This window comes from Arthrobacter sp. ISL-85 (assembly GCF_018613675.1).
Classification (GTDB): domain Bacteria; phylum Actinomycetota; class Actinomycetes; order Actinomycetales; family Micrococcaceae; genus Arthrobacter.
Genome location: NZ_JAGGPQ010000012.1, coordinates 1 through 54,982, shown reverse-complemented (window position 1 = coordinate 54,982; position 54,982 = coordinate 1). Strand labels below are relative to the sequence as shown.

Annotated in this window: 52 protein-coding genes, 3 tRNA genes and 1 pseudogene (1 of these 56 cut by a window edge); 18 read left to right on the top strand and 38 right to left on the bottom strand. The window is 67.1% G+C overall.

Annotated features, from left to right (window positions below; all coding sequences use genetic code 11):
* The 3 genes in view from J7I84_RS09855 to J7I84_RS09845 are tightly spaced (at most 7 nt apart) and all read right to left on the bottom strand, a layout consistent with a single transcriptional unit that may run on beyond the window.
* Positions 1-417: the start of a carbohydrate ABC transporter permease gene (locus tag J7I84_RS09855; protein WP_214943991.1), read on the bottom strand. It extends 483 nt beyond the left edge of the window; the window shows 417 of its 900 coding nt (coding positions 1-417); the start codon lies at positions 415-417; its stop codon lies beyond the left edge, outside the window.
* Positions 414-1,451, bottom strand: a complete 1,038-nt coding sequence (locus J7I84_RS09850; protein WP_214943989.1) for a carbohydrate ABC transporter permease — start codon at positions 1,449-1,451, stop codon at positions 414-416. Before J7I84_RS09850 ends, J7I84_RS09855 begins: the two co-directional genes overlap by 4 nt.
* A 7-nt stretch (positions 1,452-1,458) precedes the next feature.
* Positions 1,459-2,748: an ABC transporter substrate-binding protein gene (locus J7I84_RS09845; protein ID WP_214943987.1), complete on the bottom strand. Its 1,290-nt coding sequence runs from the start codon at positions 2,746-2,748 to the stop codon at positions 1,459-1,461.
* A gap of 140 nt (positions 2,749-2,888) precedes the next feature.
* Between J7I84_RS09845 and J7I84_RS09840 the strand changes: the two genes are divergently transcribed.
* The gene (locus tag J7I84_RS09840; protein ID WP_214943985.1) at positions 2,889-4,709 is read left to right on the top strand and encodes a glycoside hydrolase family 13 protein; all 1,821 of its coding nucleotides are present in this window, start codon (positions 2,889-2,891) and stop codon (positions 4,707-4,709) included.
* A gap of 35 nt (positions 4,710-4,744) precedes the next feature.
* On the opposite strand, the gene J7I84_RS09835 is transcribed toward J7I84_RS09840, so the two are convergent.
* The 8 genes from J7I84_RS09835 to J7I84_RS09800 form a co-directional block, all read right to left on the bottom strand.
* Positions 4,745-5,356, bottom strand: coding sequence for a hypothetical protein (locus J7I84_RS09835; RefSeq protein WP_214943983.1), 612 nt, complete (start codon positions 5,354-5,356; stop codon positions 4,745-4,747).
* On the bottom strand, positions 5,353-5,991 hold the full coding sequence (locus tag J7I84_RS09830; protein ID WP_214943980.1) for a hypothetical protein: 639 nt from the start codon (positions 5,989-5,991) through the stop codon (positions 5,353-5,355). The genes J7I84_RS09835 and J7I84_RS09830 overlap by 4 nt, the downstream gene beginning before the upstream one ends.
* Entirely contained in the window at positions 5,988-6,368 is a 381-nt protein-coding gene (locus tag J7I84_RS09825) for a hypothetical protein (protein ID WP_214943978.1), read from the bottom strand. The genes J7I84_RS09830 and J7I84_RS09825 overlap by 4 nt, the downstream gene beginning before the upstream one ends.
* Complete coding sequence (locus J7I84_RS09820; protein ID WP_214943976.1) at positions 6,365-6,556, bottom strand: hypothetical protein; 192 nt, start codon at positions 6,554-6,556, stop codon at positions 6,365-6,367. The genes J7I84_RS09825 and J7I84_RS09820 overlap by 4 nt, the downstream gene beginning before the upstream one ends.
* Positions 6,553-7,002: an Asp23/Gls24 family envelope stress response protein gene (locus tag J7I84_RS09815; protein WP_214943974.1), complete on the bottom strand. Its 450-nt coding sequence runs from the start codon at positions 7,000-7,002 to the stop codon at positions 6,553-6,555. The genes J7I84_RS09820 and J7I84_RS09815 overlap by 4 nt, the downstream gene beginning before the upstream one ends.
* 117 nt (positions 7,003-7,119) lie before the next feature.
* Positions 7,120-7,195: transfer RNA gene (locus J7I84_RS09810), tRNA-Phe, on the bottom strand.
* Between the two features lie 48 nt (positions 7,196-7,243).
* A tRNA-Asp gene (locus J7I84_RS09805) sits at positions 7,244-7,317 on the bottom strand.
* 90 nt (positions 7,318-7,407) lie between these two features.
* Positions 7,408-7,480: transfer RNA gene (locus tag J7I84_RS09800), tRNA-Glu, on the bottom strand.
* A gap of 164 nt (positions 7,481-7,644) precedes the next feature.
* On the opposite strand from J7I84_RS09800, the gene J7I84_RS09795 reads away from it, so the two are divergent.
* The 5 genes from J7I84_RS09795 (at position 7,645) to J7I84_RS09775 (ending at position 12,867) form a co-directional block, all read left to right on the top strand.
* On the top strand, positions 7,645-8,661 hold the full coding sequence (locus tag J7I84_RS09795) for a PHP domain-containing protein (RefSeq protein ID WP_214943972.1): 1,017 nt from the start codon (positions 7,645-7,647) through the stop codon (positions 8,659-8,661).
* Between the two features lie 130 nt (positions 8,662-8,791).
* Positions 8,792-9,772, top strand: coding sequence for a DMT family transporter (locus J7I84_RS09790; RefSeq protein WP_285291212.1), 981 nt, complete (start codon positions 8,792-8,794; stop codon positions 9,770-9,772).
* 9 nt (positions 9,773-9,781) lie between these two features.
* Positions 9,782-10,210 (top strand): metallopeptidase family protein, encoded by a 429-nt coding sequence (locus tag J7I84_RS09785; protein WP_214943971.1) that lies wholly within the window; start codon positions 9,782-9,784, stop codon positions 10,208-10,210.
* A gap of 9 nt (positions 10,211-10,219) precedes the next feature.
* The gene (locus tag J7I84_RS09780) at positions 10,220-11,134 is read left to right on the top strand and encodes a cation diffusion facilitator family transporter (protein ID WP_214943969.1); all 915 of its coding nucleotides are present in this window, start codon (positions 10,220-10,222) and stop codon (positions 11,132-11,134) included.
* Between the two features lie 185 nt (positions 11,135-11,319).
* Positions 11,320-12,867 carry a C40 family peptidase gene (locus tag J7I84_RS09775; RefSeq protein WP_214943967.1) on the top strand — a complete coding sequence of 516 codons (1,548 nt, stop codon included), beginning with the start codon at positions 11,320-11,322 and terminating at the stop codon, positions 12,865-12,867.
* Positions 12,868-12,912: 45 nt separating this feature from the next.
* Here the strand turns inward: J7I84_RS09775 and J7I84_RS09770 are convergent, their stop codons facing one another.
* From J7I84_RS09770 to J7I84_RS09750, 5 genes are read right to left on the bottom strand one after another with little or no spacing between them, the layout of a single operon-like run.
* Positions 12,913-13,773 (bottom strand): ABC transporter permease, encoded by an 861-nt coding sequence (locus J7I84_RS09770; protein WP_214944211.1) that lies wholly within the window; start codon positions 13,771-13,773, stop codon positions 12,913-12,915.
* Positions 13,774-13,786: 13 nt separating this feature from the next.
* Positions 13,787-14,764, bottom strand: coding sequence for an ATP-binding cassette domain-containing protein (locus J7I84_RS09765; protein WP_311381112.1), 978 nt, complete (start codon positions 14,762-14,764; stop codon positions 13,787-13,789).
* Between the two features lie 47 nt (positions 14,765-14,811).
* Positions 14,812-16,005, bottom strand: coding sequence for a hypothetical protein (locus tag J7I84_RS09760; RefSeq protein ID WP_251046421.1), 1,194 nt, complete (start codon positions 16,003-16,005; stop codon positions 14,812-14,814).
* 9 nt (positions 16,006-16,014) lie between these two features.
* Positions 16,015-18,849, bottom strand: coding sequence for a PEP/pyruvate-binding domain-containing protein (locus tag J7I84_RS09755; RefSeq protein WP_214943965.1), 2,835 nt, complete (start codon positions 18,847-18,849; stop codon positions 16,015-16,017).
* Between the two features lie 37 nt (positions 18,850-18,886).
* The gene (locus J7I84_RS09750) at positions 18,887-19,927 is read right to left on the bottom strand and encodes a universal stress protein (protein ID WP_214943963.1); all 1,041 of its coding nucleotides are present in this window, start codon (positions 19,925-19,927) and stop codon (positions 18,887-18,889) included.
* A 422-nt stretch (positions 19,928-20,349) separates the two neighbouring features.
* On the opposite strand from J7I84_RS09750, the gene J7I84_RS09745 reads away from it, so the two are divergent.
* Positions 20,350-20,985, top strand: a complete 636-nt coding sequence (locus tag J7I84_RS09745; RefSeq protein ID WP_214944207.1) for an NAD(P)-binding protein — start codon at positions 20,350-20,352, stop codon at positions 20,983-20,985.
* A 54-nt stretch (positions 20,986-21,039) separates the two neighbouring features.
* On the opposite strand, the gene J7I84_RS09740 is transcribed toward J7I84_RS09745, so the two are convergent.
* Positions 21,040-21,693: a copper resistance CopC family protein gene (locus J7I84_RS09740; RefSeq protein WP_214943961.1), complete on the bottom strand. Its 654-nt coding sequence runs from the start codon at positions 21,691-21,693 to the stop codon at positions 21,040-21,042.
* 110 nt (positions 21,694-21,803) lie between these two features.
* Between J7I84_RS09740 and J7I84_RS09735 the strand changes: the two genes are divergently transcribed.
* The gene (locus J7I84_RS09735; protein ID WP_214943959.1) at positions 21,804-23,246 is read left to right on the top strand and encodes an NCS2 family permease; all 1,443 of its coding nucleotides are present in this window, start codon (positions 21,804-21,806) and stop codon (positions 23,244-23,246) included.
* A 54-nt stretch (positions 23,247-23,300) separates the two neighbouring features.
* Here J7I84_RS09735 and J7I84_RS09730 read toward each other — a convergent pair whose 3' ends face one another.
* Positions 23,301-24,605, bottom strand: coding sequence for a sodium:proton antiporter (locus J7I84_RS09730; protein ID WP_214943958.1), 1,305 nt, complete (start codon positions 24,603-24,605; stop codon positions 23,301-23,303).
* A gap of 199 nt (positions 24,606-24,804) precedes the next feature.
* On the opposite strand from J7I84_RS09730, the gene hutG reads away from it, so the two are divergent.
* The 3 genes and pseudogenes from hutG to J7I84_RS09715 all read left to right on the top strand — a co-directional run bounded on the left by hutG (position 24,805) and on the right by J7I84_RS09715 (position 26,722).
* Positions 24,805-25,758 carry a formimidoylglutamase gene (hutG, locus tag J7I84_RS09725; protein ID WP_214943956.1) on the top strand — a complete coding sequence of 318 codons (954 nt, stop codon included), beginning with the start codon at positions 24,805-24,807 and terminating at the stop codon, positions 25,756-25,758.
* A gap of 104 nt (positions 25,759-25,862) precedes the next feature.
* Positions 25,863-26,279, top strand: a pseudogene (locus tag J7I84_RS09720) (tripartite tricarboxylate transporter permease); the annotation flags it as partial.
* Positions 26,280-26,329: 50 nt separating this feature from the next.
* Positions 26,330-26,722: a universal stress protein gene (locus tag J7I84_RS09715; RefSeq protein ID WP_214943954.1), complete on the top strand. Its 393-nt coding sequence runs from the start codon at positions 26,330-26,332 to the stop codon at positions 26,720-26,722.
* On the opposite strand, the gene J7I84_RS09710 is transcribed toward J7I84_RS09715, so the two are convergent.
* Positions 26,719-27,600 (bottom strand): fumarylacetoacetate hydrolase family protein, encoded by an 882-nt coding sequence (locus tag J7I84_RS09710; RefSeq protein WP_214943953.1) that lies wholly within the window; start codon positions 27,598-27,600, stop codon positions 26,719-26,721. The two genes, J7I84_RS09715 and J7I84_RS09710, sit on opposite strands and share 4 nt — an antisense overlap.
* Positions 27,601-27,804: 204 nt before the next feature.
* Between J7I84_RS09710 and J7I84_RS09705 the strand changes: the two genes are divergently transcribed.
* Entirely contained in the window at positions 27,805-28,065 is a 261-nt protein-coding gene (locus J7I84_RS09705) for a hypothetical protein (protein WP_214943951.1), read from the top strand.
* A gap of 77 nt (positions 28,066-28,142) precedes the next feature.
* Here the strand turns inward: J7I84_RS09705 and J7I84_RS09700 are convergent, their stop codons facing one another.
* The 4 genes from J7I84_RS09700 to J7I84_RS09685 form a co-directional block, all read right to left on the bottom strand.
* Complete coding sequence (locus J7I84_RS09700; protein ID WP_214943949.1) at positions 28,143-28,388, bottom strand: hypothetical protein; 246 nt, start codon at positions 28,386-28,388, stop codon at positions 28,143-28,145.
* Between the two features lie 162 nt (positions 28,389-28,550).
* Positions 28,551-30,197, bottom strand: a complete 1,647-nt coding sequence (gene hutH, locus J7I84_RS09695; RefSeq protein WP_251046419.1) for a histidine ammonia-lyase — start codon at positions 30,195-30,197, stop codon at positions 28,551-28,553.
* Positions 30,198-30,293: 96 nt separating this feature from the next.
* The gene (hutU, locus tag J7I84_RS09690) at positions 30,294-31,991 is read right to left on the bottom strand and encodes a urocanate hydratase (protein WP_214943947.1); all 1,698 of its coding nucleotides are present in this window, start codon (positions 31,989-31,991) and stop codon (positions 30,294-30,296) included.
* 139 nt (positions 31,992-32,130) lie between these two features.
* A complete protein-coding gene (locus J7I84_RS09685; protein WP_214943945.1) occupies positions 32,131-32,988 on the bottom strand; it encodes an IclR family transcriptional regulator in 858 nt (285 codons plus the stop codon).
* 351 nt (positions 32,989-33,339) lie between these two features.
* On the opposite strand from J7I84_RS09685, the gene J7I84_RS09680 reads away from it, so the two are divergent.
* A complete protein-coding gene (locus tag J7I84_RS09680) occupies positions 33,340-34,830 on the top strand; it encodes an amino acid permease (protein WP_214943943.1) in 1,491 nt (496 codons plus the stop codon).
* Positions 34,831-34,907: 77 nt separating this feature from the next.
* Here the strand turns inward: J7I84_RS09680 and J7I84_RS09675 are convergent, their stop codons facing one another.
* Entirely contained in the window at positions 34,908-35,771 is an 864-nt protein-coding gene (locus tag J7I84_RS09675; RefSeq protein WP_214943941.1) for an SDR family oxidoreductase, read from the bottom strand.
* A 121-nt stretch (positions 35,772-35,892) separates the two neighbouring features.
* Between J7I84_RS09675 and J7I84_RS09670 the strand changes: the two genes are divergently transcribed.
* Positions 35,893-36,267, top strand: a complete 375-nt coding sequence (locus J7I84_RS09670; RefSeq protein WP_214943939.1) for a helix-turn-helix domain-containing protein — start codon at positions 35,893-35,895, stop codon at positions 36,265-36,267.
* Between the two features lie 167 nt (positions 36,268-36,434).
* Positions 36,435-36,698, top strand: a complete 264-nt coding sequence (locus J7I84_RS09665; RefSeq protein WP_214943937.1) for a hypothetical protein — start codon at positions 36,435-36,437, stop codon at positions 36,696-36,698.
* A gap of 4 nt (positions 36,699-36,702) precedes the next feature.
* Here the strand turns inward: J7I84_RS09665 and J7I84_RS09660 are convergent, their stop codons facing one another.
* Both J7I84_RS09660 and J7I84_RS09655 read right to left on the bottom strand, forming a co-directional pair.
* A complete protein-coding gene (locus tag J7I84_RS09660) occupies positions 36,703-37,452 on the bottom strand; it encodes a 3-hydroxybutyrate dehydrogenase (protein WP_214943935.1) in 750 nt (249 codons plus the stop codon).
* Between the two features lie 58 nt (positions 37,453-37,510).
* Positions 37,511-38,890 carry an MFS transporter gene (locus J7I84_RS09655; protein WP_214943933.1) on the bottom strand — a complete coding sequence of 460 codons (1,380 nt, stop codon included), beginning with the start codon at positions 38,888-38,890 and terminating at the stop codon, positions 37,511-37,513.
* 127 nt (positions 38,891-39,017) lie between these two features.
* Between J7I84_RS09655 and J7I84_RS09650 the strand changes: the two genes are divergently transcribed.
* Positions 39,018-39,914: a LysR family transcriptional regulator gene (locus J7I84_RS09650; RefSeq protein ID WP_214943931.1), complete on the top strand. Its 897-nt coding sequence runs from the start codon at positions 39,018-39,020 to the stop codon at positions 39,912-39,914.
* Positions 39,915-39,963: 49 nt separating this feature from the next.
* Here J7I84_RS09650 and J7I84_RS09645 read toward each other — a convergent pair whose 3' ends face one another.
* The 11 genes from J7I84_RS09645 to J7I84_RS09595 all read right to left on the bottom strand — a co-directional run bounded on the left by J7I84_RS09645 (position 39,964) and on the right by J7I84_RS09595 (position 51,890).
* The gene (locus tag J7I84_RS09645) at positions 39,964-40,902 is read right to left on the bottom strand and encodes a spermidine synthase (RefSeq protein ID WP_214943929.1); all 939 of its coding nucleotides are present in this window, start codon (positions 40,900-40,902) and stop codon (positions 39,964-39,966) included.
* A 46-nt stretch (positions 40,903-40,948) separates the two neighbouring features.
* On the bottom strand, positions 40,949-42,484 hold the full coding sequence (gene rfaE2 / locus J7I84_RS09640; protein ID WP_214943927.1) for a D-glycero-beta-D-manno-heptose 1-phosphate adenylyltransferase: 1,536 nt from the start codon (positions 42,482-42,484) through the stop codon (positions 40,949-40,951).
* A complete protein-coding gene (locus J7I84_RS09635; RefSeq protein WP_214943925.1) occupies positions 42,481-43,938 on the bottom strand; it encodes an aldehyde dehydrogenase in 1,458 nt (485 codons plus the stop codon). Before J7I84_RS09635 ends, rfaE2 (J7I84_RS09640) begins: the two co-directional genes overlap by 4 nt.
* A gap of 83 nt (positions 43,939-44,021) precedes the next feature.
* Positions 44,022-44,738 (bottom strand): SDR family oxidoreductase, encoded by a 717-nt coding sequence (locus J7I84_RS09630; RefSeq protein WP_214943923.1) that lies wholly within the window; start codon positions 44,736-44,738, stop codon positions 44,022-44,024.
* A gap of 45 nt (positions 44,739-44,783) precedes the next feature.
* Entirely contained in the window at positions 44,784-46,181 is a 1,398-nt protein-coding gene (gene rfaE2, locus J7I84_RS09625; RefSeq protein ID WP_214943922.1) for a D-glycero-beta-D-manno-heptose 1-phosphate adenylyltransferase, read from the bottom strand.
* Positions 46,178-46,888 (bottom strand): SIS domain-containing protein, encoded by a 711-nt coding sequence (locus tag J7I84_RS09620; RefSeq protein ID WP_214943920.1) that lies wholly within the window; start codon positions 46,886-46,888, stop codon positions 46,178-46,180. Before J7I84_RS09620 ends, rfaE2 (J7I84_RS09625) begins: the two co-directional genes overlap by 4 nt.
* The gene (locus tag J7I84_RS09615; RefSeq protein ID WP_214943918.1) at positions 46,885-48,150 is read right to left on the bottom strand and encodes a glycosyltransferase; all 1,266 of its coding nucleotides are present in this window, start codon (positions 48,148-48,150) and stop codon (positions 46,885-46,887) included. Before J7I84_RS09615 ends, J7I84_RS09620 begins: the two co-directional genes overlap by 4 nt.
* Positions 48,147-49,181, bottom strand: coding sequence for a glycosyltransferase (locus tag J7I84_RS09610; RefSeq protein ID WP_214943916.1), 1,035 nt, complete (start codon positions 49,179-49,181; stop codon positions 48,147-48,149). The genes J7I84_RS09615 and J7I84_RS09610 overlap by 4 nt, the downstream gene beginning before the upstream one ends.
* Entirely contained in the window at positions 49,178-50,266 is a 1,089-nt protein-coding gene (locus J7I84_RS09605) for a glycosyltransferase family 9 protein (RefSeq protein WP_214943914.1), read from the bottom strand. Before J7I84_RS09605 ends, J7I84_RS09610 begins: the two co-directional genes overlap by 4 nt.
* Complete coding sequence (locus tag J7I84_RS09600) at positions 50,266-50,802, bottom strand: HAD-IIIA family hydrolase (RefSeq protein ID WP_214943912.1); 537 nt, start codon at positions 50,800-50,802, stop codon at positions 50,266-50,268. The genes J7I84_RS09605 and J7I84_RS09600 overlap by 1 nt, the downstream gene beginning before the upstream one ends.
* Positions 50,803-50,930: 128 nt before the next feature.
* Positions 50,931-51,890, bottom strand: coding sequence for a sigma-70 family RNA polymerase sigma factor (locus tag J7I84_RS09595; protein WP_214943910.1), 960 nt, complete (start codon positions 51,888-51,890; stop codon positions 50,931-50,933).
* Between the two features lie 148 nt (positions 51,891-52,038).
* Here J7I84_RS09595 and J7I84_RS09590 point away from each other — a divergent pair, with 148 nt between their 5' ends.
* Positions 52,039-53,082: an NAD-dependent epimerase/dehydratase family protein gene (locus J7I84_RS09590; RefSeq protein ID WP_214943908.1), complete on the top strand. Its 1,044-nt coding sequence runs from the start codon at positions 52,039-52,041 to the stop codon at positions 53,080-53,082.
* 90 nt (positions 53,083-53,172) lie between these two features.
* Here the strand turns inward: J7I84_RS09590 and ccmD are convergent, their stop codons facing one another.
* Complete coding sequence (gene ccmD, locus J7I84_RS09585) at positions 53,173-53,805, bottom strand: heme exporter protein CcmD (RefSeq protein WP_214943906.1); 633 nt, start codon at positions 53,803-53,805, stop codon at positions 53,173-53,175.
* Between the two features lie 187 nt (positions 53,806-53,992).
* Between ccmD and J7I84_RS09580 the strand changes: the two genes are divergently transcribed.
* Positions 53,993-54,982, top strand: a complete 990-nt coding sequence (locus J7I84_RS09580; RefSeq protein WP_214943904.1) for a hypothetical protein — start codon at positions 53,993-53,995, stop codon at positions 54,980-54,982.

Sequence of the window (54,982 nt, the reverse complement as noted above, 5' to 3'; positions counted from 1 at the left end):
GAACATGGAGGCCCCCAGGATGAAGCCGAGTACCAGGAACTTGCCCTTGAAGTTCAAGCGGGCAAGGGCGTAAGCGGCGAACACACCGATCAGCAGCGAAACGGCCGTGACCACCCCGCCGATGAACACGCTGTTCAGCAGCGCCTGGCCGAACCTGTTGCCGAAGGACGTATCAAAGGCGGTGGCGAAGTTGTCCAGCGTTATGTGCGTGGGCAGGATCGACGTGTCGTAGGTGAAGCCCACCTCGCGGAACGCGGTGACCACCATCCAGTAGGCCGGTGCCAGGCACCAGACGAGGACGACGGCGGCACTGATGTAAGTCCTCGCCTGCGCCCACTTTTCACGGTTCTGCGCGGCTTGGCGTCCCTTGTCCTGGCGCGCCCGCAGCGCAGTGGCGTCTGCTGTTGCCGTGGTCATTTCTTCCCCTTTCCTGTGGCGCCGCTCTGCTCAACCACGTTTGCCCCGAGGAAGCGGACAAAGATGAAGGCGACGAGGAAGATGATGATGAACGTGATGGTGGACAACGCGGCCGCAGCGTTGAAGCCCTGCCTGATCTGGTTAATCACCAGAATGGACAAGGTGGTGGTGTTGTTGGCACCGCCGGTGAGGATGTACGGCAGGTCGAACATGCGCAGTGCATCCAGGGTGCGGAACAGGATTGCCACCATGAGTGCCGGCTTTACCAGCGGCAGGGTGATGAGCCGGAACCGCTGCCAGGCGGACGCGCCGTCCACCTTGGCTGCTTCGTAGACTTCTGCCGGGATCATCTGCAGGCCCGCCAGGATCAGCAGCGCCATGAACGGCGTGGTCTTCCAGACGTCGGCGATGATCACGGCCCACTTGGCCGGCCACTCGCTGCCGGTCCACAGGATGCTGGTGTTGAACAGCTTGTTGGCGATTCCTTCGAAGGCGAAGATGAAGAACCAGAGCTTGGCCGTCACAGCGGTGGGGATGGCCCAGGGCACCAGCACGGCCGCGCGGACCAGGCTGCGGCCGCGGAACGTGCGTGCCATGATCATGGCCATCCAGAAGCCGAGGACTGTCTCCAGCGTCACCGTGACTACCGTGAAGAAGAACGTGGTAGCCGTGGCTGACCAGAACTGTCCTCCGAGGGTCCCCGGAGGACAGGCTACCGTGCCGCCACCGGGAGCGGAGCACTGCTGGGCGAGCCAGTTGACGTAGTTTGAGATGCCGGCGGGACCGCCGGCGGTGAACAATCCGGTTGCTGCGTCGAGGCCGGCATCCTTCTGGAAGGACATCACGATCGCGCTGATGATGGGGTACACAATCACCACTGCCAGGGCGATGATCGTCGGAGCGAGCAGCCAGGAGGCCCAGCGCCCCTGGCTTGCGATCCTGTTGTCCTCCCCTACGCCCTTGGGCCCGCGATGGACGGGGGTACCGCCCGACGCCGGTGCTTTGACCGGCGTCGGGCCTAGTTCGGTTGCCATGGCAGAACTACGATCCCGCACCGGCGGATTCGATGGATTTCTGCATGTCAGAAAGTGCGGTGTCCACTGACTTTTCTCCCTTGATAGCGGAGTAGGCGTTCTCCTGGATCGCCTTGGTGACAGCCGGGTAGAAAGGCGTTACCGGACGCGGCACGGCGTTCTGGATGGACGTCTTCAGGACCGGCAGGTAGGGCAGCTTGGCAACGAGTTCCTGGTCGTCATACAGCGAGCCAAGAACCGGAGCCAGGGAACCCTGGGTAGCGTAGAACTTCTCGGTTTCTGCCGACGTCATGAACTTCATGAAGTCGAGCGCGGTGGCCTTGTTCTTGGAGTACACGCTGGTGGCGAGGTTGTGGCCACCAAGCGAGGACGCACCCGGGCCGCTCTTGCCCGGCAGGGCAGCGAGGCCGGTCTTGTCCTTGACAGCAGAGGAACCTTCAGTGGTGATCAGGTTGAAGGCGTACGGCCAGTTGCGGAGGAAGAGGAGCTTGCCGCTTTGGAATGCCTGCCGGCTGTCCTCTTCCTTGTAGGTGATGGCTTCCTTGGGGATGTTGCCATCAGCGTAGGCCTTGGCCAGGTTACCCAGGCCGGCCTTGGCCTCGGGGGTGTTCAGGTCGGGCTTTCCATCCTTGTTAAGGACAGAGCCGCCCGCGGAGTTGATGGCCTCGGAGGCGTTCACGGTGAGGCCCTCATACTTGCTGAACTGCCCCGCGTAGCAACCAATGTTGTTGGCTGTGGCGATGGAGCACATGCTCATCATCTCGTCCCAGGTCTTGGGCGGATTGGGCACCAGGTCCTTACGGTAGTAGAGGATGCCGCCGTCGGAGGTCTGCGGTGCCGCGTAAAGCGTGCCCTTGTACGTGGCGCTGTCCACGGTGGGCTTCAGCATGGCGCTGGTGTCGATCGCCATCTTGTCCTTCAACGGCTGCAGCCAGCCCTTGGCCGCAAATTCGGCGGTCCAGACGACGTCCACATCCACGACGTCGTAATCGGGCTGCTTGGCCTGGAAGTGCTGGACGAGGTCATCGTGCTGCTGGTCCGCCTGGTCGGTCTGTTCCTTGAAGGTGACCTTTTCGTTCGGGTGGGCGGCATTCCACTTGTCAACCAACGGGCGGACAACGTTGCTGTTGTCCTTGCCCTGTACGTACGTGATGGGGCCGCGGCCGTCGAGGTTGGCGTCAGCGTCGCTGCCTCCGCCGCCCGTGGTGCCTCCTCCACCTCCGCCGCCGCAGGCGGACAACGTAAGGGCCAGAATGCCGGCAGTAGCTGCCGGAAGCAGGAATCTCGGGGTTTTCATTAGCTTGAAGCTCCTCGCTGAGTGACAAGTAAGTCGACAGTGCGCTTGCTAGGTGAGGTTGATGTGGTGACCATCACACTAGTAAGGTTGCTGCTTGCAATGCAAGCGTTTACATCAAAAAGTTATCAGAGGGGAACCAAATGTCCGAGCCGTCCGTTCCCGCGCCGCGTCCAGCCTCCTCTGCATGGTGGGCCGATGCTGTGGTTTACCAGATCTACCCCCGGTCCTTTGCAGACGGCAACGGTGACGGAATGGGAGACCTCCGCGGAGTGACCGCCAAGCTTCCGTACCTTGAGGCCCTTGGAGTGGACGCCATCTGGCTGTCACCCTTCTACAAGTCGCCGCAGGCAGACGGTGGGTACGACGTGGCGGACTACCGCCAGGTGGACCCCCTCTTCGGTTCCCTGGCGGATTTCGACGCCTTGTTGCTGGAAGCCCATCGCCGCGGCTTGAAGGTCATCGTGGACCTGGTTCCCAACCACACCTCGGACGAACATGTGTGGTTCCGGGAGGCCCTCGCGGCAGCACCGGGAAGCCCCCAGCGGGACCGGTACATCTTCAGGGACGGCAAGGACGAGGTGCCGGGATCCGGTGACGGCAGGCGGGCTCCCAACAACTGGAAGTCAGTGTTCGGCGGGCCGGCCTGGAGCCGGGTAACTGAAGCCGACGGATCACCGGGCCAGTGGTACCTGCACCTCTTCGACACCAGGCAGCCCGACCTTAACTGGGACAATGCGGAAGTGCAGGAGGAGATGCGTTCCGTGCTGCGGTTCTGGCTGGACCGCGGCGCAGACGGCTTCCGGGTGGACGTTGCGCACGGCCTGGTGAAAGAGGCAGGACTTCCGGACTGGGACGGCGTTGCGGCCATGGTTCAAGGGACCCCCGCTCCCCATGGGGAGAGCCACCTGCCCGGCGATGCTCCCCATGCCCACAGCGATGCAGAAGAACCCCACAGGGCCGTGTCTCCCATGTATCCGCCATCGCCCTTCTTCGACCAGGACGGGGTCCACGCCATCTACCGCGACTGGAACCGCGTTCTGGGGGAATACGGCGGGGACCGCATGATGGTGGCCGAGGCCTGGGTGGAACCTGCTGAGCGCCTGGCCCGCTATGTCCGGCCCGATGAAATGCAGCAGGCCTTCAATTTCGATTTCCTGCTGGCGGGGTGGGATGCCGAGCGCATGGCGGACGCCATCGACGCTTCACTGGCGGCGGCGGCATCAGTGGGAGCGCCCTGTACTTGGGTGCTCAGCAACCACGACACGGTGCGGCATGCCACCCGGTTTGGGCTCAAGGATCCCACCACGTTCCCGAAGGGCATTGGCGCCGCCGACGAACAGCCCGATCCAGCCCTGGGGCTGGCCCGCGCGCGTGCCGCAACGCTGGTTGCACTGGCACTCCCTGGCTCCGCTTACCTGTACCAGGGCGAGGAACTGGGACTTCCTGAGCACACCACACTCCCCGACCCAGCACGGCAGGACCCTACGTTCTTCCGGACCCGTGGTGCAGAAATTGGCCGCGACGGCTGCCGGGTCCCGCTGCCATGGGCGGCGGACCAGCCCGGCTTCGGGTTCTCCCAGGCCCCCTCCGGCCAGGCGTCCGGCCAGGCGTCGGGGCCGTGGCTTCCCCAGCCGGAAAGCTTCGGCCCCTTGGCCGCGGACCAGCAGGACGGTGAGGAGGGCTCAACCCTTGAGCTGTACCGGGCGGCCCTCGCCTTCAGGTCTGCCCAGGACATGGGCAGCGGCGGCGTGGAATGGACCGAGGAACACTCGCCGGACACCGGGCTGCTGGCGTTCCGGAACGGAAACGTTGTGGTCTTGTCCAACATGGGCTTCGCTTCCGCCCCGGTGCCCGACGGCTACGCAGTAGTGCTGTCCAGTGGCCCCGAACCAGCCGAAGAGTGGACCACCATGCGGGAAGTTCCCGTGGACACCACCGTGTACCTAATGGGCGGCCGGTAGCCGCAGCGGCCTGGGCTGCCTGCGCACAACGCAGTTCAGCGGACGCGCTCAGCCCGGCTGAAGCGCGTCCGTGCCCCGGCCCCGACGTGGATGAGGACGGGAATCTCCTTGCCCACAACGGATTCCAGGGCATCAACCAGCCCGGAGACCTCGGCTGCGAGCAGGTGCGGAGCCACCCCTTGGCGCGGCAGGAGCCGGACCTTCAACGCCGGTGATCCTTTGACGTCATAGGTGGTGACGGTGGCACCGGCAAGGTCCGGCCGGCCCTCAAGGGCATGCCGCAGGGCCTGCTCTGCTACTCCGCCGCCGATCCGGACGTCACCGGGGATTTCGCCGGGATCGTATTCCGCGGCCAGCAGGTTTGACCGGCCCTTGCCCTGCTGGGCGATCCAGGCAACCATGAGCCCCATCAGGGCCAGCAGCGTCAGCGCCACCACGATCCACAACCAGCTTTCCGGCCGGCCCGGGAACCGGGTGGAGTCAAACACCTGGTTGATGCCACCCCAGGCCCCGGAGGACCATGAATGCCACCAGGAGCCCACCGGAGGAACGGTTGCCAGCAGCACCAGGAGGAGCCCGACCCCCAGCAGGATCAGCCCCAGCACGGCGAGCAGGATCCGATTGAGCAGTGCCGGGGTACTGTTCATGCTCCGATCACCCCCGACGGAGTCACGTTGACCCGCGGAACCGGTGCAGGCTCCAGCAGCATGTGATCCAACTCGTCGCGCACGGCGTCCAGGACCCTGCCCTGGTCCACGGGAATACCGGATGTGGGCCGCACATTTACCAGCACCTGCTGCTGGGAAACCACCACCATGACCTGTTCAGGCGTGACGTTGGCGGCCAGCCGCGCGCGGCGTGCCAGGGAGGATGCGATGACCTCGTCATCCACCACTACGGCCGGGAGTCCCTCTCCAGGTGCGCCCGCAAGCAGATGGCGCGCACGCTTCCCAGGGAGTATCCCATTGAGCAGGAAGATCAGCCCCAGCATGGCCAGCACGGCGCCGACTGCGCCGAGCAGCAGCGGGGAGATACCGGCTGGAAGGTCCACCATGCGCTGGGCCGCCACCTGCGGCTCGATCAGCCATGCCGGCTGCCCCACGGCGTGCACCCCGGATTCAAGGACGCCGTAGCCGGCCAGCACCAGGACCAGGGCGGCGGCGGCAACCGACACGACGGCCCTGGAGGAATGGGTTTCGCGGTATACCACCCTGCGCATGTCCGGGCCGTCGCTTCTCCGGGATCCTTTGTTGGCCCGGCGGCTCTCCACGCTGCTGCTCACCGTACCCGCCCTCCTGTACTGATCCTTGCCCCGCTGACGCGGATGTCCACCCGGCTTAACTGTGAACCGCTCAGTTCCGAGACCTGTGCCAGGATGCTTTCTTTGGCCCGTACGGTGCGGTCCCAGATGGATCCGCCGGCTGCGCCGACCTTGGCCGGGTCCAGCGCCACGGACTGCAAAGGCGGGATGCTGATGGGGCTGACGAGGGACAAAGCCAGCAGGCCGTCGTCGTCCGTCCAGTCCGCCCGCACGTCCTGTGCCTCGACGCCCAGCGCCTGCGCCGCAGCTGCCTTGGCAAGACTGGTTAAGGCTTGGGTGCTGATCCGGTTGTGGCCGCTGAGCGCCTGCCCACGCACAACGGGCGCGGGCGAGCTCATGACGAAGAGCGTCGGCCGGTAATGGCGTCGAAAATGCCGCGCAGATCCAGCTTTCCTTCGGCTGCACGGCCCAGGAGCGCGCCGATGGCCATGAAGAGAAGGGAGACAAGGAAGCCCCAGAGGCCGAACTGCAGGGACATGAATGCCACGAACGCGCCCAGGGCCGTGCCTGCCACCGTGAGGTTCACAGCAGCGCCTCCCGTTCGGGAGCGCCCGGCGCGGTTGTCTTGACCGGCGGCGGCACGTAGACATCCGTGATCTCGACGTTTACCTCGATCACCTGCAACCCCACCAGTTCTTCAACTGCGCGGTAAACGGCAGCGCGGACGTGGTTGGCCAGCGCATGCAGGGGCGTTCCGTAGCTGGCCACCAGGGTGATATCCACAGCTACCTGTGTTTCGCCCACTTCGGCGTGGACGCCTGCGGCGTGATCGGAACTCCCGACGGCGTCGCGGATGGCGCCCAGGGCACGGGACGGGCCCGAACCCAGGGAGTAGACGCCGGGAACGGCCCGGGCGGCGATTCCGGCCACCTTTGCCACGGCAACCTCGGAAATTACGGTCCGGCCCGGACCAGGAGCCGGGCTGGCCGCAGGACGGCTTGGCACCACGGGCTGTTGGTTCTGGTATTCCATCAGGCACTCCCCCTTCTGTTGCTTCCACCCTATCCCCAGCCTGTGACACTGGGTTGGAAGAATGGTCCAAGGGTTAAAGCAGAAAAGCACCAGTTCCGAAGAACTGATGCTTCCCAGTGGTGGCTCCGACCGGCGTCGATCCGGTGACCTTTCGATTTTCAGTCGAACGCTCTACCAACTGAGCTACAGAGCCTAGGTGACTAGTCACCATGACAGCCGGAATTTCTTCCAACAATCAGAGCGACCCTGACGGGACTTGAACCCGCGACCTCCGCCGTGACAGGGCGGCGCGCTAACCAACTGCGCTACAGGGCCTTGCGTTTCTTGCTTTGCAGTATCGCTACCGCTTTTTTCAAGGCTTCAAGCCTACCAGACTTTTTCAGCCTGCTTGACCAGTTCCCTGCGTACCCCCAACGGGATTCGAACCCGTGCCGCCGCCGTGAAAGGGCGGTGTCCTAGGCCGCTAGACGATGGGGGCCAGAACCCGTTCGGAACAAAATAAAAGGCGTCAAGCGGGGCTTTCCGTCTTTGTCCTTTGCGTTTCTCCGAACTGGACTCTAAAACTATAGGGGCTATCCGGGAATATTCCAAAATCGTCGAAAAACCCCGCCGTTTGGCCGCCGGACGGGTAAAGATGGACGGATGGATGCCGTCGCAGCGCTCAATGAGATCGCTTTTTGGCTGGAGCGGGGACGCGCGGCCACGTTCAAGGTCCAGGCCTTCCGTAAGGCAGCCGCCGCCATCAGTCCGCTGGGGCCCGAGGAAGTGGCCGCGCGCGCCCGGACCGGGCGCCTCAAATCCATGAAGGGAATTGGCGACCGGACCTTTGCGGTCATCCGGCAGGCTGTGGAGGGCCAGGTCCCTGACTACCTGGCAGACCTCCGGGAGAAGGGCGCCCATCCGCTCGCCTCCGGCGGCCCGGACCTCCGGGAGGCGCTCAGGGGCGACCTGCACAGCCACAGCGAATGGTCCGACGGCGGTTCCCCCATTGAGCTCATGCTGGCGGCAGCGGAAGTGCTGGGCAGGGAGTACCTGGCCCTGACCGACCACTCCCCCAACCTCACCATCGCCAACGGACTGTCAGCCGGACGCCTGCGGGATCAGCTGGACGTGGTGGCAGGCATCAACAGCAACGGTGGCGGCACCAGGCTCTTGACCGGAATCGAAGTGGACATCCTGGAATCCGGCGAGCTGGACCAGGAACCAGGGCTGCTGGAGCGCCTTGACATCGTGGTGGCCAGCGTCCATTCGAAACTCCGCGCGGACCGGAAAACCATGACAACCAGGATGCTTGGGGGCGTCCGGGCTCCCCAGACCAACATCCTTGGCCACTGCACCGGGCGGCTGGTGGAGGGCTCGCGCGGCACCAGGCCGCCGTCGGAATTCGACGCCAAGGAGGTTTTCGCTGCCTGCGCGGAGCACAACGTTGCCGTGGAGATCAACTCCCGCCCCGAGCGGCAGGACCCGCCCGACGACCTGATCCAGCTGGCACTGGAGGCAGGATGCCTGTTCTCGATCGACAGCGACGCCCACGCGCCCGGGCAACTGGATTTCCTCCAGTACGGTGCCGAGCGGGCAGCCCGCAACAACGTGCCTCCCGAGCGGATCATCACCACCTGGCCCATGGACAAGCTGCTGGCCTGGGCCGGCAAAAAATAGGGTAGCCTCCCGCCAGGACAACGTCAGCCGGGTGCAGCGCCTCCGGCATGGCCCGCCGCGTCCTGGGCGAGGGCACCGCCGCGGCCGATTTCCGCCAGTCCGGCCCCTGCACCCGCCGTACATTTGTTTTATGCCTTCGACCAGTTCCGCCCGCCAGCCATTGACTCCCACCGCTACAGCAACTGCACCCGTGAAGGCGCTGGGCGTGGCGGCCATGGTGGTAACCGTGGTCCTGTGGGCCTCCGCGTTCGTCGGCATCCGGGCCATCGGCCCGCACTTCTCCCCCGGACCCCTGACGCTGGGCAGGCTGGCGGTTGCCGCCGTCGTCCTGGCCTTCCTGGTGGTACCGCAATTGTTCAGGAGCCGGGTGCTGCCCCAGGGGCGGGAATGGCTGCCCATCATTGCCTACGGCGTGATGTGGTTCGGCGGCTACAACGTTGCCCTCAACGCCGCCGAACACATCCTGGACGCCGGCACCAGTGCCCTGCTGATCAACGTAAACCCCATCCTGGTGGCTATCATGGCCGGCATCTTCCTCAAGGAGGGCTTCCCGCGCTGGCTGCTTATCGGCAGCACCGTGGCGTTCTCGGGCGTCGCCTTGATCGCCCTGGGTTCGGGGCAGCCCGATGCCTCCGGGGAACGTTCTACGGCGGACCTGGCAGGCGTGGCGCTGTGCCTCCTTGCGGCGGTGCTCGCCGCAGTCAGCGTCATCGTCCAGAAGCCAGTGGTGCGGAAATTCCCTGCGGCACAGGCAACGTGGTTCGGCATCGTGGTGGGTGCGCTGTGCTGCCTGCCTTTCGCCGGGCAACTGGCATCCGAAGTGCAGGCCGCCCCTCCGCAGGCCACGCTGGGGCTGGTGTACCTGGGCGTCTTCCCGACGGCCATCGCCTTCACCACCTGGGCCTATGCGTTGTCCCTGGTGGATGCCGGCAAGCTGGCTGCCACCACGTACCTGGTCCCCGGCACCACAGTCCTGATCTCCTGGCTGCTGCTGGGCGAGATCCCCGCCGCTTTGGGACTTGTGGGCGGGCTGGTGTGCCTGGTGGGAGTGGGGCTGACCCGGCGCAGGACCCGGGCGGACCGCATCCGGCAACAACGCTTTCCGCGCTAGAGTCTGGGCATGCCAGCCAATCTGCCGCCGGGCCTGCCGATCATTCCCGACGGCCCGCAGGGGCGTCCCGGTTTCACCATGTCCCCGGACGAGTTCGAGGCCGCTGTCCAGGACGCCCTGCACAGCATCCCGGACCGGCTGGCCCGCGCCATGGACAACGTGGCGGTGTTCGTCGAAGACGATTACGAGCCGGGGCCCGGGGAAGATCCGGAGACCGTGCTGCTGGGACTGTACGAAGGGGTCCCGCTGACGGAACGCGATTCATGGTGGGACGCCGGCTCCCTGCCGGACCGGATCACCATCTTCCGTGAACCCATCCTGGAGATCTGCGCCTCCCGGGAGGACGTGATCCATGAAGTGGCAGTCACCGTGGTGCACGAAATCGCCCACCACTTCGGCATTTCCGATGACCGGCTGCACGAGCTGGGCTGGGGCTAGCCTGTAAGCATGGGACACGACCACAGCCACGGGATCACCGCCACGCGGCGGCACCGGAAACGGCTCGTGGCCGTCCTGGGGGTGACCCTCTGCGTGGTGGTCATCCAGATCGTGGGAGCGGTGTTGTCCGGATCGCTGTCCCTGCTGGCGGATGCGGGGCACATGCTCTCCGATGCTGCCGGCGTCACCATCGCCCTGCTGGCCGCCTGGATCGCGGGGCGCCCGGCAAGCGACCAGCGGACGTACGGCTACCAGCGCGCAGAGGTGCTCGCTGCCCTCGCCAATGCGCTGATCCTGATCGTGATCTCGGTGGTGATCTTCACCGAAGCAATCCGCAGGTTCGGCGCACCGCCGGAAGTGCAGACGGGCATCATGCTGTTCGCCGCCAGCCTCGGCGCCGTGGCCAACCTTGTGTCGCTGCTGATCCTTCGCTCCGCACAGGAGGAGAGCCTGAACATCCGCGGCGCCTACCTGGAGGTCCTGGGTGACCTCCTGGGCTCGGTGGCCGTCATCATTGCCGCCGTGGTCATCATGCTCACCGGCTTCCAGGCAGCAGACACCATCGCATCCGTCCTCATCGTGCTGATGATCCTGCCGCGGGCCTGGAGCCTGCTGCACGATGTGGTGGATGTCCTGCTTGAGGCCAGCCCGAAAGGAGTGGAGGTGCAGATGATCCGCGAGCACATCCTCTCGGTGGCCGGTGTGACCGACGTCCATGACATCCACATCTGGACCATCACGTCCGGCGTACCAGTCTTCTCGGCCCATGTTGTGGTGGAGGACGGCGTGCTCAATGCGCGGGGCGCCGACCAGTTGCTGGACAAGCTCATCACCTGCCTGGGCTCGCACTTTGATACCACCCACTGCACCTTCCAACTGGAGCCCGCCAGCCACTCGGAGCACGAGGAACACCAACACGCCTGACACCGACACACCTCACCGGATCCCACAGCAAATGACACTGTTGTGGTCTATGTTATTGATGTGACTGCTGTTGCTTATGTGCAAATCGTCACGTAGCCTCGGAATGCTGGCGAGCAGCTGAGGGGCACCGTCGTGCCGCATCGAGAACCTCACTCCCAGCCTTACCCGTTGCGAGGTCTCTGCAGATGGCATTACCCGGATCCGGCCGCAGGACGGCCGTGCTGTGCGCCGCCGTCGTACTTTTTGCATCAGTGGCAACACCCGCACACGCAGTGCCGGCCCAACCCGCGCCCATGGCCCTTCCGGCATCGCCCGAAATTCCCTCGCCCGAAGATATCGCTGCGGCGAAAGCGAGTGAGGCCGCGACGGCGGACCAGGTCAGTGCGATCGAGCGTATCCTGGCGGACGCATCCACAGCGCAGCAGGCAGCGTTCGCCGTGGCCATGCAGGCCAACAACTCCTACAGCGAGGCGCTGGTGGAGCTGCAGCAGCGGACGGAAGCGGCATCAGTGGCCGGCGCCAAAGCCTCGTCCGCCCGGGAGCAGCAGGATAAGACCCGGAAGCAGGTAGGGCAGCTCGCCGGTGACCTGTACCGCAACGGCGGCCTGAACCCGACCCTCGGAACCCTGGCCAGCGGCAGCGAAAGCCTGCAGCAGGCCGCCACGCTCGAGGCCCTCTCCGCCAGCCGCAGCCGGGCCTTTGAAGCTGCGGACACCGCGGCCACCGCCTACCGTTCCCTGACCGCAGCCGCGGAAGATGCCACCAAGGCCGCTGATGACGCAGCGAAGACGGCCGAACAGCGGAAATCCCAGGCGGAACAGGCCAACGCGGCGCAGACCAAGGCCGTAGCCGACGCCAAGGCACAGCGGACTATCCTCGTGGACCAACTGGCGCAGCTCCGCAACACGACTGTGGCGCTCGAATCGGCCAGGGTGGATGCCCTTGACCGGCAGCGCGAAGAGGCACGTCTTGCAGCCCTGTCCGCCGCCGCCGACAAGGCGGCCCAGGACAAGGCGGCTCAGGATAAGGCAGCGCAGGACAACGCCGCCCAAAACCAGGCTCCCCAGAACCGACCTGCCCAAAATCAAGCTGCCGGACAAAACAACGCTGGACAAAACAGCGGCCAGGGGGCGGCCCCTGCGGCTCCCGCTCCTGCAGCGCCGGCCCCCGCGGCACCTGGAGCACCAGCGCCCGCACCAGCTCCAGCTCCCGCTGCTCCTGCTCCTCCGGCGCCGGCACCCGCACCGGCACCTGCACCCGCACCGGCACCCGCACCGGCACCTGCACCCGCACCGGCGCCTGCACCTGAACCCGCTCCTGCCCCTGCCCCCGCTCCGGCACCCGCGCCTCCCACCGGTTCAGGCACCTACGAGGCAGCCATCTCCGTCGCACTGGGAAAGGTTGGCGCACCGTACTACTACCAATGGGGCGGTACCGGGGTCTACGGTTTCGACTGCTCGGGGCTGGTGCAGAATGCCTTCGCCGCAGCCGGCATGTACCTGCCGCGCACCGCTTCCCAGCAGTATGCAGCCGCCCCGGTCCACGTTCCCATTTCGCAGGCCCGCCGTGGCGACCTGCTGGTATGGGGTTCCGCGCCGAACTTCTATCACGTGGCCATTTACCTGGGGAACGGCCAGGTGGTACAGGCCCTGAACCCGCAGGAAGGCATCACCGTTTCAACCATCAGCTCGATGGTGGGCATGGACCTGTACCCGTACGCGGCCCGCTACTGATCCTCAAGCGGAGCCTGCAGGAACTGAAGGCTCCCGCCGACGTCGTCAGCTCAGGATGTCCTTGGTAACGAAGCGGCCGTAGGCGAGCGCCCCGAACACCGCCATATAACCGGCCTGAAGCAGTGCGTTGCTTGCGAAGGAATCCCACGCCACGGGCTGGCGCAGCAGGTCGCCGAATCCAAGCCAGTAGTGGCTGAAGAGCCAAGGGTGCAGCCAGTCCAGCTGCGGAAGCTGGTCCGCGACCTCCGTAACCACGGAGACCACCACCGTTGCCGCCATCGCTCCGACGGGAACCACGGTCAGGGTGGACAGGAACAGTCCGATTGCCGAAAGCCCGGCCAGCGACACGGCCAGGTAGGCGGCGATCAGCACTATCCGCAGGGCAGCCTCAGCGGGCTGGACCACCCCGCCGGAAAGCAGCGTCACCGGGCCGACCGGGAACAGCGCCGCTCCAATGGCGGCCCCCGCGAGGCCAACGGTCAATGGAGCCACGATGCAGAAGGCCAGCGCGCCGGCGTACTTGACCAGGAGGAGCCGCACCCGCCCGGCCGGCGCCACCAGAAGGTACCGGAGCGTTCCCAGACTCGCCTCCCCTGCGATTGTGTCCCCCGCAACCACACCCACCGCGAGCGGCATGAACAACGGGACGGACACCAGCATGGCGGTGAAGGCCACGAACAGCCCGTTCTGGGTGATCCGGTCAAGGAATGCGGGACCCCGCCCGGGCGGGACCGCAGAGGAAACCTTCACGGCCACGGCAATGAGTACCGGGATGGCAGCCAGCGCCAGGAGCAGCGCCCAGGTCCGCCGGCGCCCGAACAGCACCTTGAGCTCCGAGCCCAAAAGGGACAGGCCGGAACTACGCGGCGCGCCCGCCGCCCGGGCAGTCTGGGCGGCCTGCGGCATGTCGGCGGGAACACTACTGGGCAACGTCGAATCCTTCCCCGGTAAGGGCAACGAAGCGGTCTTCAAGGCTTTCACGCTCGACGGCGAAGCCCCGGACGCGGACGCCGGCCTGGACCAGGTGCGCCACGACGTCCTCCGGCAGTACCGACGGTCGTCGGGTGCCGGTATGTAGAACTGCCACAACAGTCTCCCCATCAGGTTGAGCGCGCGGTTCACTTTGTCCCGGGCCGGGCACCAGCCCCAGGCCGGCCAGGACCTGCCGGGCCGCGCCGGCGTCGGGCGTGACCAGCCGGAGGCGCATGCTTCCGGCCTGCCTCAGCTCGGCCAGGGGTCCCTGTGCCACGAGCTTGCCCACGCTCATGACGGCGGCATGGGTGCACATCTGGTCCACCTCGGCCAGCAGGTGGCTGGACACGAAGACGGTGGTGCCCTGATGCGCCAGGGACCGCACCAGGTTGCGGACTTCGCGGGTGCCCTGCGGATCCAGCCCGTTGGTGGGTTCGTCCAGTACCAGCAGGTCCCGCGGCGAAAGCAGCGCGTTGGCTATGCCCAACCGCTGTTTCATTCCCAGGGAGTAGGCGTGCACCCGCTTCCCTGCCGCGTGTTCCAGGCCCACCCGCTCCAGTGCCTGCTGCACACGGGCTTTGCGCGTGGCGGGCACGGTATGCGGGCTGGCGGAGTCGAGCCGGTGGAGGTTGGCGGCGCCGGATAGAAAGGGGTAGAAGGCCGGGCCTTCCACCAGGGCGCCAACGCGCGGCAACACGTCGTGGAGTTTGTCCGGCATCTCCTGGCCCAGCAGGTTCACCGTCCCTGCGGACGGGGCTGCCAGTCCCAGCAGCATGCGGATGGTGGTGGTCTTGCCGGAGCCGTTGGGTCCAAGGAAGCCGAAGACTGTTCCGTGCGGGACGGCCAGGTCTACGCGGTCGACGGCGGCCTGCTGGCCAAAGTGCTTGCTGAGGCCCCGGGTCTCAATGGCCAGGCCGCCAGCCACCCGGCCGGCTCCGGCCCCGCCATCACTCCCCCGTCCGTCCAATATGCCTACCGGGCCACTGCCGCTGCAGCCTGCAGCCTCTCCGGCGGCACCATTCCCGCAAAGATCCGGCCGTCGTCGGTGATCAGGATGTTGAGGAGTGCCGTGGAAAGCAACCGGCCACCTGGTACGGCGACGGCGGCCTGGGACAGCAGCGGGTCCTGCAGCAGTGATCCGGCCGCCGCAGCAGATCCAGGCGCCGTGCCCACCACGGTCTCCCAGCCGGCACCGGCAACAGTCACATTTTCCTTGGCATCGGCGTGCATGGCACTTGGGTCATGGGCGTCGGCGTGCTTCCCTGACCGGTCGGGAACCGGGAGTTCCTTGACGGAGCTGCCCGGCGGCGGGCTGAAGGTGAAGACTGACTGATCCGGTGCGTCCAGGGAAAGGCTGGTAAACCCGGCAGCGAAGGCAGGCTTATCAGCGCCGCGCGCGGTCACTTGGACAGACAACGGCATGCCGCTCGCGCCGTCGACGGCGATGGCCACCTTGCCCACCAGCGTTGCGTCCGTCCGGGGCTCGAGCAGCAGGTTGTAGGCGGCGCGCCCTGCCACGGAAACGTCCGGGCCTACGGAAACGGCGGTGCTGGGATCGACCTTGGACAGGAACTGCTGGGCCAGCTCACCGGGAGTGTGCATGCCCGCTGCGCCTTGTCCTTCTTTCGAAAGCGCGGGGTCCTTCGTTTGTCCAGGGTCCTGGCTGCGGGCGGGCAGGGCCAGGTGCTCTGCTGTGTTGTCTTTTGAGGAGTAGAACCAGACATCGCTGCCGTGGCGGACCGCGTCGCGTTCGGCCAGCTGGTCCATCACCTGTACGCGGGCATTATCCTTGCCGTCCACGTAAACGCGCGCCGTGTGTGTGCCCGTGAGCAGCTCCACCACCGAAGCCACGCTGCCAACGCTGCCAGGGGAAGCAGGCCCCGACGGCTTCCCGGCCGCCGGAAGCTCGGGCAGCCCCAGTTCAGCGGACTGTTCCACGGTCCCCGAAAACGACTGCACCTGGTGGCTGGCTGCCAGCTCCAGGACCTGGGCGGGCGTCCTGGCTGGCAACGGGTTGCTGGCCCCTGCCGGCAGGGACCCAATCAGTGCACCGGAGGCAATGGCCACCGGAGCCGCGACGGCGGGCAGCCACCGCAGCCACGCCCTGCGGCCCGCTGTGTTGTTTCGTTGGAACCGTCCGCTGGAATCCAGCCTGTTGGAGCCCATAGGTAAAGACTACGCCCGCGCAGCTGGGTCCGTGCCCCCGGGAACTTGTCGGCTCTGCGGCGCGCCGGGATGTTCCGGCACTACGGTTCCCGCACCGCCGTCGACCGTTATTTTTTGGCCCGTGCTGATCAGGCCGGTGGCGTCCGCCACGCCAACAACTGCGGGTATACCGTATTCCCTGGCCACGACGGCGCCATGGGAGTTTGCTCCACCCATCTCCATCACCAGCCCTCCTGCGGTCAGGAACAGCGGAGTCCAGCCGGGGTCCGTGGACGGGGCAACCAGGATCTCACCTGGCTCCAGGCGGGCTCCGACCGGATCAAGGATGACACGTGCCGGAGCTGTCACCGTTCCGGCCGAGGCCGGACTACCGGCCAGGGTTCCGTTTCCGGAAATTCCGACGGCGGCGGGAACCGCTTCGGGTTCCGTGCCGTCCGAGAGCAGCACCCTGGGGATATGCCGGCGCTTGAGCTCCAAGGCGTAGTCCTGGCGTCGGGCCGCAACGAGTGCCCGCAGGCCCCGGGAAGAGGATTCGTTGTCCACGGCTGTTCCAGTCAGTGCCTGGCGGACCTCCGCGAAGTCCAGGAAGAACACGTCGTCCCGCCGTTCCACCGCGCCCGCCCGCGCCAGTTCTGCGCCCACCAGGAGCAGTTGCCGGCGGACTTCGCCGAGGCCCACCACCAGTTGGTACTTTGGCAGCTCCCGCAGTCCGGCGAACAGCCGTGCCCGCTGGAGTGCCGCCCGCACCAGCCTCCCCCGGATCCTGCTGCGGGCAGCGGCGCGGGCAACGAGCCGGTCAACCTGTGTTTCCGCATCCTCGGCTGCCTTGCTGAACTGGGCATCAGGCGCCAGGGCGGGGTCTTCCAGCCGGAGGTAGTTGGCAAGGATGCCCAGGATGTGTGTCGGCTCCTCCGACCATCGCGGCAGTCCGACATCGATTTCGCCCACTGCCCGGTGACCGTACCTGTCCAGGAACCTTGACAGGCCCGCGTCCAGGCGCGCCGGCAGCTGCCCGGCCTGGAAAGCGGCAGCGAGGGCGGCGGGAGGGTCAGTCATCAGGGCGGTGCGTGATTGAGCGTCTTCCCGGACTGCCTGCGCCAGGTGCCACAACTCCAGGTCCATTTCGGTGGTGACGTTGTTGGGCAGGCCGCGGATTACCGGCTGCAGCTCATCCCACGCGCTTCCGCCCAGCAGCTTCCCGGCAACGCCCAGCATCGCGAAGCCCAGGGCGGGAAGGGGAAGGATGGCCGGAACAATCGGAAACAGCCGTGATCCCACCAACGATTCGGCGTGGTCAAGGCGTGCCATGGCGCTGGCGCCCTCGCTGGGAGCAAGCGCCGCGTCGAATTCCCGGGTAAAGCGGTCCAGCCGGCGGAGGGCGGCAGCGGGCCTGGCCAGTGCACGGAGGAAGGTAGCGGGAACCTCTGCACGGACTGCGGCAGGCACAACGTGTCGCAGCAGCGCGAAGGGCGTCCTTGTGGTCACGGAGAAGGCTGGGTCCGCGAACAGCAGCCGCATGACTGTTGCGGTCCGCGCCTCCATGATGTCGAAGACGCGGGGAACCAGCCGGCGGCCCACGGCGCTGCGGATGGGAGTGGTGAAGTCGATATAGATCCGCTGCCCCGCTTCGGCATACGGGGACGGCCCTCCCCAGGGATCAGGGACAGGGAAGCCGGCGGCCGTAGCGACCGAGGAGGCGATGAGGCGAACCGCCGCGAGTCCCATGGGTGTGAGCGGCCGCGTCAGCCCCTGCGCGAGGCTGAAGCAGAGGTACGCCCGCGTGCCGCCAATGACCGGCGTGGCCTGGGGAACCCTGCCGGCGGCACCGTTGCTTTTGGGAACCGGATAGAGCGTGGTGATGGGCCTGGACTGCGTGAGCCACAGCACACCGGCGCCGTCCAGAGCCCACTCGGTGTCCTGTGGGGCGCCGAAATGCTCTTGAGCCCGCAGCCCCAGCCGCATCAGGCCAACTACCTGGCTGTCCGTGAGGCAGGCAGTGCCCTGGGCGGCCCGCAACTCGCGGATTTCGGTCCCGCCACCCGCAAGCGGGCGTATTTCCACGCCTTTGTCGCCGGGTTTCCGTTCCAGCACGCGGCCGCTCAGGGCGTCCACCACAAAGTGGTCCGGATTGACCGCGCCGGAAACGACTGCCTCACCGAGGCCGGGGCTGGCATCGATCACTACCTGCCGCCGGCTGCCGGTGAGGGAATTAGCCGTGAACATCACGCCCGCGGTCTCGGCGTCCACCATCCGCTGGACCACCACAGCCAGCGCTACTGTTGCGGGGTCAATCCCAAGGCTGGCCCGGTAAGCGGTGGCCCGGTCGGTCCACAGCGACGCCCAGCAGCGCCGGACGGCGTGAAGCACCGCGGGTACTCCGATGACGTTCAGGTAGGTATCCTGCTGCCCGGCGAAGCTGGCGAAGGGGAGGTCCTCGGCGGTGGCCGAAGACCTGACGGCCACCGCAATGTTGGGGCCAAGCGCCCTGTAGGCCTGTTCCACCGCCCCGGCAACGGCCGCCGGAAGCGGAGCCGCCAGGATTGCCGCCCGGGCCGTTCCGGCCAGCCCGGCCACGTCGAGTGAAGCCCCATCGGCAGCCCCTGCTGTAGCCGCCAGGGCTTTGTGGACTCCCGCCAACGCGGGAAGCAGGGCATTGGGGGCACCTATTGCCTGCCAATAGGCGGCCGTGGTGAGGCAAAAGCCCTCCGGGACCGGCAACCCGGCGGACAGCAGCTCCCCAAGGTTGGCCGCCTTGCCGCCAACCACCGCCAGCATCCCGGCGTGGATGCTGGTCAGGCCGAGCACCAGCCCGTCAGGTCCATCACCGGCTGCGTTCTGCGTCATGTCCGCGGTCCCCGCTGGCTGCCCGGAACAGTGGGGGTCAGGCGGCGTCGCCCAGGATTGGGCCGAACCGTCCACGGTCGGCCAGCCGGGAGTCCTCCCGGTCCGGGACCACCATGACCGGGCCCTTGGCATGGTGCAGCACGCCGTCTGATGTTGAGCCCAGGAGCATCCCGGTGAAGCCGCCGCGGCCGCGGGTCCCCACCACCACCAGTTCAACGTGCCGGCTTTCCTCGACAAGCACGTCCACCGGGGAGCCGTCCTTCAGCTCGTAGTCGGCCTGCAGCCTGGGGTAATGGCTCCGGAGCCAGTCCATGCCCGCGTCCAGGGTGACCCGGATGTCATCGAACAGGGCCTTCCGGTCCATGGGCGCCGGAACCCAGGCCAGGGAGCCGCTGTATTGGGGCACGGCGCAGACCACGCGGAGTGAGGCGCCAAGGCGTTCAGCCTGGTCGGCTGCTTCGAGGACGGCAACACGGGCCTGCTCGGAGCCATCCACGCCAACCACCACCACGTTTTCTACCGGCTGATGCCCGGATTTGGCCTGCTCGGCCTTGACGCGGCGGTCCTCCGTGGACTCGCCGAGCCGGTCCGAGCAGAACAATGGGACCGTGACCGTAGGGCACTCTGCGTGGGCGGGCAGGGCACTGCTGACGGATCCCAGGAGCCGCCCCACGAAGCCGCCGCGGCCGCGGGTGCCCACCACCAGGAGTTCCGCGGTTCGGGAGATGTCCAGCAGGACACCTGCGGCGTCGCCGTTCTCCACGGCGGAACTGACGTCCACGTCGTAAGCGGAAACCTTCTCCAGGGCCTGCCTGGCAATAGCCTCGGCCCCTTCGCGGATGACGGAATCGTCCACGGTGGCGTAACCCCCGTCCAGCCCGGACGCAGCGAAAATCGGGACGGAATAGGCGGTGACGATATGAAGGGGACGACGGCGCCGCTGCGCTTCCCGCGCGGCCCACACCAAGGCGCACTGGCCGTGGTCCGAACCGTCCACGCCCACCACGATGCCATGGGGAGCGGAAGACGCACCGCCACCGCCCCGGGCCGGGTCCGGATGCAACTCTCGTGAGCCCATGGGGGCCGCCTCCTCGCGATACGCCTGATGTTGCGGCTATTCTGCCAGAAAACGGGACCATCCCTGCGCACCCGGCCCATCCGCGGCACGGGCAGGAAAAGAACCGCTCCCGCTTCCCACTATTCTCCGTCGCCTACGGCTTAGCAAGCCTGTTCAGCGGCGGATAGGCGTAGTTATCCACAGGCTTTCAAGCCGGCGTGGGAAACCGCCTTCAGGGGAAGAATCCGTTTTCTTCCATGGGCTATCCACGGCCGCATTTGTTCTGTAGTCTTCAGGACATTGTTGGTCCGGGACGCCAACTGCATCTTCCTGCCAGGACGGTCCCGGGCGCTGCGGCCGTACTTGGGGGTAACGGGACGCTTGGCCGGCGAGGATGCCGGCACCTGCCGGAGCTCCAAAGGAGGGAAACTGTAGTGTCAACCATGCCTGGGGATGCCAGGACCGAACAGACCACCGCTGTCGTCATCGGCACTGGCCTGTCCGGACTGGCCGTCGCTGCCGAACTGCGCCGGCATGGAGTGGACTCCATCGTGGTGGACGGCCTCGACATCCTGGGCCAGTCCCAGCCCGCCAATACCACTTCGCTGCAACGCTGCGATGCAGCGGACAGCGCCACCCTCCGCGAACGGAACGAGATCCTTCGCCACCTGCGCAACTACGCCGCAAGCCACAGCGTGGACGTGCGGAACACCACGCGGGCAGTCCAGTTGACCATGCTCGAAGCACCGGACCAGGCCGCGCCGCAGTGGCAGGTTCACACCCCCACGGGCATCCTGGTGGCAGACCACATCGTGCTCACCCGCTGTGCCCACAGCCAGCTGCGGCGCATGCTCAATGACTTCGGCATTGCCGTGGGCCGGAACGTGGCGGCTGCCATGCGGGCCATCGGCATCTACCTGGTGGGAGTGGGCGAGCTCATCACGCCATCGCCCAAAGAAGTGCTGCGCCAGGCCAAGACCGTAGGGCAGGCCATCTCCGCCAAGGTCAATCCGGACGGCCCCCATCCGTCCACCGCCGTCTTCCCGGTAACGGGAAGCTTTGCTGTGCTGGGCTGCTGACGGCGTCCACGGCAGGCGCTGCCAGGCTGAAAGAACTGTCCCTGCCGGCGGGTGCTACTCCCCGGCCCGGTCCTCCGCCTCCCCATCATCGTCGGTATCCCCGTCACCCGTAAGGCGGCGCCTGGCAATAACGCCGAGAGCCACCAGCAGTCCCACGGCGACCACCGCAAAAATCACAATGCTCCACTGGAACGGCTGGCCTGCGCTGGCCGGCTCCGATGGCTCCTCCGTCACCCCGGGCCGGGCGGTGCCCATGCCCGGGACCGCACCCGCCGCCGTCGAACTTTCCGCCGCGGGAGTCCCTGACGAAGCGGCACCGGGCGCACCGGACGCCGCGGTGAAGGTGAACGTTCCCTCGATGGGGTGCGAGTCCGAGCTGACCACGCGCCAGGCCACTGTGTACATGCCCGCCGGACCGCCCGGCCGGAGCTTTTGGGTAGCCACGTTGTCCACGATCTGCACGGAGCCGTCAGCCCACTCCTTGCCGCCTGCATCCTTGACGGAGAAGGACGAGCCGATACCCAGCGGCGTGTTGCTGAAGGTCACCGACACTTCGGCGGGCGGGGCTGGCAGCGCAGCACCCTGGCCGGGGCTGGTGGATTTGGCGGCATCATGCGCGGAGGCCGGGCCAGCGATGCCCAGCGCAGTGGCCGCGAGGATGAAGGAACCGAGCGCAAGGCTCATCAACTGGCGGCGGACGTGGCGCATGGTTGGGCTGCTCCTTGTGTTGTCTTCCTTACAGACTAGGCGAATTTGGCGGCCCATTCCCTGCCGCTCCCTTAGGATGCAGGTATCCCACACACTTCCCCGGAGGACTAATGCTTAAGCAAGGCTCTGCCCTGGACCGGTATTTCATGGTCACCGAGCGCGGCTCCAACCTTTCCCGCGAGATCCGCGGCGGGTTCGCCACGTTCTTCGCCATGAGCTACATCGTGGTGCTGAACCCACTGATCCTGTCCGGTGCGGATTCCAGCGGTGCCACACTGGGCTTTACCGCGGTGGCGGCCGTGACCGCGCTGGTGGCAGGCATCCTCACCATCCTCATGGGCGCATGGGGGCGGCACCCGTTCGCCCTGGCCACGGGCCTGGGCGTCAACGCCTTCGTGGCTGTCACCGTGGCCACCAACCCGGGGCTCACTTGGCCGGACATGATGGGCCTGGTGGTCCTCTCCGGCGTCACCATGCTGATCCTGGTCCTCACGGGCTTCCGCACCGCCGTATTCAGGGCAGTTCCGGACGGACTCAAGACGGCCATCGTGGTGGGCATCGGCCTGTTCATCGCCCTGATCGGTCTGGTCAACGCCGGGTTCGTGCGCCGCATCCCGGACGTTGCGGGAACCACCGTTCCGGTTGGCCTGGGCTTCGAAGGCAAGCTCCTGGGCTGGCCCACCGCGGTGTTCGTGTTCGGCCTGATCCTGACCATCGCCCTGGTGGTGCGCAAGGTCAAGGGCGCCATCCTGATTGGCATCATCACTTCCACGGTGCTGTCCGTCATCCTCGAATCGACCCTGCACATCGGGCCCAGCTTCGATGGCAAGAACTTCAACCCGCAGGGCTGGTCGCTGGTGGCACCGGCGTTCTCCGGCTGGGCCGCCCCGGACCTCTCCCTGATCGGCAAGGCCAACCCGTTCGGCGCCTTCGCGCACCTCGGCTTCGTTGCCGCCGCGCTGCTGGCCTTCGTCATCCTGCTCAGCATTTTCTTCGACGCCATGGGCACCATGGTGGGCCTCGCCAACGAAGCCGGCACGGTGGATGAGCACGGCAACATTCCCGACGTCGACCGTGTGCTCCAGGTGGACGCGCTCGGCGCCATCATCGGCGGCGGCGCGTCCGTCTCCTCAAACCAGATCTACGTCGAAGCCGGTGCCGGCATCGGCGAAGGTGCCCGGACTGGCGTCGCCTCCATCGTTACCGGCCTGCTGTTCCTGGTGGCAATGTTCTTCACCCCGCTGATCAACCTGGCGCCCTTTGAGGCCGTGGCCCCGGCGCTGGTGGTGGTGGGCTTCATGATGGTGTCCCAGGTGGGCAAGATCGACTGGCAGGACTGGGGCATCGCCATCCCCGCGTTCCTGACCTTCACCCTGATGCCGTTCACCTACTCGATCGCCAACGGCCTGGGCGCAGGCTTCATCGCCTACGTCCTGATCCGCACGGTACAGGGCAGGGTCAAGGACATCCACCCGCTGATGTGGGCTGTGGCCGCGGCGTTCGCGCTGTTCTTTGCCATCGGCCCCATCGAGGCGGCCCTGGGGATGAAGTAACTCCCGGAAATAGACAAAAGGGCTGGTGCGGCAGATGCCGCACCAGCCCTTTGCTTATACGGGGGTATTTGGTGCGAGCCCCTCGTCGCCGGAGACCGCCAGCGCCTTCTTCTTGCGCAGCCGGTCCAGCCGGTTCATCAGGGGCGAGGTGGTGGCGCCGTGAATCACGATGGACAGTGCCACCACCAGGCCAATGAAGGACCAGAGCCAGTGCCCCTGGTCCGTGAAGTGGCCTTCACCCAGCGCAAAGGCCAGGTAGTACAGGGAACCGATCCCGCGGATGCCAAAGAATGACAGTGCGACACGTTCCCGCGGACCGGTCTTGCCGCCCAGCAGGCCCAGCCAGCCTGCCAGCGGCCGGACCACCAGCAGGAAAGCGAGTGCCACCAACAGTTCTGCCAGCCCGATGCCGGCGAGCAGCCCGCGGGCGATGGCACCGCCGAGCAGGACCAGGATCACCACCGTCAGGAGCCGTTCCAGTTGCTCCACGTAGGAGTGCAGCACCCGGTGGTAGCCGTGAGTGCGCTCGGCGGCCCGGATGGTCACGGCACAGACGAATACCGCAATGAATCCGTAGCCCTCCACCATTTGCGTCAGCCCATACGCCAGGAACGTCGCGGCCAGGGCCACAAAGCCTTCTGAGTGATTGGACAGGCGAAGGCTGTCGGCGCGGGTGGAGAAAAACAGCCTGGCGAGCACCTTGCCGGTGAGGAAGCCCACCAGGAGGCCGATGGCAAGCCGCCACACCACGTCCAGCCCAAACCACTCGCCGAACCAGGCGGACGGGTCAGCTCCGGCAACGCTGATGGCAATGGCAAGGTACACGAAGGGGAATGCCAGCCCGTCATTGAGCCCGGCCTCCGAGGTGAGACCGAAGCGGACCTCGTCCTCCTTGTCCGTGCGGTCATCCTGGTCAGCAGGCTCGCCCACCTGCACTTCCGACGCCAGCACGGGGTCCGTGGGCGCCAGGCTGGCGGCCACCAGCAGCGCCGCGCCGAGCCCCAGACCCAGGAACCACATGCCCAGCAGGGTCAACCCCACGATGCACAGCGGCATGGCGATGCCCAGGAGCCTCCAGGTGGTCGACCAGCGCTTACGTCCCACGGGCCGGTCCAGGGCCAGCCCCGCGCCCATCAGCGAAATGATGACGCAGACCTCGGCGAGGTGCATGACAAAGTCGCTGTGCTCCACCGGGTTCGGATTGGGCAGCGAAGGAATCAGCGCGAAGGCGGCCATTCCCCCGCCCAGGAAGACCATGGGCATGGACAACGGGATGTCCCGCAGCAGCTTGGGCAGCACTGCGGCGATAAACACGGCCACGCCGGCCGCGGCAAAGATAATATCGGGGGCTTCAAACATGGGCTCTCCAGCCTGGGATTGTCTTGTCGCCGGCCGGCAGGAACCGCAACTGCTGCGGACCGACCGTCCCACCCTATCCCCGTACCCACCACGCCGGCCGTGCCCCGCGAACGCTGGATGGGTTCCCGGTTCTTGGATTCCGGACAGGACGACGGCGGCGGCGCTGGTTTTCGTGCCCGGCATGCGGTGAGCTTGAGGCATGTCCCTCCAGCTACCCGCCATTGACGTCCCGCCCCAGCCCTGGACCGGCAGGTTCGACGGCGATGGTCCCGGCCACCGCCGCTGGTGGCAGGCCGTCACCGCCTCCGATCAGCTACAGAGGGCCGAACCCGGGCCCAGCCCGGCTGCCCTGCTGGGATTTGCCAGCGACGAGGGGGTGCGCCGCAACCAGGGCCGGACCGGGGCAGCCGCGGCCCCGGCGGCGCTGCGGAAAGCGCTGGGCCCGCTGGCCTTCCATCTGGACCGCGCGGTGACTGACCTCGGAGACGTCGTGGTCTCCGGTGAAGACCTGGAAGCCGGGCAGGAACGGCTTGGCCAGGTGGTGGCTGCCCTGCTGGACGCCGGGCACCGCACTGTGGTGCTGGGCGGCGGCCATGAAACCGCCTATGCCAGTTATCTCGGTGTCAGCGCATCCTCGGCGGTCCAAGGCGGGCAGCGCCTGGGCGTCCTGAACCTCGATGCGCACTTCGACCTCCGCGACGAGCCCGCGCCCAGTTCGGGGACGCCGTTCCTGCAGATGGCCCGCGCGGAAGCGGACGCCGGACGGGAATTCCGTTACGCCGTCGCCGGCATCTCGGAACCGGGCAACACCCAGGTCCTGTTCGACACCGCCGACAAGCTGGGTGTCCGGTACCTGCTGGACGAGGACTGCGAAGCGGACCGGGTCCGTGGCTTCGTGGCGGACTTTTTGGCGGACATCGACGTCCTTTACCTGACCATCGACCTGGACGTGCTGCCCGCCGCGGTGGCGCCGGGGGTGAGCGCGCCGGCAGCCTACGGCGTGCCACTTCCTGTCATTTCGGCGGTGTGCCGGCAGGTGGCCTTGAGCGGGAAGCTCCTGCACCTGGACGTGGCGGAGCTGAATCCGGCGTTCGACATTGACGGCCGGACCGCCAGGACCGCCGCCCGGTTGGTGGACACGCTCCTGCGCTGACAGCGTGTCCCGGCAGCCTTGTCCCAGCGATGGGCTGCTGCCGCAGGCCGGGTTCAGGCCTTCAGGACGTACCGCCGCTCCGGCCGTCCCACGCCGTACTTGAGCCGCTGGCACCCCTGTGGGCCAAGCTCCTGCAGCTCCCCCGGCCGTACCTGTACGCAGGCATCCTGTTCTTCGCCACCCTGGGCGCCTACTCGGTGAACCTGCAGGCATTCGACCTGGTGATCCTGCTGGTCCTGGGTGCCCTCGGGTTCATGATGCGGCGTTTCGGGCTTCCCGTGCTGCCGCTGATCCTCGGCGTGATCCTGGGCCCGCGGATCGAAGGGCAGCTCCGCAAGACCCTGCAGCTGAGCGCCGGAGACCCGGCAGGGCTCCTGGGTGAGCCGATCGCCGTCGGCATCTATGTCATCATTGGCCTCATCCTGCTCTGGCCCTTTGCCTACAAGCTGTTCCGCCGCAAGCGTCCGGAGCGCAGGCCGCTGCTTCCCGCCAATTCGGGTGCAGCCGATTACAGTAACTAAGCAGCCGCACCAAAGCCATTTACCCGCACCGAGCAGAACAAGGAGACACCATGACGGTGGTTGTGGGATACGTCCCGACACCAGAGGGCGAAGCGGCCCTGACGCAGGCCATCACCGAAGCCCGGAAGAGCAACAGCACCCTGGTGCTGATCAACTCCTCCAAGGGTGAGGCAGCCGTGGACAACCGCTTTGCCCAGGAACGTGACATCCAGGACATCGAGCAGCGGCTGGCCAGCCAGGGCATCCAGTACCTGGTCAAGCGCCCCGTCCGCGGCCATGACGCGGCGGCTGAGGTGCTGGATGCCGCGGAGGAGCACAACGCCGACCTGATCGTCATCGGCCTGCGCCGCCGAACTCCGGTGGGCAAACTGATCATGGGCAGCACATCACAGCGCATCCTGCTTGAAGCGGACTGCCCGGTCCTGGCGGTAAAAGCGGTCTAGACCGTAGTGGCCGCCCGTGTCCGGAACAGCTCCTGGCGCTGGCGGCCCAGGCCCTCCACCTCTACCTCCACCACGTCGCCGGGCTGGAGGTAGGGGAAACGGCCGCTGAGGGCCACTCCCTGGGGTGTTCCGGTGAGGATCACGTCGCCCGGCTCCAGGCGCATGTACTGGCTGCAGTGGTGGATCAGCGTGGGTGCATCAAAGATGAGCTCGGACGACGTTGAATCCTGCCGCGGCTCCCCGTTCACCCAGCTGCGAAGCCTCAGGCTGCCGCCGTCCGTCTCGCCTGCAGGAACCAGCCACGGACCCAGGGGCGTCGACCCGGGAAGCGATTTTCCCTTGGTCCACTGGCCCGCGGCTCCCGGCAGCTGGTACTCCCGTTCGGAGAAGTCATTGGCAGTGACGTAACCGGCAATGCAGGCGGCTGCTTCCTCCGGGGAGCCGAGGTAGCTGGCCTCCCGGCCGATGACAATGCCCAGTTCCACCTCCCAGTCGTATTGCGTGGAGCGGGGCGGAAGCGGGGCCGGGTCGAACGGGCCGGTGACGGTGTTGCTTGGCTTGAGGAAGACCACGGGAATGGTGGGCGGCTCGGCCCCCGATTCCGCGGCGTGGGCGGCGTAGTTCATTCCGATGCCCACTACCGACCCGGGCCGGGCCACGGGGGAACCAACCCGGAGCGCTGAGGCGCCTTCCAGGACCGGCAGCTCACCCGCGTCCAGCGCCTTCCGGACCTTGTCCAAACCGCCGGCAGCGAGGAATGCGCCGTCGACGTCGGCGGTGAGGGGCAGCAGGCTGAAATACCGGTCGACGCCGTCCGCGGAGGACACCAGGACGGCAGGCTGTTCGCTGCCGCTTTCGCCCAGGCGCATGATTTTCATACCGAATTCTCCTCAAGCTGTATCGATAGGGGTTCCGGGCCCGGTGGGCACCCGATTCCATGGTCCCTGATTTTCCCCGGCACCGGGAACAGACGGTTTGTGACCGCATCCGGGGGTTCCCTAAGGACAGTCATCTGACATATAACAGAAGCAGCCGGTAGAATGTTGGAGCCATCCTGGCACGAAACACAGAAAGTTCAGCACATGACTACAGCCACCATGGAGCGCGTCCCTGCCGCTGCCCAGACCACAGAAGGACCAGCCCCGCGGTCCATCACCCTGGAGTTCTCAAGCGCCAGTGAGGTCCACGCCGGTCTGGAAGAGGCAGTGGGCGAACTGATTGAGGTTGCAGCGCAGGACGCCGCCTGCGGCATCCTTGTCACCAGGCTGCACCCGGGAAGCTACACCGTAGCCCTGGACGAATCAGTACCGTTTGGCGAGACGTACGAGTCCTTCGCCGCCTGACCAAAACCACAAAAATCCCCGCACACCGTTTGGGAGTGCGGGGATTTTCGTTGCTGCTGGTGCTGCTGGCCGGACTGTCAGCCGCGGCGGACCTGCACGCCGTCGGACTTCAGGAAAAGCTCTTTCTCCGCCGGACCTGACGGGCCCGCGGGGACCAGCCAGAGGACGTTGCCGCTCTGCGACACCTCTTCCACCTCCCCGGCTGCCACCACATGCGCATGCTTGATGATCTCGACGCGGTCCCCGGCCTGGAGGGACTTCCAGTTGGACACCGCTGCGGAATGGGCACTGCGCCTCGACAGGACTGCCCCACGTGCTTTCATTTGAACTTCTACCCCTTTGTATCGTTCTGCCGCCACAGCCTCTTTGATGTGACTTTCACTACACCTTCAGTTCTACTACACTCCCGGCGCCACGGCAGGGCGTGGCGCCGGATATTCCGCACTCCGGACGGAAGCGCAGCATGGCCTGAAGATCCTTCGGCGTCAGGCGAGCGGCCCGACGGCGGATTCGGCCGCCGCGCGCACGTCCCCGGAGGCGACCAGCCGGTCAGCCGCTTCCAGTTCAGGGGACAGGAAACGGTCCGTCCCCGGCCCCTCCACCACGGCACGGAGCGCTGCCACCACCGCGGTGCCGGCCGGTCCCGGGGTCAGCACGCCGCCGGAGAGCTGCGTGCGGATGTCCAGGGCCCGTGCCGAGGTCACCAGTTCGATGGCCAGGACACGCCGCAGGTTCTCCACGGCCTTGCGCAGCTTGCGCGCCGCGTGCCAGCCCATGGACACGTGGTCCTCCTGCATGGCGGAGCTCGGAATGGAGTCCACGGAGGCCGGGACGGCCAGCCGCTTGTTGTCCGATACCAGCCCGGCCTGGGTGTACTGGGCGATCATCAGGCCCGAGTCCACGCCGGGGTCGGACGCAAGGAAGGCGGGCAGGCCGTGGGACCGGGCCGGATCCAGCATCCGGTCGGTCCGGCGTTCGGCGATGGAGCTCAGGTCGGCCACGGCGATGGCGAGGTAATCCAGGACGTACGCCACGGGCGCACCGTGGAAGTTGCCGTTTGAACTGACGCGGCCGTCCGGAAGCACCACCGGGTTGTCAATAGCCGCCGCCAGTTCCCGGGTTGCCACCAGCTCGGCGTGGTCCACCGTGTCGCGGACGGCGCCGGCCACCTGCGGGGCGCACCGCAGCGAGTAGGCGTCCTGCACCCTTGAGTCGCCCACCTTGTGGGACGCCACGATGGGCGAATCCGAGAGCACCCGCAGCATATTGTCGGCACTGGCCGCCTGGCCCGGGTGCGGACGCAGCGCGGCGTGCAGTTCGGGCAGGAACACCTGGTCGGTGCCCAGCAGCGCCTCGACGCTCAGCGCGGCGGTGATGTCCGCCGTCGCCAGCAGCTGGCGAAGGTCCGCGATGGCCATGAGGAGCATGCCCAGCATGCCCTCTGTGCCGTTGACCAGCGCCAGCCCTTCCTTTTCGGCGAGGGTGACGGGTTCGATGCCGTGCTCCGCAAGCAGCCCGGCGACAGTCCGTTCGCCGCGCCCGCCGTAGGTGACGCCGTCGGGCCCTTCCGCCTCCCCCTCGCCCATCAGGACCAGGGCGCAGTGCGAGAGCGGTGCGAGGTCACCCGAGCAGCCCAGCGAGCCGAACTCGCGGACCACCGGGGTGATCCCGGCGTTAAGGACGTCCACCATGGTCTGCAGGACCACGGGGCGGACGCCGGTGCGGCCGGAGGCCAGGGTCTTGGCGCGCAGGAACATGATGCCGCGCACCACTTCGCGCTCCACCGCGGGTCCCATGCCTGCCGCGTGGCTGCGGATCAGTGACTTCTGCAGCTGCGTGCGCAGTTCGTTGGGGATGTGGCGGTTGGCCAGGGCACCGAAACCGGTGGAAATGCCGTAGGCAGGGGTGTCACTGGAGGCGAGGTTGTCGATGTGGGCGCGTACCTTGGCCACGGTTTCCAGGGCGTCCGGGGCGATGGCCACCTTGGCGTTGTGGCGCGCGACGGCGAGCACATCCTGGGGCGTGATTCCGGCGGAGCCGAGGGTGACGGTGAGCGGTTCGTGGGTTGGGGCCAGGCGGCCAGGGTTCCCTGGCCGAGCTTGCGAGGTTAGGGAGGTCGTGGGGATGGTCATTGAAGTTCCTTGTCGTATTCCCATCGATTGCTCCGTAACTGCCGTTTTCGGGACTCTAAACGGCACTTACGGAGCAGTCGATGCAGTCATTTGGTCTTAGCGGCTTTCCTGCATGGGGATCCGGACGCCGCGCTCCTTGGCAACGTCGAGGGCTCGCTCGTAGCCGGCGTCGGCGTGGCGGATGACGCCCATGCCGGGGTCGTTGGTGAGGAGCCGCTCAAGCTTTTGCGCGGCGAGGTCCGTGCCGTCGGCGACGGAGACCTGGCCGGCGTGGATGGAGCGGCCGATGCCCACGCCGCCGCCGTGGTGCAGGGACACCCAGGTGGCGCCGGAGGCGGTGTTGAGGAGGGCGTTCAACATCGGCCAGTCGGCGATGGCGTCCGAGCCGTCTGCCATGGCCTCGGTTTCGCGGTACGGGGAGGCCACGGAGCCGGAGTCCAGGTGGTCGCGGCCGATGACGATGGGGGCCTTGACCTTGCCGTCCTTGACGAGCTGGTTGAACAGCAGGCCGGCCTTGGCACGTTCGCCATAGCCGAGCCAGCAGATGCGGGCCGGCAGGCCTTCGAATTCCACCCTTTCCTGGGCTGCGTCGATCCAGCGGTGCAGGTGCTTGTTCTCGGGGAACAGCTCCTTGATTGCCTCGTCGGTGACGCGGATATCTTCCGGGTCGCCCGAGAGGGCCACCCAGCGGAACGGGCCAAGGCCTTCACAGAAGAGCGGGCGGATGTAGGCCGGGACGAAGCCGGGGAACTCGAAGGCGCGTTCGTAGCCGCCCTTGCGGGCTTCGTCGCGGATGGAGTTGCCGTAGTCGAAGACCTCGGCCCCGGCGTCCTGGAATTCGACCATGGCCTGGACGTGCCTTGCCATCGAGGCCTGGGCCTTCTTGGTGAAACCTTCCGGATCCGCCCCAGCCTCGCGGTGCCATTCGTCCACCGAGATGCCCTCGGGCAGGTAGCTGAGCGGATCGTGTGCCGAGGTCTGGTCGGTGACGATGTCCACGGTGAGTTCGCCGGCCTTGTGGCGGCGCAGGATTTCCGGGAAGACCTCGGCGGCGTTGCCCACGTAGCCCACGGACCAGCCGCGGCGCTCTTCCTTGGCCTTGAGCACCTTGGCGATGGCGGCGTCGAGATCGGTTTCCACCTCGTCCAGGTAGCGCTTGCCGGCGCGGCGGCGCAGGCGGGACTCATCGACGTCGACGATCAGGCAGACGCCGTCGTTCAGGGTGACGGCGAGCGGCTGGGCGCCACCCATGCCGCCGCAGCCTCCGGTGAGCGTCAGGGTGCCGGCGAGGGTGCCGTTCTCGTCACCGGTGAGCTTGCGGGCGATCGCGGCAAACGTTTCGAAAGTGCCCTGCAGGATGCCCTGGGTGCCGATGTAGATCCAGGAGCCGGCGGTCATCTGGCCGTACATCATCAGGCCTTCTGCCTCGAGCCGGCGGAATTCGGGCCACGTGGCCCAGTCGCCCACGAGGTTGGAGTTGGCCAGCAGGACGCGGGGTGCCCACTCGTTGGTGCGGAACACCCCCACGGGCTTGCCGGACTGGACCAGCAGGGTCTCGTCCTTTTCCATGGTTTCCAGGGTGCGGGTGATGGCATCGAATGCGGCCCAGGAGCGGACGGCGCGGCCGGTGCCGCCATAGACCACCAGGTCGTCAGGGCGCTCGGCGACCTCTGGGTCCAGGTTGTTCATCAGCATGCGCAGCGGCGCTTCGGTCTGCCAGGACTTGGCGGTGAGCTCGGTGCCTCGGGCTGCTTTGACCGGGCGGGCACCGGTGGTGAAATCGGCGGGTGCCATGGTGGCTCCTTCTTGTGGTGTCTGTTGGAGGAAAGAAGTTCTGTTTCCAATAAAGCCCTTTGGGAACGCGCTTCACAGGGCTTTTGCGGGCTCGCTGTCCGGGATGCCAGACGCGGGTTGGGGGTTATGTGGCGGGCGGTTATTTGACCGGACGTCCGTGGATCCGGACCGAGAGTTCGTCAGCCACCTTCTGGACCCGGGCAGCCAGCACCGGCCATTCTTCCGGGGCCAGCTTGTCTTCCAGGAAGGTGACCGCGACGGCCGCCGTGGGCCAGCCCAGATGGTCCGTGACGGCGGCGGCGATGGAGCCGAATCCGGGCGTGACTTCTCCGTGCTCTGTGGCGTAGCCGCGCTGCCTCACCTGGTCCAGGTGCGAGGAGAGCGCCGAGTACTTCATGATGGCGCCCTCCACCTCATGCCGTGCACTGAAGGCCGCGGCATTCGGGTAGAGCGCGCGGACCTGCGATTTGGGCAGGGCCGCCAGGATGGCCCGGCCGCTGGCCGTGAGGTGGCTGGGAAGGCGGACGCCGACGTCGGTCACCAGGGATGGGCGGTTCTTGGCCCGTTCCTCCACGATGTAGAGCACGTCCCGGCCATGGAGCACGGCAAGGTGCGCACTCTCGCCGATCGCGTCCACCAGGCTCGCGAGCAGGGGGCGGCCCAGACGCGACAGGGGCTCCTGCCGGGAGTACGCGGAACTGAGTTCGAAGGCGCTGATCCCCAGCCCGTACCGCTGCTCCTCGTGGAGGTGGAGCACGAAGCCGTTGGCCTCCATCACACCAAGGAGGTGGTAGACGCTGGACCGCGGCAGGTCCAGGCTGGACGCGATCTGCGACGCTGCCATAGGCCCCCGGCGCGATGCCAGGAGCTTGAGGATGCGCAGGGTGTTTTCCGCGGCAGGAACCTTTGACGACGCCTTGGCCGCGGCCCGGGGGGCCGGAGTTTCGGTGCCTGATGCTTCGGTGTTTCGTGGTTCGGGGCTTGATGCGGTGCTCATGGGCTAAGAGGGTCTTTCTGGTTGGCTCTGTCCGGTATCCCGTACTCCAGCTTGCGCCTTCGGCAGTACCCAACGCGACCGATCGCGAGGTGCGATGTCTCCAATACCAGACATAGCAGGGCGGTCCAGTGCAGAGGTCGGTAACCCCACGGCCGCCGTCGTCCACATTTCGCTGCGCAGGCTCCTACCCGCACCGGAAATACCCGTAGCGAAAAGGAACCTGCGCCGCGGAAAATGTCCTGCCCACAGTCTGGAATGAAAGACACCAAGCCGGCGTGAGCCTCATCACGGCGCCCGCGGAAATGGTCTGCTGGTTAGCGGCTCCCCTCCCAAAGACGAGAAGGTATCTGTATGCAAGCAGCACCAACCCCCACCCGGGCCGAAAGTCCGGCCGGACAGCGGACCCCAACTGCCGCCGTCGGACAGGTCCTCAACAGGGGCCTGAACGTCCGGCACATCCGGTTCATGGCACTGGGATCGGCAATTGGCACCGGCCTCTTTTACGGCTCCGCTTCGGCGATCCAAAAGGCAGGACCTGCCGTCCTGCTGGCCTACATCATCGGCGGCGCGGCCGTGTTCATGGTGATGCGGGCCCTCGGCGAGATGGCGGTGCGGCATCCGGTGTCCGGCTCCTTCAGCCAGTACGCGAGCCGCTACCTTGGCCCCCTTGCCGGCTTCGTCACCGGCTGGACCTATGTTTTCGAGATGGCGATCGTCGCGATCGCCGATGTCACCGCGTTCAGTATCTACATGGGCTTCTGGTTCCCGCAGGTGGACCGCTGGATCTGGATTCTCGCCGTCATCTGCTTCCTGGCCGCGCTGAACCTGCTCAGCGTCAAGGTCTTCGGCGAGCTCGAGTTCTGGTTCTCACTGATCAAGGTCGCCGCGATCATCGCCATGATCGCCGGCGGCGCCGCCATTATCGTGTTTGGTTTCCAGGCCGCTGATTCCACGGTGGCGCCGGGCCTTGGCAACCTCGTGGAGCATGGCGGCCTCTTCCCGAACGGCTTCGAAGGCCTGCTGGCATCCTTCGCCGTGGTGATGTTCGCCTTCGGCGGGATCGAGACCCTGGGCATCACGGCCGGTGAAGCAGCAGACCCCAAGAAGGTCATCCCCAAGGCCGTCAACACTGTTCCGGTCCGCGTACTGCTGTTCTACGTCCTTACCCTGGGCGTCCTCATGAGCCTCTTCCCGTGGGACCAGGTGGGCACCAGCGGCAGCCCGTTCGTGCAGATCTTCAGCAGCCTGGGCATCCCCGCGGCACCGCATATCCTCAACGCAGTGGTGATCACGGCCGCGCTTTCCGCCATCAACAGCGACATCTTCGGCGCCGGGCGCATCCTCTTCGGGCTCTCCAACCAGGGCCATGCACCGGCCGCTTTCGGCAAGGTCTCCCGGCACGGCGTCCCGTGGATGACCGTGGTCATGATGGCCGGGATCCTGCTGGTGGGCGTGGTCCTCAACGCAGTCATTCCGGAGGATGTGTTCCTGGTGATCGCCTCCATCGCCACCTTCGCCACCGTCTGGGTGTGGGTGATGATCCTCGCGTCCCATGTGGCAATGAAGCGGGAAATCGCACGCAAGGGCCTGCCGGCGTCGGAATTCCCCTCACCGTGGTGGCCGGCGGCATCGGTCCTCACCATCGCGTTCATGGCGCTGGTGATCGCCGTGCTGGGCGCCTTCGAGGACACCCGGATCGCGCTGTACGTTGGCGCGGCGTGGTTGGGGCTGCTGGTCCTGGCTTACAGGCTGTGGATCAAAGGTGACGGCCGACGCCGGGCCCAGCTTGCGGACGAAACGTCACCGCTGCCGGTGGTAGGGACCGCCCGCAGCGGCGGGTAGGCCCCGCCCGCCCTGCAGGTTGAAAGTGGAAGGTGCCCGGTCCCCCAAAGGGGCCGGGCACCTCGCCGTTTTACTGGCTATGCGGACGCGACGGCGGCCCGGACCGCCTGGCCCAGTGTCGTCGTCGGGCGCCCGATCAGCCTCTGGAGGTCGCCGGTGCTGACCAGGAGGTCGCCGCGCGCAATGCCCAGGTCCGAATCCGCCAGGATTTCCGCGAAAGCCTCCGGCACGCCCACGGACGCGAGCAGCCCCGCGTATTCCTCGGCGGACAGATCGTTGTAGCTGATGGTCTTTCCGGCGGCCGCACTGATCTCCGCCACGAGCTCCGCCATGCTGAAGGCCTCATCGCCGCCGAGCTCGTAAACCTTGCCGGCCTGGCCCTCGGCGACCAGCACTGCGGCGGCGGCATGGGCGTAGTCACCCCGTGAGGCCCCGCTGACCTTGCCCTCGCCGGCGCTGCCCGCGACGGCACCCTGGGCGAGCGTTCCAGGCAGCTGCTCCGTGTAGTTTTCCAGGTACCAGCCATTGCGCAGCAGCACGAAGGGTACCCCGGACTCGCGCAGCAGCTCCTCGGTGGCCTTGTGCTCGTCGGCCAGCTTCATACCGGTGGTGTCCGCGTTGGCGATGCTGGTGTAGGCCAGCAGCTCCACGCCTTCGGCCTTGGCGGCATCGATCACGGTGTGGTGCTGGTCCACCCGCCGGCCCACCTCGCTGCCGGAGATCAGCAGCACCCGCGTGGCGCCCTTCAGGGCAGTGGCCACCGAACCGGCGTCGGCATAGTCCATGGGCTGTACGCGCACCCCGCGGGCGGCGAAGTCCGCGAGCTTGTCCACGGACCGGCCGGCCGCGACGATATCCCCGGCCTGCACTCCGCGCTCCAGGAGGGCCTCAATGACGTGGCGGCCCAGCTGTCCGGTGGCGCCTGTAACAACGATGCTCACGATGATTCCTTTCGGGATTTTTTGCTCTGTCAGGGGAAACAACCATGCCCCTTCCCCGAAACTTCCCAAAAGTGAGTACGCACTTTAAAGTAAGGTACTGACCTTTAGGTAAGCTGGGACCATGCAAGCAACTCCCCTCCCCCTTGCCTTTGCCGACGGCGTGTTTCCCGCCGGATGCCCCAGCCGGGCCCTGCTGGACCACATCACCAGCAAATGGGGTGTGCTGATCCTGATTGCCCTGTCCGAGGGTGAACAGCGGTGGAGCGACCTGCGACGCCGGGCCGAGGGCATCAGCGAGAAGATGCTGGCGCAGACGCTGAAGACGCTGGAGCGCGACGGACTGGTCAGCAGGAATGCGCAGCCCGTCATCCCGCCACGGGTGGACTACAGCCTCACGGAGCGGGGCTACGAGTTAAGCGCGCTCCTGGTGCCGCTGGTGGCCTGGGCATTCGACAATGCAGACGAGATCATCAACGGGACCGAAAAAGCCAAGTAGTACAGGCGTTGGAAGTTGAGTACCTGTTACTGGTGTGGCTTATGTGAACAGCGCCTAGCGTGGGCGTACGGTGGCGGCCGGAATGGGAGGACCATCCTCTGCTGGGAGCATTCCGCCAACCAGCACCGTTAGCAGGCGGCAGGCTGCCGCTTGGAGGAGTTGGTCACATGGCCAGGGACTATGTACAGGATCTTTCCGGCATGGGCCGGCCCGTCAGCCTCGGCACTGTCCTTGCCGGGGCGTTCGGCCGGACATTGACGGTTTTCAGCCCCCGCTGCCCTTACCGGGTGGGGGACACGGTCATCGGCGACGACCCCTTCAGCGGCAGGCGCGAAGGGGTCGTCGTGTGGCAGGACCGCCGGTCGGTGGGAGTGAAGACCACGTACGGTGTCTTCTTTTTCGACCACCGGCTGGTCAAGCCCTTGGACTAGCGTGTTAGCGGGCGGACCAGCCGCCGTCCATGGTGTAGCTGGCGCCGGTCACCATCCCGGCATCCGCGGATGCCAGCCAGGCCACCAGGGAGGCCACTTCGTCCGGTTCCACCAGGCGCTTGATGGCGGATTCGGTGAGCATCACCTTGGCCAGGACCTCGGACTCAGGGATTCCGTGCACCTTGGCCTGGTCCGCGAGTTGCTTCTCCACCAGGGGCGTACGCACGTACCCGGGGTTGATGCAGTTCGAAGTGACACCGTGCGGACCCCCTTCAAGCGCCGTCACCTTGCTCAGCCCTTCCAGGCCGTGCTTGGCGGAGACGTACGCACTCTTGAACGGAGAGGCCCGGATGCCGTGCACCGAGGACAGATTGATGACGCGGCCGAACTTGTTGGCGTACATGTGCGGCAAGGCGGCCCGGATGAGCAGGAACGGAGCCTCCAGCATCAGGGTGATAATCCGCCGGAAGTCCGCCGGATCGAACTCCTCGATGGGGCTGATGCGCTGGATCCCCGCGTTGTTGACCAGGATGTCGCAGTCCAGGCTCAGGGTGGCCAGGGCGTCAACGTCCAGCAGGTCCACTCCCCAGGCGCTCCCACCCACCTCATCGGCGAGGGCCGCAGCGGCGGCCGAGTCGACGTCGGCCACCACCACCTTCGCTCCCCGCGCCGCAAGTGCGCGTACGCAGGCGGCCCCGATTCCACTGGCACCACCGGTGACCAGTGCCTTGCGTCCATTCAACGTGTTGTCCATTGCAGTTCTCCTTCGTGCACCCAAACAGTCCAACGGCTGACTCAGCCCAACAGCCAGGTCAACGCTGTCCAGCGGTGAGCAGGCCCTCGCGGGCAGCGTCTTCCTTGTCCACGTCCTCCAGGGCAATACCCTTGGTTTCCTTCAGGCTTAGCACGGCCACCACTGTGATGGCGCAGGCAATGACCAGGTAAATGGCCGTGGGCACCCATGATCCGGTGTCCTTCAGCCACTGGGTGGCCAGCAGCGGCGCCAGCGAACCGGCAAAGATGGACGTGACCTGCGAGCCGAGGGATGCTCCGGAGTACCGCATGCGGGTGGGGAACATCTCAGCCATGATGGCCGGCTGCCCCGCATACATGAGGCCGTGCAGGCACAGGCCAATGGTCACGGCGAGGACGATCACCACGGCGTTGCGCGTATCGAACATCGGGAAGGCGAAGAACGGCCAGGTGGCGCCCAAAATGGCGCCGGCCAGGTAGACGGGCTTGCGGCCGATCCGGTCCGCCAGGCGGCCGTACTGCGGGATGATGGCGAAGTGGACCACGTGCGCTATCAGCAGCGCCAGCAGCAGCGAAGAGGTGTCATACTTCTGCACACTCTTGAGGTACACAATCGCGAAGCTGACCACCAGGTAGTACATGATGTTTTCCGCGAACCGCAGGCCCATGGCCTGGAAGATGCCCTTAGGGTACTTGCGGAGGACCTCGAAGACGCCGTAGCTGACGGCCTGCTCCTTCTCCACCAGTTCCTTGGCTTCGAGGAAGATGGGTGACTCACTGACGTTGGTGCGGATGTAGTAACCCACGAAGACGATCACGGCGGAGAGCCAGAAGGCCACCCGCCAGCCCCAGCCGAGGAAGGCCTCGCTGCTGAGGGTGGTGGACATGATGTAGAGCACCAGCGTTGCCAGGAGGTTGCCCACCGGCACGGCGGCCTGCGGCCAGCTGGACCAGAAGGCGCGGGTCTTGTTCGGGCTGTGTTCGGCAACCAGGAGCACAGCGCCGCCCCATTCGCCGCCCAGCGCGAAGCCCTGGATGAACCGCAGGGCCACCAGCAGTGCCGGCGCAAGGTAGCCGATGTCGGCGAAGCCTGGGAGGCAGCCCATCAGGAACGTGGAGATGCCGATGATGACGATGGTGAGCTGCAGCGTGGGCTTGCGGCCCAGCTTGTCGCCGATCTGGCCGAACACGATGCCGCCCAGCGGGCGTGCGATGAAGCCCACGGCATAGGTCAGGAAGGCCTGGATGATTCCGTCCAGATCGTTGCCTGTGGCGGGGAAGAAGTACTTGCCGAAGACCAGCGTGGCCGCGGTGGCGTACAGGAAGAACTCATACCATTCCACCACCGTACCCACCATGGAGGCGGCAACAATCCTCTTCAGTCCCGATCCCTTGGGTGCATGCCCGGCGTCGTGTGCCCGGCTTTGCTCATTACTCATGGTTCTCCTCAGTGTCCACGTTGACACGTGCTGTGATCTCCAGCACAAGTGACTCAGATGAGTATTGCTGCACAATTCCTGTCCTTCAATGACCAAAGAGGCACCCGTTGTGTGCACAATTGCAGATATGAATGCGAACCCCGATGACCTGCTGGTCCTCCTCGCGGTGTCTCGCTCCGCCAGGTTTACGACGGCGGCCCAGGCCCTGGGCTTGAACCACACCACGGTCTCGCGCAGGATCGCCGCACTGGAGAAGTCGCTTGGCGGCAGGGTCCTGTCCCGCGCCGCGGGCGGCTGGGAGGTCACGGAACTGGGTGAACGCGCCGTGCGGGCGGCGGAGCAGGTGGAGGCGGTGCTGGGCACGCTGGGACCCGCCGGCCAGGCACCCGACCCGATTGCCGGCGTCGTACGCATGACCGCGACGGATGGCTTCAGCGCCTACATTGCCGCTCCTGCTGTGGCGCGGCTGCGCCGGGACCACCCCGGCCTGGGCGTGGAGGTGGTGACCATGACCCGCCGGGCCCTGCAGCAACGCTCCGGGCTGGACATCGAGGTGGTGGTGGGCGAGCCGCAGGTGCACCGCGCGGAGGCCATCCGGCTGGGCGAATACCGCCTGGGCATGTACGCCTCCCGCGACTACCTTGCGGAGCACGGGACGCCCGCCACCGTGGCTGAACTCAACGGGCACCCGCTGGTCTACTTCGTGGACTCAATGCTGCAGGTGGACGATCTCGACGCGCCGCGGCGGCTGGTGCCGGCCATGCGGGAAGGGCTGACCTCCACCAACGTGTTCGTCCATGTCGAGGCCACCAGGGCCGGCGCGGGCGTCGGGTTCCTGCCCTGCTTCATGGCCGACCTCCACGATGACCTGGTCCGCCTGCTGCCCGACAAAATCGGCGAACTGCTCCCCTACTGGATGGTCCTGCGCCCGGACTCGCTGCGCCGCCCCGCGGTGGCCGCCGTCGTAGAGGCCCTCCGGGAACGGATGGCCGAGCACCGCGCCGCGCTCCTGGGCAAGGACTAGTCCTCATCGACTGCTCCGTAACTGCCGTTTTGACCTTCCAAAACGGCAGTTACCCAGCAGTCGATGGGGCCGGGGCGGGGTCGTGGCGTACCGGGGCTCCGGCCGCGAATGCGCGGACCTGGGCGTCGTCCCAGAGGTGTGCCGGAACGGCCCCGCCCAGGAGCCGGCGCCGCAGCTGGGGATCGTCCGCGAAGGGTACGTCGCTGCCGGCCATGACCATGTTGCCGTACCGCCGGCCTTTCAGCATGGCGGGATCGGCGATGATCACCGTGTGCTTGAAGGCGGCCGCGATGGTGGCGGCATCCTCCCGGGCGTTTTTCAGGTCCGGGGCGTCCCCTGAGTTGGCAACGTACAGCCCTCCGGGGGCCAGTACCCGTTTCACATGCTGGTTGAACTCAGCGGTAGTCAGGGGCCTGGGGGTCAGGGCGCCTGCGAAGACGTCGCGGATAATGAAGTCCCGGGTCTGGGCGGTGAGGGTTTCGGTCACCCCCCGGGCCTCCCCCACGCGGATCCGCAGCAGCGGCGCCTTGGGAAGGTCGAACCAGCCACGGACGTACTCGGCAAGCTTCCCGTCCAGCTCCACCACCACCTGCCGCGCCTCCGGGTAGGCAGCGGAAAAGTAGCGGGCCATGGAGCAGGCGCCGCCGCCCAGGTGCAGCCCGCGCAGCTTGTGTTCCTGCAGCCCGCGCAGCTTCGCCGAAGACGTGTCCGACGGCGGCCAGCGGGACTCGATGAGCGCCGCCATCCACCGCATGTACTCGAAGTCCAGAAACAGCGGATCGGCGAGGTCGATGTGCGAGCTCATGACGCCGTTGATTTTCAGGAGCCAACCGGTGGAATTGTCCTGGTCCGCGATGAGCTCGCAGTCACCGGTGTCGATGTAGTACACGCCCTCCACGGGGCCGTTCACCACGGCTCCCTTGGGCACCTCAACCACCCCGGCTGCGGGGCGGGCCGCCCTGCCTGCTGACTTTCCGCGTTTGCCCATTACCCGTGCCCCGCTTCAGTCATGCATCAACCCTAATTGACCAGCCCTAGTTGACCGGGCTGGCTGCCCCCTGACCGTCCCGGATCCGGTTCACCACTGCGGTAGTGGACCGTTCAGCCACGTAGTCAAGGATGGCCACGCGGCCGCCGTACTCCTCCACCGCCGGGGTCTCCGCCAGCATTTCGGGTGTGTAGTCCCCGCCCTTGGCGTAGACCTCGGGCCGGAGCCGGCGGATCAACGGCGCGGCCGTGGGGGTGTCGAACACCGTCACGTAGTCCACGCAACTCAATGCGGCCACCACCGCTGCCCGGTCCGCCATGTTGTTGATGGGCCGGCCCGCGCCCTTGAGCCGACGGACGGAATCATCGCTGTTCAGCGCCACCACCAGGATGTCGCCCAGCTGTTTGGCTTGGTTGAGGTACCTGGTGTGGCCACTGTGCAGTACGTCGAAGCAGCCGTTGGTGAGCACGATCCGTTGGCCCTGGGCGCGGTGCAGCTCCATCTGCCGCTCCAGTTCGTCCTCGCTCAGCGCAGTATCAGCGAAGGCCTCCAGGTACCTGCTGAGCTGGGCCGTGCTGCAGACCGACGTGCCCGGCTGGTGGACCACCACGTCGGCGGCCGCCTGGGCCAGGTCCAGGCTGGCCGTCAGCGGCAGTCCGGCGGCGCGGGCCAGCGTCAGGGCCGCCACGAAGGTGTCGCCTGCCCCGGACGCCTGCTTCTCCGCGGCCGGCCGGGCCCACGTCCGGTGCCGCACGCCGTCGGGCGTCAACAGGACGGTGCCGTCCCGGTCCAGGGTGACCACCACGGCCCGGGCGCCGGTACCCTTCAGCAAAGCCTCCCCAGCGCCGCCCACGGCTTCCACCCGTTCCTGGCCCTCCGGCAGCTTGCGGTCCAGCAGCCGCGCGGTTTCCAGCGCATTCGGGGTCACCAGGTCAGGCTGCAGGGCGGCCCATTCGCGTGGGTCGTGGGCGTCAACCACCACCAGTGGCCGGTCCTTTCCTGCGGCGGCACTTCCACATACGTCGACCAGTGCTGCGCGGACGGGGTCCGCCACCACGCCGGTCCCGTAATCACATACCAGGACAGCGTCCCGGCGTTCGACGGCGGCCCGCACCGAGGCGGCGAGCGCGTCCAGGGCATCGGCCGGGACAGCCGTGGCCGAGTCATCGAGGCGCAGCATCACCTGGCCGCCGCTGCTGATCCGGATCTTGGTGGTGGTGACCATGTCCGGGTGCGACAGCAGGTGCTGGACATCGATGCCTGCAGCCGCCAGCTGCCGGCGCAGTTCCTCGCCGGCGTCATCAGTGCCGATGATTCCGGCCACGGACACCTTTGCCCCCAGGGCCGCCAGGTTCATGGCGGTGTTGGCCGCCCCGCCGGGGACCGACTCCCGGGACTGGATATCCACCACTGGCGCAGGGGCTTCCCGGCACAGCCGTTCGATGCTGCCGCTCCACCAGCCATCGAGCATGACGTCGCCGATCACCAGGATGGAGGGCTGTTCCGCGGCCAGCCTGCCGGGCAGCCAGTCGGACAGTGCCCGCTGGGTGGAGAGGTCAATGGAGTCCGGGGACCCGCTCATGACAAGTCCTGTTCATCGAGGCTGATTTCGCTTTCCGTTCCGGAGCCGGCGGGTGCCGGTGGAGCAGCAATGTGCACCACCTTGACCTGGCTGAACTCGTCCAGGAGTTCCGGCCCGTAGCCAAACCCCGCGCCGCTCTCGCCGCGCGGCTGGGCTGCGCCGCCGGGGGCGCCGCCAAAGACCGCATTAACCTTCACGGTTCCCACCGGCAGCGCGGCCACGGCCTGCTGGATGTGCGCAATGTTGCTGCTCAGGACGGTGGCTGCGAGGCCGTACCTGCCGCTGCATGCCAGGCGCAGGCCGTCGTCGAACGTGTCCACCACCTGGACCGGTGCAACCGGGCCGAACGTCTCCTCGGTCATCACCTCCATTTTTTCGGTGCAGTTGAGCAGGACGGTGGCGGGGTAGAACGAGCCCGGCCCGTCCGGAACGGCACCGCCCTCCACGGCCCGGGCACCCTGTGCCAGGGCGTCGGAAACGTGCGCGTGGACGGCGTCCCGCATCCGCAGGTCCACCAGCGGCGCCACGGTGCCGTTGCTGTTCCGGAGCGCGGCCTCCGCTTCCAGTGCCCTGGAAAACTTCGTGGCAATGTCTTTGTGTACATAGATCCGCTCCACCGCGGTGCAGATCTGGCCGCTGTTGCTGAAGGCACCGATCGCGGCCTGCTCCGCGGCCCACGCCGGATCCACGTCGCGGTCCACCAGCAGGGGATCATTGCCACCGTTTTCGCGGATGACGTGCGCCCCGGTCAGTGCCCCCGCCTGGGCAATCCGGGCACCGGAGGCGCTGGACCCCACGTGCGCGATCACGTCCACCGCTGCCTGCGACAGAACCGCCCCCACCTCCGCGCCACCGGACAAGGTCAGGAAGACCCCGGCCGGGAAAGCCGGTGCCAGGACCTCGCCCAGCGCCTCCCCCAGCCGGGGGCAGCGCTCGCTGGGTTTGTGGATGACCGCGTTGCCCGTCACCAGTGCGGCACCGATCAAGCCGCAAGCTACTGCCACCGGGTCATTCCAAGGGGTCAGCAGGACAGCTACGCCGCGCGGTTCCGCAACGGTGTAATCGGACGCGAGCCGGCTGCCGCGGAGGCTGTGGCCGCGGTGCACCGGGCCCAGCTCGGCATATTGCTCCAGGGTGGAAACGGCGGCGGCAATGCCGGCCAGCGCCTCATTCTCCGGCCGCCCGGTTTCGCTGGCGTTCAGCCCTGCGAGCTCCTGGGCGGCGGCATCCAGCGCCTTGGCGGCGGCCCGGAGCGCCGCGCCGCGTTCGGCCGGAGCGGTTGCCGCCCAGCCGGAGGCAGCCCTGCGGGCTACGTCCACGGCATCCTGCACTGCCTGTGGCCCCGCTTCGGGCACGGTCCAGAGCACTTCACCTGTTCGCGGGTCCTGGATGGTGATGCCGGCGCCCTCGACTGTTTCGTTGCCTGCGGTTGTTTCAGTGGCTGTGGTGGGCATGGTGTTCCTCCCGCCTTTCGGTGCTGGTATGTCGGTGCTGGTGGTGCTGCTGCGCCATCAGGGGGTGGTGGCCGGTTCCCGGCTTAGGGCCAGGAACCCTCTTCCTCGTGGCAGATCAGCATTTCCCTGACCTCGCAGCCTGTGGGCTGGTTCAGGGCGAACAGGATGGCCTGCGCGGTGTTGGCCGGATCATTGAGCCGGGAATCGTCCTGTGGCTTGTACTGCTCGGTCCGGTCATCGAAGAACCGGGTCTTCATGCCGCCCGGGATCATGGTGGTCACACCGATTTCCCCGCCGGTTTCCGCGGCCAGCGCGTGGCTGAACCCCACCACGCCGAACTTGGAGGCGCAGTACGCGGTGGCATCCGCCACGGCACGCTTGCCCAGGGTGGAGGCCACCGTCACCACGCGGCCGTGGGTTTCCTTTAGGTAAGGGAGGGCGGCGCGCACCACGGAAACCGTGCCCATCAGGTTGACCCCGATGACCTTTTCCCACTCGGTGGCTTCGACGTCGGCGAGTTTTCCGCAGCGGTCGATCCCGGCGGCGGTGACCACGGCGTCCAGGCCGCCCAGGGTCTCCGCGGCTTCCCGGACTGCGTGCTCCACCGCGGCGCGGTCCGCAACGTCCACTTCGAAGGCCTTCACGCCGGAGACGCTGCTGATGTCGCGGTCCAGGACCACGGGGGTGCCGCCTGAGCGAAGAACGGCTTCGACGACGGCGGCCCCCAGTCCGGAGGCACCTCCGGTGACCAGGACGCGTCCGGGCGTGGTGGCGGCAGTTGCAGTTGATTCTGCAGTCATGGTGTTCCTTTCAATGGGGAAAACAAATTCGAGGGGTAAGCGGGTTCAGCTGACCTTGGCGAGTGCGTCCGCCAGGCCAGTGGTCGAGCGGGCGGGGTGGAACGGTACGGTGAGGCAGCGGCCGCCCCAGCTCTCCACCAGGTCCGCCTCAGGCAGGCGCGCACCCTTGTAGTCGCCGCCTTTGACCCAGATATCGGGGCGGAGCCGGTCCAGCACAGCTTCGGGGGTGTCCTCGTCGAAGACCATCACCGCGTCCACGCATTCCATGGCAAGCAGCAGTTCCGCCCTGTCGTGCTGGCCGATGATGGGACGCTGCGGGCCTTTGAGCCGCCGCACCGAGTCATCCGAGTTCAGGCACACGATGAGGCAGTCCCCCAGTTCCCTGGCGGCGGCGAGGGACCTGATATGGCCGGCGTGGATCAGGTCGAAGCAGCCACCGGTGGCCACCACCTTTCCGCCGCTTTCGCGAACGGAACGCGCCAGCAGCAGCGGTTCGGTGGTGCGCCGGCCCCGTGCCGGTTCAGCCGCATGGACTTCCGGGGCGGAGCCGTTCCCTTGAGTATCAGGCAGCGACGAAACCCCTCCGGCGGCCAGGAAATCAGCGGCATCATGCACTGCGAGGGCTGCCGCCTCGGGCAGGTCGCGGCCGGCCAGGAGATGCACGGCCAGGCTGGCTGCCAGGCGGTCGCCCGCCCCGCAGGGGTCCCCTGCTTCCACCCGTGGAGCGGGAACGGCACGGGCAGCCTTTTCCCCCCGCTGCAGAAGGACAGCCCCCTCCTCGCCCTTGGTCACCAGGACGGCCTGGCTGTGCCACCGCTCCAGCAGGATCTCCGCCACCCCGTCTGCCGATGCGGGCACGGTGCCGACGGCGGCCTGAACCGCCTTGGATGCTTCGGAAAAGTTCGGTGTCACCACGGCAACGCCGGGCACCGGCTCCGGGCCTGAGGGGTGCGGGTCCCACACGATGGGAACGTCACCGGCGAGCCGGCCCAGCAGCTCCCGCAGCTGGGGGTTGGCGGCCAGTCCCCTGCCGTAGTCGGCCACGATGACCACACCCGCTTTTTCCACCGCGCACAGCATGGCCGGGCTGACGTCCGGGACCGGAGTCCTTTCGCAGCCCTGGTCAAAGCGGACTACCGGATGGGAGCCCGCGCGGACCCGGGTCTTGACCGGTGAGGCGTAGCCGCTGGTCCCCGCCACGAGCTGCACTCCGGCGAGGTGCCCGCGCAGCTGGCTGCCGGCGTCGTCATCCCCCAGGACTGTCACCAGGGTGACGGGCCAGCCGTCCTGGGCCAGCATTCGCGCCACCAGGCCCGCCCCGCCCGCGCGGCGGCGGACGTCCGAAACGTCCACGACTGGAACGGGAGCGTCTGGGCTGAGCCGGGTGGCTTCACCGGAGAGGTCGACGTCGAGCATGACGTCACCCACCACCACGATCCTCATGGCCTGCCCCCTCTCGCCAGCCCGGGGACCAGGGATGGAGTGTGCCGGGCAACCTCAAGGTCAAAGGCGCGGCAGACGGCATGCAGGGCGATCAGGTGCCCTTCCTGGGCATTGGCGTTCAAGGCATCGATCATCACGGCCTCATCGCAGGCGTCCGCCAACGGGTTGGGTCCGGAGCCCGTGAGCGCCCAGGTGGTCACGTTGAGCCGCGAGGCAACTTCTGCGGCCCGCAGCAGGTTGGGGCTCTTGCCACTGGTGGACAGCAGCATGAGCACGTCCCCGGACCGGCCGTGCGCGCGCACCTGGCGGGCAAAGACGTCGTCGTAGCCGTAGTCATTGGCGATGGCCGTCATGGCTGACGATTCGGCGTGCAGGGAGATCGCGGAGAACGGGACCCGCTCGCTGTCGAACCGGCCCACCAGTTCCGCGGTCAGGTGCTGAGCCTCCGCGGCGGAGCCACCGTTGCCCGCCGCCAGGAGCCGCTGGCCCCGCAGCAGCCGCTGGGCCAGCTCCACACCCCAGGAGGCGAGCCGGCCGGACTGGCTGCGCAGTGAGTCGAGCGCCGGAAGCACATTGTCCAGGTGGGTGCGGACAGCGTCGGCGCTCGCAGGATCAACGAACGTGGCGCCGGGCAGCACGGCAGGCAACGCCGGGGTTGCGGTCAAGGTGCGCAGGTCTGCTTCGCGCAGGGACGATTCAGCGGTCACAGTGCGGCTCCTTCCATCGGAACGATTCCGGCCGCAGCGCGGGCCGGCGCCCCGGCCACAGCCTGCTGGTAGGCCTTTTCCGTTTCCGCGGCCACCCGGTCCCAGGAGTATCGGGTGCGGGCACGCCGCTCTCCTGCCTGGCCCAGCTTTGCCCTGAGTGCGGGGTTTTCCAGCAGCAGCGACAGTGCCGAGGCAATGGCTTCCGGGTCCCGGGGTGGCACGTGCAGGCCGGTGGCGTGGTCCACCACGGTGTCCCGGAGCCCGCCCACTGCGGCGGCCACCACGGGCACACCGCAGGCCATGGCCTCCAGCGGCACAATGCCGAAGGGCTCGTACCAGGGCGCGCACACCACTGCGTCGGCGCTGCGGAAAATGCCGGGCATTTCAGCCCGGGACACCTGGCCCTGCAGGGTCACCTGTTCGGACACGCCGAGTTCGGCGGCAAGGTCCAGCAGGCGGCGGATTTCCGGGTCGGCATGCATCACGTCGGAATCGCCCCCACCGCCCACGATCAGGAGTTCGACGTCCTCAAACCCTGCCGCCTTGAGGTATGGGAGGGCGCGGATTACCAGGTCAACGCCCTTGCGCGGCACCAGCCGCCCCACCGAGAGGATGCGGTAGCGGCGCTTCCTTGCGGCCACCGGCCCCTCCGGCGAAAAGAAGTCGAGGTCCACACCGCAGGGCGCGATCGAGATCTTTCCGGTGGCGATGCCCATGGCCTTAAGTTCGAAAACTTCATCGGAACACGTGGCGATGATCCGGTCCGCGGAGCGTCCCACACCCGGTTCCAGCCAGCGGCGTTCCTCCGGGCTGGTGTCCCCGGCACCCTGGTGCCTCCGCTTGACGGTTCCCAAGGCGTGGAACGTCTGCAGCATGGGCACGCGGTATCCGGTGTCGGGCCGCCTGGCAGCGTCCAGCGCGGCCAGGCCGGACATCCAGAAGTGGCCGTGGACCACATCCGGCGGCCGCTGCCCCCAGTCCCTGGCCACTCCGTCCGCGAGTTCACCCATGTAGGGCAGCAGCTCGTCCTTGGGCACATGGCGGGCCGGTCCGGCGTCCACGTGGACCACCTCCAGGCGTCGTCCCACCCGGACCCGTTCGGGAAGCTCCGTCGCGTCCCTGCGGGTATAGACGGTGACGTGGTGGCCCCGCTGGGCAAGCGCCTCGGACAGCGCGGCAACGTGGACGTTCTGGCCGCCGGCATCCACCCCGCCCAGTGCGGCCAGCGGACTGGCGTGCTCGGAAATCATGGCGATCTTCATGGGGTCTTCCTCTCCCGCGCCGGAACGAGGATCCGCTCGTCCGGCCGTTCGTTGGCGGAGTGCCGGGGCCGGCTCCGCAGATCCGCCAGGAGCCCATCCCAGTGGTCCTGGAACTTGCCCAGGCCGTAACGCTCCAGCGCCGCTTCCCGGGCGGCGAGTCCCCGCCGTCGGGCTTCATCCGGATTGGCGACCAGCCGCTCCGCGCAACGGAGCAGTTCGTCGATATCTGCCGAAACAATGCCGGCTTCCTGCGGCACTGCCCTTGGGGCCTCCGTGGCGGCAAGCACCACCACGGGCATCCCCAGGTGCATGGCCTCCAGGAGGGACAGCCCCAGGGAGGTCCAGCGCATCGGATGGACGTAGACCCGGCAGCGGGCAAGCTCGCGGTGCAGGTCGCGTGTTTTCAGGTCGCCCCTGGCGGTGAGCCGCGCAGGGTCCATGCCGGTGGCGGCGGCGAGCCCGTCGGTTTTCATGCCGAACACCTGCAGCGGCGCCACGGAGGCGAAGGCGGGCAGGAGGTCCGTCCCTGTGACCCGGCCACGCCGCACGGGCTCGTTGACCACCACACCCAGTTCGGGCAGCTCGCCGGTGTAAAGCTGCCCCGGGTCCGGGATCCCGTGCTCGATCACCACGGTGGGGGCAGAACCGCTATCCCAGGCCAGCCGGTTGAAATGCGTCACGTGGACAACAGGGATGCTGCTTTGGTCCGCGAGGGGGTGCCTGATGTTGGGGAAATTTCCTTTGGGCGTGTTGTGCTCGACGAACACGGCGGGCAGGTCGACGCCGGGCATGCGGCCCAGGGTCCGCGCCACTTCGTCGATTTCTTCGGGCCGTTGGAGGACGACGGCGTCCACGGCGTCGGCGTCGAGCGTCGCCAGGTCCACCTCCCGCGCGGAGTCCGGCCAGTCCCTGCCGGCGCGGCCCAGTCCCCAGGCCCCACCTCCGGGCAGGACGGGAAGCAGGTATTCGTGACGGCCGCGGACAAAAGCGTCCGTCCAGGAACCGTGGACATGCCAGAGCAGGATTCTCATCTGTTGCGGGCCTTTCTACGGGTGCTGACGTGCGTGCTGAAGGAGCTCACTCCGCTAATCAGGCGATCCACCGCCGCCACCACTTCCTCCGGCGAAACCGAGTCGAGGCACGGGTGGCCCGGAACCGGGCAGTCCCTGGCGCGGGACATGCGGCAGGGAGCATTCTGGTCCCCGAGGAGTTCCAGGGGCACCCCGTAGGGCGCCCAGCGGATCGCCGGGACCACGGGGGAAAAGAGGCACGCTACCGGTGTACCCACCGCGGCCGCCAGATGGGCCGGTCCGGTGTTGCCGCTGACCACGGCATCGGCCCCGGCCATGACGCCCGCCATGGTGGCAAGGTCGGTACGGCCGCCGAGGTCCAGGGCGGAGGGGCCGGCCACCGTGGCCGTCAGCGACTTCTCGCCGGGACCGCCGGTGACCACCACGCGGTACCCGGCACCCTGGAGGAGTTCGACGGCGGCAGCATGGTGCAGAGGGGGCCACGCCCTGGCAGGGACGGCCGCGCCGGGGTGGACCACAACGTAGGGCTCCGTGCCCACGAGTGCTGACACCTCGGCCACGGACTTGACGCGCAGCTTTCCGTCATCGCCCGCGGGGAGCCGGAAGCCTGCAGCCTCGGCGATGCCCAGCGCCCGTTCCGCTTCCGGCTGGTCTTCGGGAAAGTCCTCCCCGGGTTTCAAGCGCACGTCAAGCAGCGAGCCGGCGTAGTCCGTGGAGGCGCCGGTGATGCGCTCCACTCCCGCCAGGCGCAGCAACAGGGCCAGCGGCAGGGGCGATTGGTGGAAGGAGGTGAGGATGACGGCTTCTGTGATGCGGGAATTGCGGACGTATTCGATCAGCCGGTCGGCATGCGGGCCTGTCATCCGGGGTGCGGGGTTCATGATCCAGGGGCTGTCCCAGCTGTAAACGTCGTCGACGCCGGGGAGCATGGCGGCTGCGGCCTCACCCTGCCTGCCGCACAGCATCACCACGCGGTTGGTGCTGCCGCCATGCTGGGCGCGGCCACTGGCCACGGCGCGGACGGCAGGGCCGGCCAGAAGGACATCGCCCATGCTGTCCAGCCGGGCCACCAGGACGCGGCCCATCAGGGCGCCTCCTGCAGCAGGCCGACGGCGGACGCCAGGTCGGAGGCAACCAGCCGCGCCGCGGCCACCTCCTCGGCACGGGTCACGGGGGTGGGGACCAGGACTCCGGTGGCACCGGCAGCCTCGGCAGCTCCCACATCTGCACCGATATCCCCGATGAGGGCGGCCTCCGATTCGTGGATCCCCAGTTTGCGGCAGGCGCTGTGGACCATGCCGGGGGCGGGTTTGCGGCAGGAGCAGCCGTCCTGCTCCGCGTGGGGGCAGACCTCCCACACATCGAACGGTCCCAGGAGTTCCTCCACCCGGGCATTGACTTTCTCCACGTCTTCGGCCGTAATCAGGCCGCGGGCAATGCCCGACTGGTTGCTGATCACGCCGGTGGCGATTCCATCCGCCCGCAGGCCGTCCAGCACCGCTTTGGCACCGGCCACGGGCCTTACCTTGCCGGGGTCCCCGTTGTAGGGCACATCGATCACCAGGGTCCCGTCCCGGTCGAACAGGACAGCCCGGAGCTTGGACATTTCAGAGCTTCCCATAAACAACCTGTTCCCTCCTGCTGCTGCTCCTAAACAAGGACACGGGCTTTTCGGCTGCGGCAGGGGCGTGCTGGCGCCCTCCTGAACAGGCAAGATAGGGATTTGTGTTGCGCCTTGCAGCAGGGCTGCTACCGGGTCCCGGTACCGCCGTGGAGCCGGTCCGCGCGCTGGCCGGCAGTGCCGGGATGTCCGGCCCTCCCGGTCCGGTGGAACGGCGCAACGGGGCTGGCCGGGTGGCCTGACCGTCCAACGCGGTCTGGTGTTCCGTTTCCGGCGGCGTCTTCCGGGCTCCCGAGCTGCGCGCTTTCTTCCAGCCTGCGCTGCAGTTCCACCAGCACCTTGGCCAGGCGGCGGGATACCTGCATCTGGGACATTCCCAGCCGCTTCCCCAGCTGCACCTGTGTCTCCTCGCAGAAATAGCGCCGGTACAGGAGCTCGCGGTCCGAATCGTCCAGGTCCTGCATGGCGTCGCGGAGGCAGGCAAGCTCTTCAAGCCGTTCCAGCGGAGTTTCCGGGCAGGCCAGCACCTCGCCGATGGAGGGCGCATCCGAGTTCGGGTTCACGGCGTCGAGGGAGTCCGGGTGCATGCTGCTGGACGCGGAAATAGCCTCCTGCACTTCAGCCGGGTCACTCCCCAGCTCGCCGGCCAGCTCCGCAACGCTGGGGTTCCTGCCCAGCGATTGGGTCAACTCTGGTTCTGCCCGGAACAGCCGTGTCCTCAGGTCCTGGATATGGCGCGGCGGACGGACAACCCATGTCCGGTCGCGGAGGTACCTCTTGAGTTCGCCGGTAATGGTGGGCGCAGCGTAGGCAGGGAAACTCTCCCCCTTGGCCTGGTCGAACCCACGCGCTGCCTTCACCAGGCCCAGGTAGGCCACCTGGTTCAGGTCGGCCCGCTCCCTGCCGCGGGCTTCAAAGCGGGCAGCGAGAGCTTCGGCGAGGTCCAGGTACCTGAGGACCAGGTCGTTTTCGAATGTCTCCCGGAGCCGCCCTGAGGTGGCTGGAGGAGATTGTTGTTCTACGGGTACCGTCAGTTGGTGGACAGGGGCAGCGTCCACAGCTGGTGCGGCGGCAAAGGATTCGGGCATGAGTGTTGGTTTCCCTCGGTCTGGTTCCGAAAGCCTGCGGCAAGACTTAGAAGCAGCAAATCATAAGCTTGCTTATAAAACAATCCTCCTCCGCTATAAGCTCGGAAGGTAGACGGCAACCGGACCAATCCGCCAAGGAGTCTTTGTCATGCGCATAGCCATCACCGGAGCCAGCGGAAACGCGGGAACAGCACTGCTGCGCAACCTGCAGGGCCACCTGGCCGGAAGGCCCGGAAGCCTGGAGCTGGTTGGAATCAGCCGGAGGCTTCCCGACACGTCCCAGGATCCCTACCGGGGCATACAGTGGCACACCATGGATGTGGGCCTGGAGCGGGACATGCCCCTGTTGGAAGAGGCGCTCACCGGGGTTGATGCAGTGGTTCACCTAGCGTGGCAGATCCAGCCGAACCATGATCTGGACCTCCTGCACCGGACCAACGTCACGGGAACCAGGAACGTCCTGGACGCCGCCGCCCGCGCAGGAGTCAAACAAGTGGTCTGTGCATCCTCCGTGGGGGCCTACAGCAAGTCCGGCAAAGACCAGCGCAGGGACGAGTCCTGGCCGGCGGAAGGAATGGCCGGCTCACACTACAGCCGGCACAAAGCCGAGCAGGAAAAGCTGCTGGACGGTTTCGCGGCCGCAAACCCAGGCATCGCCGTCGCCAGGCTGCGGCCGGCGCTCATCTTCCAGAAACATGCAGGGGCTGAAATCGGCAGGTACTTCCTGGGCCGCATCCTTCCCCGGCTGGTTCCGGCCAAACCCTGGCTGCCGATACTGCCGGCACCGGACAACCTGATTTTCCAAGCGGTGCATGCGGACGATGTGGCAGAGGCCTACTGGCGGGTCGTGGACCAGCGGGCCAGCGGAGCCTTCAATATCGCGGCGGAACCCGTCCTGACGCCGCAGGAACTGGGGCGCATCCTTGGCGCCAAGAGAATCCTCCCCATCCCCATGCGCCTGCTCCACGCAGTTGCGGATGTGACATGGCGGGCACGGCTGCAGCCCACTGATTCAGGATGGGTGGAGATGGCTGCCGGTGCGCCCATCATGGACACCAGCCGCGCGGAACGCATTTTGGCCTGGCAACCGAAAGTGTCCTCTGTTGACGCCGTCAAGGAACTGCTCGCTGGCATGGGAACGGGGGAAGGGGTTACCCCTTCCCCCGTTCTGAAGCCGCGCCGCCACCGCTAAAGGAACCGCTGCCGGCCGGGCTGCGGCGCAGCCTCGCAGCTCCAGGCGTCGGTGGGTCCAGATGCCGGCGCTTGTTTACCTGCGGCGCCTTTAGATGCCGGTGCGCTGCTCGCCTTCGCCACGCTCGTCACGCACACCATGCTCCGCGGCGGTGTCCTGGGCATCAGCCTGGCGCCTCCGTCCGGACTCAGCCTCCGGGACATCTGCATTGGCACCCGGAGCGGAGGCTTCATAGTGCGCACCGTGGCCAGGCCCGGCGTCGGAGTATCCGGCGTCAGAGCGCCCGGCGTCCGGATGTCCGGCATCCAGACGCCCGCCGTCCACGTGCCCTGCGTCGCGGCCGGCGGGGGTTTCATGGCGTCGGCCGCCGTCCCGCCCGGCGTCAGGGTCGATCTCGTCCGCCTTCCGGGCATGGCTGGCAACATCCCCGCGCAGGGATTGCGCTTCCTGGCTGCGCTGTTCAGCTTCTTTTTGCAACCGCGCTGCATCAACCTGGGCCTGTTCCGCGTCGGCACGCGCCCGGGTGGCCTTGGCCTCGCGCTCGCGGGCATCGATTTCCATGTTCTCTGCTTCGCGCCGGATCTCGGCGGCCTTCTGCCGGTGCTCCTGGTCACGCTTCTCCTGCATCGCCTTCCGGCGCCTTCCACCAACCAGGAGCAGCAGCACGATCAGCACCACCACAACCACAGCAACGACCACCCACACCCATGGGGCTGTATCCATGTTTCCCACCACTTTCCACTTCGTTGTGACCGGGCAGGCCATCGCCTTCCGGCTGACATTTTTTGGGACGGTTATAACTCGCTTAGCAAGGGTACTTACTTTTTATTAGTAACCATGCTTATCATTTTACGGCCAGTAATGCTGGTTCTTGATCAACAACCGGCCTTCTTGGAAAGAGAGAGCGAAGATGACAGAGAACCAATGGTCCGAGGATCCCGCTTACACGGCTCCGCCGGCCACTACAGGAATCCCGGGCGAGCGGGAGCCCGCCACCTTCCCGGCAACCGCAAGCCCCTATGGCAGTGACACTGGGACCGGCTACGCCCCTGGCGGCGAAACCTCTGGATCCTCGCGTAAGGACGCAGCGAAGGAAGAAGCAGCCGATGTAGCCCGTACCGCAGCGGGGTCCGCGCAAAATGTGGCCCAGACTGCGAAGGAAGAGGCCTCGAACGTGGCGCATGAGGCGAAGGCCAATGCGCAGGACCTGCTGGACCAGGCGAAGTCAGGCCTGACCAGCCAGGCCGGCACGCAGCAGCAGAAGGCCGCTGAAGGCATCCGCAACATTTCCAGCCAGCTGCACAGCATGGCCACGGCCCCGGACCAGCAGGGTATGGCCAGCGATTTGGTCCGCCAGGCAGCCGAACGCACCTCCTCGGTGGCGTCCTGGCTGGAGAACCGGGAGCCGGGAGACCTGCTGAACGAGGTCCAGCGGTTCGCGCGCAACCGTCCCGGAACATTCCTGCTCCTCGCAGCCGGCGCCGGAGTCCTGGCCGGACGCCTCACCCGCGGCCTCACCGCAGGCGCACCCGAAACTTCCACCACCCCTACCGGCACCGGCGCGGCCGGCCTGTCCGGCCAGTACTCGGGCACCACCTACGGTGACCAGTACACCCAGCCATACCCTGTGGCGGGCGGCACTGTTCCACCGCCGCCGGTCCAGCTCCCCGGCCCGGCTGCCACCACGGCCGGATACGACGGCGGCGCACCTGGCAGCAGCTACCCCGAGGCAGCGGGTCCCGCCAGCGGCCTCGACAGCCCCCAGCTCGTTGAAGAACCCTGGTCAGGGAACCAACTCTCCGACGATCCGCTCCGTGACCGTGCCCTCGCCGATGATCCGATGGCAAACGATCCCCTCACCCAGGACCGCGCCCGGGGCGGCCAGACGGGTGGTCTGTGA

Excerpts from the sequence above, each read along its gene's own strand:
- J7I84_RS09770 (WP_214944211.1), bottom strand. The coding sequence starts at position 13,773 with ATGCCGCAGGCCGCCCAGACTGCCCGGGCGGCGGGCGCGCCGCGTAGT.
- J7I84_RS09610 (WP_214943916.1), bottom strand. The coding sequence starts at position 49,181 with ATGAGAATCCTGCTCTGGCATGTCCACGGTTCCTGGACGGACGCTTTT.
- J7I84_RS09815 (WP_214943974.1), bottom strand. The coding sequence starts at position 7,002 with ATGGAATACCAGAACCAACAGCCCGTGGTGCCAAGCCGTCCTGCGGCC.
- hutU (WP_214943947.1), bottom strand. The coding sequence starts at position 31,991 with ATGGCACCCGCCGATTTCACCACCGGTGCCCGCCCGGTCAAAGCAGCC.
- rfaE2 (WP_214943927.1), bottom strand. The coding sequence starts at position 42,484 with ATGAGCGGGTCCCCGGACTCCATTGACCTCTCCACCCAGCGGGCACTG.
- J7I84_RS09730 (WP_214943958.1), bottom strand. The coding sequence starts at position 24,605 with ATGTTTGAAGCCCCCGATATTATCTTTGCCGCGGCCGGCGTGGCCGTG.
- J7I84_RS09580 (WP_214943904.1), top strand. The coding sequence starts at position 53,993 with ATGACAGAGAACCAATGGTCCGAGGATCCCGCTTACACGGCTCCGCCG.
- J7I84_RS09845 (WP_214943987.1), bottom strand. The coding sequence starts at position 2,748 with ATGAAAACCCCGAGATTCCTGCTTCCGGCAGCTACTGCCGGCATTCTG.
- hutH (WP_251046419.1), bottom strand. The coding sequence starts at position 30,197 with ATGACCATCCCCACGACCTCCCTAACCTCGCAAGCTCGGCCAGGGAAC.
- J7I84_RS09605 (WP_214943914.1), bottom strand. The coding sequence starts at position 50,266 with ATGGGCCGCGTCCTGGTGGCCCGGCTGGACAGCATGGGCGATGTCCTT.
- J7I84_RS09750 (WP_214943963.1), bottom strand. The coding sequence starts at position 19,927 with ATGGGCTCACGAGAGTTGCATCCGGACCCGGCCCGGGGCGGTGGCGGT.
- J7I84_RS09760 (WP_251046421.1), bottom strand. The coding sequence starts at position 16,005 with ATGGGCTCCAACAGGCTGGATTCCAGCGGACGGTTCCAACGAAACAAC.
- J7I84_RS09615 (WP_214943918.1), bottom strand. The coding sequence starts at position 48,150 with ATGAAGATCGCCATGATTTCCGAGCACGCCAGTCCGCTGGCCGCACTG.
- J7I84_RS09600 (WP_214943912.1), bottom strand. The coding sequence starts at position 50,802 with ATGGGAAGCTCTGAAATGTCCAAGCTCCGGGCTGTCCTGTTCGACCGG.
- J7I84_RS09850 (WP_214943989.1), bottom strand. The coding sequence starts at position 1,451 with ATGGCAACCGAACTAGGCCCGACGCCGGTCAAAGCACCGGCGTCGGGC.
- J7I84_RS09710 (WP_214943953.1), bottom strand. The coding sequence starts at position 27,600 with ATGAAAATCATGCGCCTGGGCGAAAGCGGCAGCGAACAGCCTGCCGTC.
- J7I84_RS09660 (WP_214943935.1), bottom strand. The coding sequence starts at position 37,452 with ATGGACAACACGTTGAATGGACGCAAGGCACTGGTCACCGGTGGTGCC.
- J7I84_RS09670 (WP_214943939.1), top strand. The coding sequence starts at position 35,893 with ATGCAAGCAACTCCCCTCCCCCTTGCCTTTGCCGACGGCGTGTTTCCC.
- J7I84_RS09665 (WP_214943937.1), top strand. The coding sequence starts at position 36,435 with ATGGCCAGGGACTATGTACAGGATCTTTCCGGCATGGGCCGGCCCGTC.
- rfaE2 (WP_214943922.1), bottom strand. The coding sequence starts at position 46,181 with ATGAGGATCGTGGTGGTGGGTGACGTCATGCTCGACGTCGACCTCTCC.
- J7I84_RS09775 (WP_214943967.1), top strand. The coding sequence starts at position 11,320 with ATGGCATTACCCGGATCCGGCCGCAGGACGGCCGTGCTGTGCGCCGCC.
- J7I84_RS09780 (WP_214943969.1), top strand. The coding sequence starts at position 10,220 with ATGGGACACGACCACAGCCACGGGATCACCGCCACGCGGCGGCACCGG.
- J7I84_RS09630 (WP_214943923.1), bottom strand. The coding sequence starts at position 44,738 with ATGACTGCAGAATCAACTGCAACTGCCGCCACCACGCCCGGACGCGTC.
- J7I84_RS09755 (WP_214943965.1), bottom strand. The coding sequence starts at position 18,849 with ATGACGCAGAACGCAGCCGGTGATGGACCTGACGGGCTGGTGCTCGGC.
- J7I84_RS09745 (WP_214944207.1), top strand. The coding sequence starts at position 20,350 with ATGCCTGGGGATGCCAGGACCGAACAGACCACCGCTGTCGTCATCGGC.
- J7I84_RS09790 (WP_285291212.1), top strand. The coding sequence starts at position 8,792 with ATGCCTTCGACCAGTTCCGCCCGCCAGCCATTGACTCCCACCGCTACA.
- J7I84_RS09840 (WP_214943985.1), top strand. The coding sequence starts at position 2,889 with ATGTCCGAGCCGTCCGTTCCCGCGCCGCGTCCAGCCTCCTCTGCATGG.
- J7I84_RS09835 (WP_214943983.1), bottom strand. The coding sequence starts at position 5,356 with ATGAACAGTACCCCGGCACTGCTCAATCGGATCCTGCTCGCCGTGCTG.
- J7I84_RS09785 (WP_214943971.1), top strand. The coding sequence starts at position 9,782 with ATGCCAGCCAATCTGCCGCCGGGCCTGCCGATCATTCCCGACGGCCCG.
- hutG (WP_214943956.1), top strand. The coding sequence starts at position 24,805 with ATGTCCCTCCAGCTACCCGCCATTGACGTCCCGCCCCAGCCCTGGACC.
- J7I84_RS09795 (WP_214943972.1), top strand. The coding sequence starts at position 7,645 with ATGGATGCCGTCGCAGCGCTCAATGAGATCGCTTTTTGGCTGGAGCGG.
- J7I84_RS09705 (WP_214943951.1), top strand. The coding sequence starts at position 27,805 with ATGACTACAGCCACCATGGAGCGCGTCCCTGCCGCTGCCCAGACCACA.
- J7I84_RS09715 (WP_214943954.1), top strand. The coding sequence starts at position 26,330 with ATGACGGTGGTTGTGGGATACGTCCCGACACCAGAGGGCGAAGCGGCC.
- J7I84_RS09655 (WP_214943933.1), bottom strand. The coding sequence starts at position 38,890 with ATGAGTAATGAGCAAAGCCGGGCACACGACGCCGGGCATGCACCCAAG.
- J7I84_RS09650 (WP_214943931.1), top strand. The coding sequence starts at position 39,018 with ATGAATGCGAACCCCGATGACCTGCTGGTCCTCCTCGCGGTGTCTCGC.
- J7I84_RS09590 (WP_214943908.1), top strand. The coding sequence starts at position 52,039 with ATGCGCATAGCCATCACCGGAGCCAGCGGAAACGCGGGAACAGCACTG.
- J7I84_RS09680 (WP_214943943.1), top strand. The coding sequence starts at position 33,340 with ATGCAAGCAGCACCAACCCCCACCCGGGCCGAAAGTCCGGCCGGACAG.
- J7I84_RS09700 (WP_214943949.1), bottom strand. The coding sequence starts at position 28,388 with ATGAAAGCACGTGGGGCAGTCCTGTCGAGGCGCAGTGCCCATTCCGCA.
- J7I84_RS09685 (WP_214943945.1), bottom strand. The coding sequence starts at position 32,988 with ATGAGCACCGCATCAAGCCCCGAACCACGAAACACCGAAGCATCAGGC.
- J7I84_RS09635 (WP_214943925.1), bottom strand. The coding sequence starts at position 43,938 with ATGCCCACCACAGCCACTGAAACAACCGCAGGCAACGAAACAGTCGAG.
- J7I84_RS09595 (WP_214943910.1), bottom strand. The coding sequence starts at position 51,890 with ATGCCCGAATCCTTTGCCGCCGCACCAGCTGTGGACGCTGCCCCTGTC.
- ccmD (WP_214943906.1), bottom strand. The coding sequence starts at position 53,805 with ATGGATACAGCCCCATGGGTGTGGGTGGTCGTTGCTGTGGTTGTGGTG.
- J7I84_RS09825 (WP_214943978.1), bottom strand. The coding sequence starts at position 6,368 with ATGAGCTCGCCCGCGCCCGTTGTGCGTGGGCAGGCGCTCAGCGGCCAC.
- J7I84_RS09645 (WP_214943929.1), bottom strand. The coding sequence starts at position 40,902 with ATGGGCAAACGCGGAAAGTCAGCAGGCAGGGCGGCCCGCCCCGCAGCC.
- J7I84_RS09740 (WP_214943961.1), bottom strand. The coding sequence starts at position 21,693 with ATGCGCCACGTCCGCCGCCAGTTGATGAGCCTTGCGCTCGGTTCCTTC.
- J7I84_RS09735 (WP_214943959.1), top strand. The coding sequence starts at position 21,804 with ATGCTTAAGCAAGGCTCTGCCCTGGACCGGTATTTCATGGTCACCGAG.